General features: G+C 72.2%; 45 protein-coding genes and 1 pseudogene. 30 read left to right on the top strand and 16 right to left on the bottom strand.

Annotation, left to right across the window (positions count from 1 at the left end; genetic code table 11):
- Positions 1-1,043: mechanosensitive ion channel family protein (locus FGF04_RS22930; protein ID WP_149513786.1), on the bottom strand; the 1,043-nt coding region annotated here is incomplete at its 3' end.
- A gap of 107 nt (positions 1,044-1,150) precedes the next feature.
- Here FGF04_RS22930 and FGF04_RS22925 point away from each other — a divergent pair.
- Entirely contained in the window at positions 1,151-1,720 is a 570-nt protein-coding gene (locus FGF04_RS22925; RefSeq protein ID WP_149513169.1) for a dienelactone hydrolase family protein, read from the top strand.
- A 43-nt stretch (positions 1,721-1,763) separates the two neighbouring features.
- On the opposite strand, the gene FGF04_RS22920 is transcribed toward FGF04_RS22925, so the two are convergent.
- The 4 genes from FGF04_RS22920 to FGF04_RS22905 form a co-directional block, all read right to left on the bottom strand.
- Positions 1,764-3,335: an alkaline phosphatase D family protein gene (locus FGF04_RS22920; RefSeq protein WP_149513168.1), complete on the bottom strand. Its 1,572-nt coding sequence runs from the start codon at positions 3,333-3,335 to the stop codon at positions 1,764-1,766.
- Between the two features lie 75 nt (positions 3,336-3,410).
- Positions 3,411-4,211 (bottom strand): DsbA family protein, encoded by an 801-nt coding sequence (locus tag FGF04_RS22915; protein WP_149513167.1) that lies wholly within the window; start codon positions 4,209-4,211, stop codon positions 3,411-3,413.
- A 45-nt stretch (positions 4,212-4,256) separates the two neighbouring features.
- A complete protein-coding gene (locus FGF04_RS22910) occupies positions 4,257-4,943 on the bottom strand; it encodes a hypothetical protein (protein WP_149513166.1) in 687 nt (228 codons plus the stop codon).
- Between the two features lie 82 nt (positions 4,944-5,025).
- Positions 5,026-6,531 carry a DUF2252 domain-containing protein gene (locus tag FGF04_RS22905; RefSeq protein ID WP_268893784.1) on the bottom strand — a complete coding sequence of 502 codons (1,506 nt, stop codon included), beginning with the start codon at positions 6,529-6,531 and terminating at the stop codon, positions 5,026-5,028.
- Between the two features lie 140 nt (positions 6,532-6,671).
- Between FGF04_RS22905 and dnaE the strand changes: the two genes are divergently transcribed.
- Positions 6,672-10,217 (top strand): DNA polymerase III subunit alpha, encoded by a 3,546-nt coding sequence (dnaE, locus tag FGF04_RS22900; protein WP_149513164.1) that lies wholly within the window; start codon positions 6,672-6,674, stop codon positions 10,215-10,217.
- A gap of 108 nt (positions 10,218-10,325) precedes the next feature.
- On the opposite strand, the gene FGF04_RS40170 is transcribed toward dnaE, so the two are convergent.
- A complete protein-coding gene (locus FGF04_RS40170) occupies positions 10,326-10,496 on the bottom strand; it encodes a hypothetical protein (protein ID WP_188114183.1) in 171 nt (56 codons plus the stop codon).
- A gap of 223 nt (positions 10,497-10,719) precedes the next feature.
- Between FGF04_RS40170 and FGF04_RS22895 the strand changes: the two genes are divergently transcribed.
- The 4 genes from FGF04_RS22895 to FGF04_RS22880 all read left to right on the top strand — a co-directional run bounded on the left by FGF04_RS22895 (position 10,720) and on the right by FGF04_RS22880 (position 14,623).
- Positions 10,720-12,000 (top strand): NYN domain-containing protein, encoded by a 1,281-nt coding sequence (locus FGF04_RS22895; RefSeq protein ID WP_149513163.1) that lies wholly within the window; start codon positions 10,720-10,722, stop codon positions 11,998-12,000.
- 70 nt (positions 12,001-12,070) lie between these two features.
- Complete coding sequence (locus tag FGF04_RS22890) at positions 12,071-13,051, top strand: ABC transporter ATP-binding protein (RefSeq protein WP_149513785.1); 981 nt, start codon at positions 12,071-12,073, stop codon at positions 13,049-13,051.
- 71 nt (positions 13,052-13,122) lie between these two features.
- Complete coding sequence (locus FGF04_RS22885) at positions 13,123-13,965, top strand: ABC transporter permease (protein ID WP_235882442.1); 843 nt, start codon at positions 13,123-13,125, stop codon at positions 13,963-13,965.
- 34 nt (positions 13,966-13,999) lie between these two features.
- Positions 14,000-14,623: a DUF2567 domain-containing protein gene (locus FGF04_RS22880; RefSeq protein ID WP_149513161.1), complete on the top strand. Its 624-nt coding sequence runs from the start codon at positions 14,000-14,002 to the stop codon at positions 14,621-14,623.
- Between the two features lie 217 nt (positions 14,624-14,840).
- On the opposite strand, the gene ybaK is transcribed toward FGF04_RS22880, so the two are convergent.
- The 4 genes and pseudogenes from ybaK to FGF04_RS22860 all read right to left on the bottom strand — a co-directional run bounded on the left by ybaK (position 14,841) and on the right by FGF04_RS22860 (position 18,944).
- Positions 14,841-15,341, bottom strand: coding sequence for a Cys-tRNA(Pro) deacylase (gene ybaK / locus FGF04_RS22875; RefSeq protein WP_149513160.1), 501 nt, complete (start codon positions 15,339-15,341; stop codon positions 14,841-14,843).
- Positions 15,342-15,408: 67 nt separating this feature from the next.
- The gene (locus FGF04_RS22870; RefSeq protein WP_149513159.1) at positions 15,409-16,149 is read right to left on the bottom strand and encodes an LON peptidase substrate-binding domain-containing protein; all 741 of its coding nucleotides are present in this window, start codon (positions 16,147-16,149) and stop codon (positions 15,409-15,411) included.
- An 11-nt stretch (positions 16,150-16,160) separates the two neighbouring features.
- Positions 16,161-17,229 (bottom strand): annotated as a pseudogene (locus tag FGF04_RS22865) (hypothetical protein).
- 137 nt (positions 17,230-17,366) lie between these two features.
- The gene (locus FGF04_RS22860; protein WP_149513158.1) at positions 17,367-18,944 is read right to left on the bottom strand and encodes an oxidoreductase; all 1,578 of its coding nucleotides are present in this window, start codon (positions 18,942-18,944) and stop codon (positions 17,367-17,369) included.
- 212 nt (positions 18,945-19,156) lie between these two features.
- Between FGF04_RS22860 and hisD the strand changes: the two genes are divergently transcribed.
- The 8 genes from hisD to hisF are packed head-to-tail and all read left to right on the top strand — an operon-like array spanning position 19,157 to position 24,996.
- A complete protein-coding gene (hisD, locus tag FGF04_RS22855) occupies positions 19,157-20,479 on the top strand; it encodes a histidinol dehydrogenase (RefSeq protein WP_149513157.1) in 1,323 nt (440 codons plus the stop codon).
- 11 nt (positions 20,480-20,490) lie between these two features.
- On the top strand, positions 20,491-21,699 hold the full coding sequence (locus FGF04_RS22850) for a histidinol-phosphate transaminase (RefSeq protein ID WP_149513784.1): 1,209 nt from the start codon (positions 20,491-20,493) through the stop codon (positions 21,697-21,699).
- Positions 21,696-22,289, top strand: a complete 594-nt coding sequence (gene hisB / locus FGF04_RS22845) for an imidazoleglycerol-phosphate dehydratase HisB (protein WP_149513156.1) — start codon at positions 21,696-21,698, stop codon at positions 22,287-22,289. Before FGF04_RS22850 ends, hisB begins: the two co-directional genes overlap by 4 nt.
- Before the next feature lie 4 nt (positions 22,290-22,293).
- Complete coding sequence (locus tag FGF04_RS40165) at positions 22,294-22,458, top strand: hypothetical protein (protein WP_055612126.1); 165 nt, start codon at positions 22,294-22,296, stop codon at positions 22,456-22,458.
- Positions 22,449-23,108 carry an imidazole glycerol phosphate synthase subunit HisH gene (gene hisH, locus FGF04_RS22840; RefSeq protein ID WP_149513155.1) on the top strand — a complete coding sequence of 220 codons (660 nt, stop codon included), beginning with the start codon at positions 22,449-22,451 and terminating at the stop codon, positions 23,106-23,108. Before FGF04_RS40165 ends, hisH begins: the two co-directional genes overlap by 10 nt.
- A gap of 3 nt (positions 23,109-23,111) precedes the next feature.
- Positions 23,112-23,837: a bifunctional 1-(5-phosphoribosyl)-5-((5-phosphoribosylamino)methylideneamino)imidazole-4-carboxamide isomerase/phosphoribosylanthranilate isomerase PriA gene (gene priA, locus FGF04_RS22835; protein WP_149513154.1), complete on the top strand. Its 726-nt coding sequence runs from the start codon at positions 23,112-23,114 to the stop codon at positions 23,835-23,837.
- On the top strand, positions 23,834-24,244 hold the full coding sequence (locus FGF04_RS22830; protein WP_149513153.1) for a RidA family protein: 411 nt from the start codon (positions 23,834-23,836) through the stop codon (positions 24,242-24,244). The genes priA and FGF04_RS22830 overlap by 4 nt, the downstream gene beginning before the upstream one ends.
- Entirely contained in the window at positions 24,241-24,996 is a 756-nt protein-coding gene (gene hisF, locus FGF04_RS22825; RefSeq protein ID WP_149513152.1) for an imidazole glycerol phosphate synthase subunit HisF, read from the top strand. The genes FGF04_RS22830 and hisF overlap by 4 nt, the downstream gene beginning before the upstream one ends.
- Before the next feature lie 69 nt (positions 24,997-25,065).
- On the opposite strand, the gene FGF04_RS22820 is transcribed toward hisF, so the two are convergent.
- On the bottom strand, positions 25,066-25,701 hold the full coding sequence (locus FGF04_RS22820) for a TIGR03085 family metal-binding protein (RefSeq protein ID WP_149513151.1): 636 nt from the start codon (positions 25,699-25,701) through the stop codon (positions 25,066-25,068).
- 142 nt (positions 25,702-25,843) lie between these two features.
- Here FGF04_RS22820 and hisI point away from each other — a divergent pair, with 142 nt between their 5' ends.
- The 14 genes from hisI to FGF04_RS22750 all read left to right on the top strand — a co-directional run bounded on the left by hisI (position 25,844) and on the right by FGF04_RS22750 (position 42,409).
- Positions 25,844-26,272, top strand: coding sequence for a phosphoribosyl-AMP cyclohydrolase (gene hisI, locus FGF04_RS22815; protein WP_149513150.1), 429 nt, complete (start codon positions 25,844-25,846; stop codon positions 26,270-26,272).
- Between the two features lie 11 nt (positions 26,273-26,283).
- Positions 26,284-27,774: an anthranilate synthase component I gene (locus tag FGF04_RS22810; RefSeq protein ID WP_149513149.1), complete on the top strand. Its 1,491-nt coding sequence runs from the start codon at positions 26,284-26,286 to the stop codon at positions 27,772-27,774.
- Positions 27,775-27,888: 114 nt separating this feature from the next.
- Positions 27,889-28,533, top strand: a complete 645-nt coding sequence (locus FGF04_RS22805; RefSeq protein ID WP_149513148.1) for a TIGR02234 family membrane protein — start codon at positions 27,889-27,891, stop codon at positions 28,531-28,533.
- 203 nt (positions 28,534-28,736) lie between these two features.
- Positions 28,737-28,973: an HGxxPAAW family protein gene (locus tag FGF04_RS22800; RefSeq protein ID WP_149513147.1), complete on the top strand. Its 237-nt coding sequence runs from the start codon at positions 28,737-28,739 to the stop codon at positions 28,971-28,973.
- Between the two features lie 88 nt (positions 28,974-29,061).
- Positions 29,062-29,505, top strand: a complete 444-nt coding sequence (locus FGF04_RS22795; protein ID WP_149513146.1) for a DUF2752 domain-containing protein — start codon at positions 29,062-29,064, stop codon at positions 29,503-29,505.
- 179 nt (positions 29,506-29,684) lie between these two features.
- A complete protein-coding gene (trpC, locus tag FGF04_RS22790) occupies positions 29,685-30,494 on the top strand; it encodes an indole-3-glycerol phosphate synthase TrpC (RefSeq protein WP_149513145.1) in 810 nt (269 codons plus the stop codon).
- An 8-nt stretch (positions 30,495-30,502) separates the two neighbouring features.
- On the top strand, positions 30,503-30,700 hold the full coding sequence (trpM, locus tag FGF04_RS41870; RefSeq protein ID WP_149513144.1) for a tryptophan biosynthesis modulator TrpM: 198 nt from the start codon (positions 30,503-30,505) through the stop codon (positions 30,698-30,700).
- 166 nt (positions 30,701-30,866) lie between these two features.
- Positions 30,867-32,153, top strand: coding sequence for a tryptophan synthase subunit beta (gene trpB / locus FGF04_RS22780; RefSeq protein WP_149513143.1), 1,287 nt, complete (start codon positions 30,867-30,869; stop codon positions 32,151-32,153).
- On the top strand, positions 32,150-32,968 hold the full coding sequence (gene trpA, locus FGF04_RS22775; protein ID WP_149513142.1) for a tryptophan synthase subunit alpha: 819 nt from the start codon (positions 32,150-32,152) through the stop codon (positions 32,966-32,968). Before trpB ends, trpA begins: the two co-directional genes overlap by 4 nt.
- A 122-nt stretch (positions 32,969-33,090) precedes the next feature.
- On the top strand, positions 33,091-33,864 hold the full coding sequence (locus FGF04_RS22770) for a DsbA family protein (RefSeq protein ID WP_188114182.1): 774 nt from the start codon (positions 33,091-33,093) through the stop codon (positions 33,862-33,864).
- A gap of 86 nt (positions 33,865-33,950) precedes the next feature.
- The gene (gene lgt, locus FGF04_RS22765) at positions 33,951-34,988 is read left to right on the top strand and encodes a prolipoprotein diacylglyceryl transferase (RefSeq protein ID WP_149513140.1); all 1,038 of its coding nucleotides are present in this window, start codon (positions 33,951-33,953) and stop codon (positions 34,986-34,988) included.
- A 212-nt stretch (positions 34,989-35,200) separates the two neighbouring features.
- Positions 35,201-35,932: a VIT1/CCC1 transporter family protein gene (locus tag FGF04_RS22760; protein ID WP_149513139.1), complete on the top strand. Its 732-nt coding sequence runs from the start codon at positions 35,201-35,203 to the stop codon at positions 35,930-35,932.
- 401 nt (positions 35,933-36,333) lie between these two features.
- On the top strand, positions 36,334-40,956 hold the full coding sequence (gene gltB / locus FGF04_RS22755) for a glutamate synthase large subunit (protein ID WP_149513138.1): 4,623 nt from the start codon (positions 36,334-36,336) through the stop codon (positions 40,954-40,956).
- Positions 40,949-42,409 carry a glutamate synthase subunit beta gene (locus FGF04_RS22750; protein WP_149513137.1) on the top strand — a complete coding sequence of 487 codons (1,461 nt, stop codon included), beginning with the start codon at positions 40,949-40,951 and terminating at the stop codon, positions 42,407-42,409. Before gltB ends, FGF04_RS22750 begins: the two co-directional genes overlap by 8 nt.
- Before the next feature lie 159 nt (positions 42,410-42,568).
- Here the strand turns inward: FGF04_RS22750 and FGF04_RS22745 are convergent, their stop codons facing one another.
- The 5 genes from FGF04_RS22745 to FGF04_RS22725 form a co-directional block, all read right to left on the bottom strand.
- Positions 42,569-42,919, bottom strand: a complete 351-nt coding sequence (locus tag FGF04_RS22745; protein ID WP_149513136.1) for a YbaY family lipoprotein — start codon at positions 42,917-42,919, stop codon at positions 42,569-42,571.
- Between the two features lie 39 nt (positions 42,920-42,958).
- Positions 42,959-43,219 carry a hypothetical protein gene (locus FGF04_RS22740; RefSeq protein WP_149513135.1) on the bottom strand — a complete coding sequence of 87 codons (261 nt, stop codon included), beginning with the start codon at positions 43,217-43,219 and terminating at the stop codon, positions 42,959-42,961.
- Complete coding sequence (locus tag FGF04_RS22735; protein WP_149513134.1) at positions 43,216-43,464, bottom strand: hypothetical protein; 249 nt, start codon at positions 43,462-43,464, stop codon at positions 43,216-43,218. The genes FGF04_RS22740 and FGF04_RS22735 overlap by 4 nt, the downstream gene beginning before the upstream one ends.
- 37 nt (positions 43,465-43,501) lie before the next feature.
- Positions 43,502-44,581 (bottom strand): Dot/Icm T4SS effector Zinc-dependent metalloprotease LegP, encoded by a 1,080-nt coding sequence (legP, locus tag FGF04_RS22730; protein ID WP_149513133.1) that lies wholly within the window; start codon positions 44,579-44,581, stop codon positions 43,502-43,504.
- Between the two features lie 111 nt (positions 44,582-44,692).
- Complete coding sequence (locus FGF04_RS22725; RefSeq protein WP_149513132.1) at positions 44,693-45,535, bottom strand: chitosanase; 843 nt, start codon at positions 45,533-45,535, stop codon at positions 44,693-44,695.
- A gap of 73 nt (positions 45,536-45,608) precedes the next feature.
- Between FGF04_RS22725 and FGF04_RS22720 the strand changes: the two genes are divergently transcribed.
- Positions 45,609-45,833 (top strand): hypothetical protein, encoded by a 225-nt coding sequence (locus FGF04_RS22720; RefSeq protein ID WP_149513131.1) that lies wholly within the window; start codon positions 45,609-45,611, stop codon positions 45,831-45,833.
- 5 nt (positions 45,834-45,838) lie between these two features.
- A partial coding sequence (locus FGF04_RS40160; RefSeq protein ID WP_188114181.1) for a hypothetical protein occupies positions 45,839-47,006 on the top strand: 1,168 nt, incomplete at its 3' end.

Below are 47,006 nucleotides of genomic sequence, written 5' to 3'. Positions count from 1 at the left end.
AGGGTGTCCGGGGGGAGGATCGCGTCGGCCGTGTTGACGCGGGGGAGGGCGTACGGGTGGTGGACGGTCAGCCAGCGCAGCATCTGCTCGCGGACCGTGACCCGCACCGTCCACACGTCGTCCGCGTCCTTCGCGGTGACCAGCGCGCGCACCTCCATCGTGCTGGGGGTGGAGTCGGTGACCGCGAGGCCGTAGTCGCGGCCGTCCCAGGCGGGGCACTCGCGCAGGATGTCGCGCAGCTTGGCGCGCATCTCCTCCACGGGCGCGTGGTGGTCCAGGTGGAAGAAGACCGTGCCGGTCATCTGCACCCCGCCGCGGGACCAGTTCTCGAACGGCTGCGAGGTGAAGTACGACACCGGCATGGTGAACCGGCGCTCGTCCCAGGTGCGCACGGTCAGGAAGGTGAGGGTGATCTCGTCGACCGTGCCCCATTCGCCGTTCACGACGACCGTGTCGCCGAGCCGCACCATGTCGCCGAAGGCGATCTGGAACCCGGCGAACATGTTGCTGAGGGTCGACTGGGCGGCCACACCGGCGACGATGCCGAGGATGCCGGCCGAGGCGAGCAGCGAGGCGCCGGCCGCGCGCATCGCGGGGAAGGTCAGCAGCATGGCCGCGACCGCGACCACACCGACGATCGCGGAGACGACCCGCTGGATGAGGGCCACCTGCGTACGGACCCGGCGCACCCTGGCCGGATCGCGGTGGGTGTGGGCGTAGCGGGCGTACGAGGACTCGACGATCGCGGTGGCGATCCGCACCAGGAGCCAGGCGGTGGAGCCGATGAGGACCAGGGAGAGGATCCGGCCGGCCCCCACGGAGTGCTCCTTGGTGAGCTCGGCCTGGTCGTACGATCCTCTCAGCAGTGCGGCGCACAGCGTGAACTGCAGCGGAAGACGGCAGCGGCGCAGCAGGCCCCACAGCGGGACCTGGTGGTGGCGTTGATCGGCGCGTCGCAGCAGCAGGTCGGCCGTCCAGCCGACCAGCAGCGTCAGTACGACGGAGCCGCCGATCACGATCAGCGGGCGAAGCACGTTCTCCATCCTTCGACCGTAACCGTCCCCCGGGGTGGCTAATCTGTGGTCCCGGTCATATCCGCCGCCCGGCGCCCCGGACCGGCGTGGCCGGGGGCGGCTGGCACCATGGCCCCATGAACATCATGCTCTTCCATTCGACCTACGGTCTGCGGCCGGCGGTGCGGGACGCGGCGGACCGCCTGCGGGCGGCGGGACACGAGGTGTGGACGCCGGACCTCTTCGGGGGGCGCGTCTTCGAGACGGTCGAGGAGGGCAGGGCCTTCCAGGACGAGCTGGGCAAGGACGAGCTGCTCAAGCGCGCCATCCTGGCCGCGGCGCCCTACTCGGAGCGGGGGCTGGTGTACGCCGGGTTCTCGCTGGGCGCGGCGACCGCGCAGACCCTGGCGCTCGGTGACGACAAGGCCCGCGGGCTGCTGCTCCTGCACGGCACGTCCGACATCGCGGAGACCGCCTCGGTGGACGAGCTGCCGGTCCAGCTGCACGTGGCGGAGCCGGACGCCTTCGAGCCGGACGACTGGCTGACCGCCTGGTACCTGCAGATGGGCCGGGTGGGGGCGGACGTGGAGATCTACCGGTACGCGGGTGCCGGGCACCTCTACACCGACCCCGGTCTGCCGGACTACGACGAGGAGGCCGCCGAGGCCACCTGGCGGGTGGCGCTCGGCTTCCTGGAGACCTTGTAGCGGTCCCGCGCGGGACCGCCCGTGCGCGGGACGCCGTGCCGGATCAGACCGGGTCGTACGTCCGCTCGACCTTCTGCGTGCCGCTGCGCGTGCGGTAGGAACGGGCCCAGGCCGCCGTCGCGTCCGCGGACGTGCGGTCGGAGAGGACGTAGTAGTCCATCTGCGCCCGCTCGGCGGTCAGGTCCAGGACGCCGTAGCCGTGGCGGTCGGTGTCGACCCAGTGGACGTGCCGGTTGGCGGCGCGGATCACCGGCGCGGCCAGGGCCGAGACCGCGCCCTCGGGCACCTTCACCAGGTCGTCGAGGTTGTCGGAGGTCACCGACGTGACGACGAACTCGGTGGCGGCGGAGGCCGACAGGGGGTACGTGGCGGCGTTGTACGGCACGTCGTTGGCCCAGGCCATGTGGATGTCGCCGGTGAGGAAGACCGTGTTGCGGATCGCGTTCTCCCGCAGGTGCGCGAGGAGTTCGCGGCGGTCGTCGGTGTAGCCGTCCCACTGGTCGGTGTTGAGGGCGAGGCCCTCCTTCGGCAGGCCGAGCAGTTCCGCGAGCGGTTTGAGGAGCTCGGCGGAGAGCGAGCCGATGGCGAAGGGGGCGATCATCACCGAGTTGCCGACCAGCCGCCAGGTGGTGTCCGAGGACCGCAGGCCCGCCTTCAGCCAGTCGAGCTGGGTCCGGCCGGTGAGCGTGCGCTCCGGGTCGTCCACCGAGCCGTTGCCGGTCTTCACCTGCTGCGAGCGGTACGAGCGCAGGTCGAGCAGCGACAGGTCGGCGAGCCTGCCGAACCGCAGCCGCCGGTAGGTGGTGCCCTCGACCGCGGGCCGCACCGGCATCCACTCGAAGTAGGCCTGCTTGGCGGCGGCCTGCCGGGCGGACCAGGAGCCCTCGGCGCCCTCGGTGTGGTTCTCGGCGCCGCCCGACCAGGCGTCGTTCGCGAACTCGTGGTCGTCCCAGATCGCGACGACCGGGGCAGCGGCGTGCAGGGCCCGCAGGTCCGGGTCCGTCTTGTAGCGGCCGTGCCGGACGCGGTAGTCGGCGAGGGTGACGATCTCGTGCGCGGGGGCGTGCGGGCGCACGACGGTGTCCCGGGTGCCGTACTCGCCGGTGCCGTACTCGTAGACGTAGTCGCCCAGGTGCAGCCAGGCGTCCAGGTCGCCGCGCGCGGCGAGGTGGCGGTACGCCGAGAAGTGGCCGGCCTCCCAGTTGGCGCAGGACACCACGCCGAAGCGCATCGAGGCCACGGCCGCGTCGTGGGCGGGCGCGGTGCGGGTGCGGGCGGCGGGGGAGTCGGTGCCGCCGGCGGAGAAGCGGAACCAGTGGTCGGTGGCGGGCCGCAGACCGCGGACGTCCGCCTTCACGGTGTGGTCGGAGGCGGCGGTCGCGGTGACGGAGCCCCGCGCGACGACGTCCGTGAACGCCTTGTCGGTGGCCACCGTCCAGGCGACCTCGACGTCCGGGCCGAGCCCGGAGCCGGGGACCGCCTCGGGCACGGGCGTCACCCGCGTCCACAGCAGGACGCCGTCGGGCAGCGGGTCGCCGGAGGCGACGCCGTGSAGGAACGCGGGGGCCTGGGCAGGGATCTGATGCGACTGGTCACGGCCGGTCACATTACTGATCGGTAGAGCTCTCCGTAAGGCGAACGACGTGAAGGGCGGGCGAACGTCGGGCGTTCGCCCGCCCTGCCGGGGCCGTTACTTGGTGACGCCCGCGTCCTTCAGGGCCTTCTGCCAGTCGGCGACCGAGCTCGGGTTCGTGATCACCTTGTCGTTGATCTTGATGGTCGGCGTCGAGTCGACCCCCTCGGCGTCGTCGAAGGACTTGCTCATCCTCATCGCCCAGGCGTCGTAGGTGCCCTTCTCGACGGCATCCTGGAACTTCTCGTTGCCCTTCAGCGCGTCCACCGTGTCCGCCACCTTGATCAGGTAGTCGTCCTTCGCGAGGTCGTCCTTCGTCTCCTCCGGGTGGTACTTCGCCGAGTACAGCGCGGTCTTGTACTCCAGGAACGCCTCGGGGCTGACGTTCAGCGCGGCGCCGAGCGCGCTCACGCCGTTCTTCGAGCCCTCGCCGCCGAGGTTGCCGTCGAGGAACGTGCCGAGGGTGAAGGAGAGCTTGTAGTCGCCGTCCTCCATGCCCTTGTTGACGGTCTCGCCGACGGTCTGCTCGAAGGAGGCGCAGGCCGGGCAGCGCGGGTCCTCGTAGAGGTGGACCGTGTTGTCGGTCTTGGAGTCGCCGATGACGACGGTCGTGCCGTTCTTGCCGCTGGTGTTCGCGGGGGCGACGACCTTCGCGTCGGCGGCCTCGTCCCACTTCGAGGGCTCGTTGTTCTGCACGACGGCCCAGCCGATGCCGCCGGCTATCGCGAGGACCGCGACGATCGAACCGGCGACGACGAGCTGGCGCTTCGCCTTGTCGCGCTTGGCCTGGCGCTCGCGCTCGACGCGCAGCCGCTCACGGGCCGCCGACTTCGCGGCCTGGGTGTTCCTCTTGCTCATGGTGATTTCTCCGTGGTGATGGCGGGTGTACGGGGATCGGTGTGCTCAGGCGGAAAGGGCCGAGCACGGCGGTCCACGCCGTCCCAGGGAGTGCACGAGCAGCCGCGTGCGGGTGGCGGCGACCCGGCGGGTGGGCCGCGGCAGCCGGCGCACCGGGGTGAGGGGTGCGGCCACCGCGGTGACCGCGATCAGCAGCGGGCGGAAGGTGGTGGCGGCCATCGCGTCCAGGAACTGGCCGAGGGCCCGCTCGCCGCGCCGCAGCCAGGCGGCCGCGGCGAGGCCGACGCCGATGTGCGCGCCCAGCAGCAGCCAGGCGGCGCCCGGGTCGGCCTGGGCGAGCAGCGCCGCCGCGGGGGTCGCCTCGCCGCCCGTCACCCGGGCCAGCGGGGCGCCGACCTCGCCGCCCCCGCAGAGCACGTCGAGGCCCACCGAGCGCAGCGGGCCGGCGACCGGGCCGCCCGCCCTGCCGTAACAGGCGTGCTGGCCGGCGGTGAACAGCGTGTCGGCGGCCAGCTCCAGCGGGATCAGCAGGGCGGCGATCCGCCCGAAGCCGCGCTCCCGGCCCGCCAGCGCGTACGCGACGGCGAAGACGGCGCCGGCGAGCGCCGCCACGGTGGCCAGCGGCAGGGGGACCCGGGACAGCAGCACGTGCGACGCGGTGCTGAGCGTCACGACCACCGCCGTGAACAGCGCCGCGCGTACGGCTCTGAGCTGGGTCCCGGATATGTCCATGGCCTGAAGAGTCTGTCACGTACTCCGGTAAGGGACCCCTAAAGGGATCCTGTGGACGGGGTCCCCGTGCGGGGAGGGGCGGCTACAGTCCCGGGATCTGCCCGTTGCGGAACAGGTCCACGAAGATCTGGTGGTCGGCGCGGGCACGGGCGCCGTAGCTGTGCGCGAAGTCCACGAGCAGGTCGCCGAAGCCGTCCTCGTCGCCCGCGATCGCCGCGTCGATGGCGCGCTCCGTGGAGAACGGCACCAGCTCCGAGTGGCCGCTCTCGTCGTCCGCGGCTGCGTGCATCGCGGCGGTGGCCCGGCCGAGGTCCGCGACGACCGCCGCGATCTCCTCGGGGTCGTCGATGTCGCCCCAGTCCAGGTCCACCGCGTACGGCGAGACCTCGGCGACCAGCTGGCCCGCGCCGTCCAGCTCGGTCCAGCCCAGCCACGGGTCGGCGTGCGCCTGGAGGGCGCGCTGGGAGATCACCGTGCGGTGGCCCTCGTGCTGGAAGTACTCCCGGATCGAGGGGTCGGTGATGTGCCGGGAGACGGCCGGGGTCTGGGCCTGCTTGATGTAGATCACCACATCGTTCTCCAGGGCGTCGGTGGCGCCCTCCAGGAGGATGTTGTACGAGGGCAGGCCGGCCGAGCCGATGCCGATGCCGCGGCGGCCCACGACGTCCTTCACCCGGTAGGAGTCCGGGCGGTCCAGGGACGACTCCGGCAGCGTCTCCAGATAGCCGTCGAAGGCGGCCAGGACCTTGTAGCGGGTGGCCGCGTCCAGCTCGACGGAGCCGCCGCCCGGGGCGAAGCGCCGCTCGAAGTCGCGGATCTCCGTCATCGAGTCGAGCAGCCCGAAGCGGGTCAGCGAGCGCGCGTCGCGCAGGGCGTCGAGCAGCGGTCCCTGGGCGCTGTCCAGCGTGAAGGGCGGCACCTCGTCGCTCTTGGCGCCCGTCGCGAGGGCGTGGACGCGCTCGCGGTAGGCCGCCGCGTACGTCCGCACGAGGGCGGTGATCTGGTCGTCGCTCAGCGCCTTCGCGTAGCCGATCAGGGCCACCGAGGCCGCCAGGCGCTTGAGGTCCCAGGTGAAGGGGCCGACGTACGCCTCGTCGAAGTCGTTCACGTTGAAGATCAGCCGGCCCTGGGCGTCCATGTACGTGCCGAAGTTCTCCGCGTGCAGGTCGCCGTGGATCCACACCCGCGAGGTGCGCTCGTCCAGGTACGGCCCGGTGTGGGCGTTCTCCTGCTCCAGGTCGTGGTAGAAGAGGTTTGCCGTCCCGCGGTAGAACGCGAACGCCGACGCCGCCATCTTCCGGAACTTCACGCGGAACGCGGCCGGATCGGCGGCCAGCAGGTCGCCGAAGGCCGTGTGGAAGACGGCGAGGATCTGTTCGCCGCGCTGCTCGGCGCTGAGCTGCGGAACCGACATCGCTGGGTGCCTCCTGGTGCAGGTACTGCCTGACGAACGGGACAGGACGCGCCGTCCGGCGGAACGGATGTCTCCGCCACCGTCCAACGCGCGGGGGGCCGCGGGAGTGCCCGTTTCCCCCGCACGAAGGTACGGGGGGAAGCGCCCACCCGTCACCCGACCGCCGCCCCTCATCGAGGCGCTGCGCGCCGGAGTGCTTGACCCAGGTGTCAGTCCTCGGGCATAGACTTCGTCGCTGTCCCCCGGACCGTCCGCAGCCCTTCGGACATCCGTCGGGAGCCCGTCGACGCCAGTTCTTCTTGGAGGCCGAAACCGTGTCGAAGCCGCCGTTCACGCACCTGCACGTCCACACCCAGTACTCGCTGCTGGACGGTGCCGCGCGGCTCAAGGACATGTTCGACGCGTGCAACGAGATGGGCATGACGCACATCGCGATGTCCGACCACGGCAACCTCCACGGGGCGTACGACTTCTTCCACTCGGCCAAGAAGGCGGGCGTCACGCCGATCATCGGCATCGAGGCGTACGTCGCCCCCGAGTCGCGGCGCAACAAGCGCAAGATCAAGTGGGGGCAGCCGCACCAGAAGCGCGACGACGTCTCCGGCTCCGGCGGTTACACCCACAAGACGATCTGGGCGGCGAACAAGACGGGGCTGCACAACCTCTTCAAGCTCTCCTCGGACGCGTACGCCGAGGGCTGGCTGCAGAAGTGGCCCCGCATGGACAAGGAGACCATCTCCCAGTGGTCCGAGGGCCTGATCGCCTCCACGGGCTGCCCCTCCGGCGAGCTGCAGACCCGGCTGCGCCTGGGCCAGTTCGACGAGGCGCTGAAGTCGGCCGCCGAGTACCAGGACATCTTCGGCAAGGACCGGTACTTCCTGGAGCTGATGGACCACGGCATCGAGATCGAGAGCAGGGTCCGCGAGGACCTGCTGCGGATCGGCAAGAAGCTGGGCATCCCGCCGCTGGTGACCAACGACTCGCACTACACGTACGCGCACGAGGCGACCGCGCACGACGCGCTGCTGTGCATCCAGACCGGCAAGAACCTCTCCGACCCGGACCGCTTCCGCTTCGACGGGACCGGTTACTACCTGAAGTCGACGGACGAGATGTACGCCGTCGACTCCTCGGACGCCTGGCAGGAAGGGTGCGCCAACACCCTGCTGGTGGCCGAGCAGATCGACACCACCGGCATGTTCGAGGCGAAGAACCTCATGCCGCGGTTCGACATCCCCGAGGGCTTCACCGAGGTCACCTGGTTCCAGGAGGAGGTGCGCCGCGGCATGGAGCGCCGCTTCCCCGGCGGCGTCCCCGAGGACCGCCAGAAGCAGGCCGAGTACGAGATGGACGTCATCATCCAGATGGGGTTCCCGGGGTACTTCCTCGTCGTCGCCGACTTCATCATGTGGGCCAAGAAGCAGGGCATCGCGGTCGGCCCCGGCCGTGGCTCCGCGGCCGGCTCGATCGTCGCGTACGCCATGGGCATCACCGACCTCGACCCCATCCCGCACGGCCTGATCTTCGAGCGGTTCCTCAACCCCGAGCGCGTCTCCATGCCCGACGTCGACATCGACTTCGACGAGCGCAGGCGCGTCGAGGTGATCCGGTACGTGACCGAGAAGTACGGCGCCGACAAGGTCGCCATGATCGGCACGTACGGCAAGATCAAGGCGAAGAACGCCATCAAGGACTCCGCGCGCGTGCTGGGCTACCCGTACGCGATGGGCGACCGGCTCACCAAGGCGATGCCCGCCGACGTCCTGGGCAAGGGCATCGACCTGAACGGCATCACCGACCCCAAGCACCCGCGCTACGGCGAGGCTGGCGAGATCCGCGGGATGTACGAGAACGAGCCGGACGTCAAGAAGGTCATCGACACCGCCAAGGGCGTCGAGGGCCTGGTCCGCCAGATGGGCGTGCACGCGGCCGGCGTGATCATGTCCAGCGAGCCCATCGTCGACCACGCCCCGGTCTGGGTGCGGCACACCGACGGCGTGACCATCACCCAGTGGGACTACCCGCAGTGCGAGTCGCTCGGCCTGCTGAAGATGGACTTCCTGGGGCTGCGCAACCTCACGATCATGGACGACGCCATCAAGATGGTGAAGGCCAACAAGGGCATCGACCTGGAGATGCTCGCCCTGCCGCTGGACGACCCCAAGACCTTCGAACTGCTCTGCCGCGGCGACACCCTCGGCGTCTTCCAGTTCGACGGCGGCCCGATGCGCTCCCTGCTGCGCCAGATGCAGCCCGACAACTTCGAGGACATCTCCGCCGTCTCGGCCCTCTACCGGCCGGGCCCGATGGGCATGAACTCGCACATCAACTACGCGGAGCGCAAGAACGGCCGCCAGGAGATCACCCCGATCCACCCGGAGCTGGCGGAGCCGCTCGAAGAGGTGCTGGCGGTCACCTACGGCCTGATCGTGTACCAGGAGCAGGTGCAGAAGGCCGCCCAGATCATCGCCGGCTACTCGCTCGGCGAGGCCGACATCCTGCGCCGCGTGATGGGCAAGAAGAAGCCCGACGAGCTGGCGAAGAACTTCACCATCTTCCAGGCCGGCGCCCAGAAGAACGGCTACAGCGACGAGGCGATCAAGGCGCTGTGGGACGTCCTGGTCCCGTTCGCCGGCTACGCGTTCAACAAGGCGCACTCCGCCGCGTACGGACTGGTCTCCTACTGGACCGCCTACCTCAAGGCGAACTACCCGGCCGAGTACATGGCCGCGCTGCTCACCTCGGTCAAGGACGACAAGGACAAGTCGGCGATCTACCTCAACGAGTGCCGGCGCATGCGCATCAAGGTGCTGCCGCCGAACGTCAACGAGTCGGAGCAGAACTTCGCCGCCCAGGGCGACGACGTGATCCTCTTCGGGCTCTCCGCCGTGCGCAACGTCGGCACGAACGTCGTCGAGTCGATCATCCGCAGCCGCAAGGCCAAGGGGAAGTATGCCTCCTTCCCCGACTACCTCGACAAGGTCGAGGCGGTCGCCTGCAACAAGCGCACCACGGAGTCCCTGATCAAGGCCGGCGCCTTCGACACGATGGGGCACACCCGCAAGGGCCTCACCGCGCACTTCGAGCCGATGATCGACAACGTGGTGCAGGTCAAGCGCAAGGAGGCCGAGGGCCAGTTCGACCTCTTCGGCGGCATGGGCGAGGAGGACAGCAGCGAGCCCGGCTTCGGCCTCGACGTGGAGTTCACCACCGACGAGTGGGACAAGGCCTACCTGCTCGCCCAGGAGCGGGAGATGCTCGGCCTGTACGTGTCCGACCACCCGCTCTTCGGTCTGGAGCACGTGCTGTCCGACAAGGCCGACGCGGGCATCGCCCAGCTCACCGGCGGCGAGCACGGGGACGGCGCGGTCGTCACCATCGGCGGCATCATCTCGGGCCTCCAGCGCAAGATGACCAAGCAGGGCAACGCCTGGGCGATCGCCACCGTCGAGGACCTGGCCGGCTCCATCGAGTGCATGTTCTTCCCGGCGACCTACCAGCTGGTGTCCACGCAACTCGTCGAGGACGCGGTGGTGTTCGTCAAGGGCCGCCTGGACAAGCGCGAGGACGTCCCCCGCCTGGTCGCGATGGAGCTGCAGGTCCCCGACCTGTCGAACGCGGGCACCAACGCGCCCGTGATCCTCACCATCCCGGCCCTGAAGATCACTCCGCCCATGGTCAGCAGGCTCGGTGAGATCCTCAGTCACCACCGGGGCGAGAGCGAGGTGCGCATCAGGCTCCAGGGTCCGAGCAAGACCACGGTCCTGCGGCTCGACCGGCACCGGGTCAAGCCCGACCCCGCCCTCTTCGGCGACCTGAAGGTCCTGCTGGGCCCGGCCTGCCTGGCGCTGCCCGGCTGACCGTTCCGACGGCCGGCCGGCCGTTCCCCGCGACGGCGCGAGGGGCGCACCCGTGCACGGGCGCGCCCCTCGGCGTGTGTCCGGGCCGGAAGGGCCCGCGCGCCCGGCTCAGTTGTGGCCGAAACGCTTCTGGTGCTTACGGGCCACATCGGCCGGGCTGCCCTGGATCTGCGACACCGGCGACTGCTGCGCCGGCGCGGAGGACTGCTCCTGCGCGCGCTCGGACTGCGCCGAGCGGTCCTGTTCGTCGCCCTGCTTGCGGTTCCTGTTCTTGGCCATGGTGCTGCCTCCTGAGGGAGATTCGGGGGCCGAAGACGGGACCAGACTCACATAGGCTGAGGTTCGGCGCATTTCGGAGAATTACCGTGCGTAATAAGGAGTGTGGGCGAGCCGGCCGTCCGATCCGCCACGCCGAAGATCGAGTTCCGGCCGTTAACCTCCGCGCGGTCGGGCAGACTCGAAGCAAGCCCGAAGCAAACCTCCCGGAAAGAGGGTGGATCGCGTGGACCGCTGCATCGTCCTGGTGGACGCCGGTTACCTGCTCGGGGCCGCTGCCAGTCTCCTCGCCGGGGAACCCTCGCGATCCCGGATCACCGTCGACCACGCCGCCCTGATCCAGGGGCTGCGCGAACGCGCCGAGTCCGAGACGGAACGGCCCCTGCTGCGCATCTACTGGTTCGACGGGGCCCCCGACCGCGTACCGCAGCCGGAGCACCGCAGACTGCGGGTGATGCCCAGGGTCACGGTCCGCCTCGGCGCGCTGACCCGCAGCGACGGGCGGTGGGCGCAGAAGGGCGTGGACGCCGCGATGCACGCCGAGCTCACGGAGCTGGCCCGCAACCGCGCCTGCTCCGACGTCGTGCTCGTCACCGGGGACGGGGACCTGCTGCCCGGCATGATGGCGGCCAAGGAGCACGGGGTCGCCGTGCACCTGTGGGCCGTGCAGGCCGCGGACGGGGACTACAACCAGTCCGAGGACCTGGTCGCCGAGGCCGACGAGCGGCGGGTGCTCGACCGGATCTGGATCACCCGGGCCGTCCGGGCCAAGGAGCTGGGCGGGGTCTGCGCGCCGCCGCCGGTGCCGCGGCCCGAGATCGCCGCGATCCTCTCCGCGCCGCTGCCCGAGTCCGCGCTCGGCGCCGCGCTGGGCTCCCCGCTGGGCCCGGACGGCGAGCAGGCCGTGGCGGAGGAGGACCAGCACGCGCAGGCGGAGACCGGCGGGAACGGCACGCCGGMGCGGGCGGCGGCCGCCGGCCGGGGCGTTCCGACGCCGAAGGACCTGGCCGCGCTGCGGGCGCCCGGTGCGGCCGGGGCGCCCGGGGCGTCCGGCGGGCAGGCGGTCCAGCAGCCCGCGAACGCGACGCTGCGCTGGTCGTCCGACAAGGGGTGGATCGACCGGGACCGGCCCGGGAGCGCCGCCGAGACCCCGGAGGAGGCGATGCTGCCGACGCTCGCGCAGCTCACCTCGGCGGAGCAGCGGTGGGCCGACCGGGAGGAGGACATCACCACGGTGGGCGGTGACCCGTTCGAGGTCGGGCAGGTGTTCGCGCGGCGGTGGATGGAGCGGCTGTCCGACCGGACGCAGCTGCCGAAGCTGTCCACGATGTATCCGCGGGTGCCGCACCGGATCGACGGGGAGCTGTTGCGGTACGCGGCGCGGTTCGGGCTGCTCGCGCACAAGGACGATCAGATCGACGAGCACGACCGGTATGCGATCCGGGCGGGGTTCTGGCGGGAGATCGATGCGCGGAATGCGACGGAGCGGGTGCCTGCCGGCGAGTGAGCGGGTGGGTGGAGCGGGGTTGGCGAGTACGCGCGCACAGGTGGGCCGGGACGGGCAGGGCGGGGATGTCGTGTGCGCCGTGCGGGATCTCACGAAGACCTACCCGGCGGTGCGCGGACGGCGCAACGCACCCGGTACGCCCGAGGTGCGGGCCACCGACGGGGTCCGGATCGACATCCGGCGCGGTGAGATCTTCGGGCTGCTCGGACCGAACGGCGCCGGCAAGACCACCCTCGTACGCCAGCTGACCGGACTGATGCGCCCCGACCGCGGCAGCGTCGAGATCCTCGGGCACGACATCGTGCGCCACCCCGAGCGCGCGGCGCGCATCCTCGCGTACCTCGGGCAGGAGTCCACCGCGCTCGACGAGCTGACCGTGTCGCTCGCCGCGGAGACCACCGGACGGCTGCGCGGCCTCGACGCGCGCACCGCCCGCGCCGAGCGGGACGCGGTCCTGGAGGAGCTGGGACTCACCGCCCTCGCCGCGCGGCCCCTGAAGAAACTCTCCGGCGGCCAGCGCCGGCTCGCCTGCTTCGCCACCGCCCTCGTCGGCGAGCGGCCCTTCCTCGTCCTCGACGAGCCGACCACCGGTATGGACCCCGTCGCCCGCCGGGCCGTCTGGGGCGCCGTCGACCGGCGCCGCGCCGAGCACGCCACCACGGTCCTGCTGGTCACCCACAACGTCATCGAGGCCGAGACCGTGCTCGACCGGGTCGCCGTCCTCGACCGGGGCCGGGTCATCGCCTGCGACACCCCCGCCGGGCTGAAGGAGCAGGTCGCCGGCGAGGTGCGCCTCGAACTGGTCTGGCGCGAGCGCGCCCCGCTCGACGTGCCCGAGGTCGCGGCCCTGCGCGACCGCGCCGTAGAGTCGGGCCGTCGCTGGTCGCTGCGGCTCTCCCCGGAGGAGGCCCGCGCGGCCGTCGCGGCGGTCACCGGCGGCGCCGCCTTCGCGGCCCTGGACGACTTCACGCTCGCCACGCCGAGCCTGGAGGACGTGTATCTGGCACTGGGCGGCAGCGCCGGAAGCGTACGGGGGCTGGTCAAGGCATGAGCATGCGGGCCTCCGCAGCCGTACGGAACAGGTACAAGGACGACAGCCGAAGCGAACAGGAGCCGCTCGACGTGAGTGTCGTACCCGCCGAGGTCGTGCCCGGCGCAGCCCGCGCGGACGGGAGCCGGAGCGTGCAGACCGAGGCCGGTGCCCGTGCCGTGGCCGACCTCGGGCCGCGCGCCCGGCTGTGGCCCGCGCTGGGCGCCGTCTACCGGGCGCAGCTCTCCCGCGCCAGGGTGGCGCGCATCCCCCTGTTGTTCGTGGCGACCTTCCAGTCCGTCGGGATCATGGTCCTGATGCGCGGGGTCGTCGACGGCGGCGGTGAGGCGCGGGCCGTGGTGGCCGGCTCCTCGGTCCTCGTGGTGGCGTTCGTCGCGCTCAACCTGCTCGCCCAGTACTTCGGCCAGCTGCGCGCCAGCGGCGGCCTCGACCACTACGCGACGCTGCCCGTGCCGCCCGCCGCGGTGGTGCTGGGCGCGGCCGCCGCGTACGCCTCCTTCACCGTGCCCGGCACGCTGGTGACCGCCGTCGTGGGCAGCGTGCTCTTCCAGCTGCCGCTGACGCACCTGTGGATCCTCGTCGCCGTCATCCCGCTCGCGGGCGCCGCGCTCGCCGGCCTCGGGGCGGCCCTCGGACTGCTCGCCCCCCGCCCGGAACTGGCGACGCTGCTCGGCCAGTTGGGCATGTCGGCCGCGCTGCTGCTCGGCGTGCTGCCGCCGGACCGGCTGCCCACGGTCGTCCAGTGGGCCCGCGACCTGCTGCCCTCCACGTACGGGGTCGAGGCCCTCGGGCTGACCTTCGGCCCGGACCCGGACTGGGGGGTCGTCCTGCTCGACCTCGCCGTGTGCGCGGGCGTCGGCGTCGCCTCGCTGGCCGTCGCGACCTGGGCCTACCGCCGGGCGGCCGTCCGGTGACGCGCCCGGCGCACGGGCCTGGCACGATGGCGGTGTGACCGCACCGCTGAATCCGCCTCCGCAGCCGAACCACCAGCCGCCGCACGACGCCTGGCAGGCGCCGCCCGCCGGGTACGGGGTCGTTCACGAGAAGGACGGTCCCGGGACGAGGACGGAGCTGCGCGAGGCGGCGGTCGTCACGGTCGCCCTGACGGTCGCCGGGCTGCTGCTGGGTGTCCTGTGGTGGTGGCTGGCGCCGCACGTGCCGCTGGTGTCGGACAGTTCGGCGGTCTACCTCAAGGACACCGAGGGGGAGCAGGCCATCGGTGTGGACGGCACGTTCACCCTGCTGGCGCTCGCCTTCGGCCTGGTCAGCGCGGTGGTCGTGTTCCTCCTGCGGCGCCGGGGCGGTATCGCGCTGATCGTCGCGCTCACCGTCGGCGGCATCCTCGGCTCCCTGGTCGCCTGGCGGCTCGGCATCTGGCTCGGCCCCACCCAGGACGTGGTCGGGCACGCCAAGGAGGTCGGCAAGGGCGTCACGTTCGACGCCCCGCTGGAGCTCGGTGCCAAGGGCGCGATGCTCGCCTGGTCGATCGCGGCCCTCCTGGTCCACCTGGGCCTGACGGCCCTCTTCGCCCCGAGGGACCCGGACCCGTACCAGTCTCCCTACCAGCCCTGAAGGGGCGGCCGCCCCAAAGGGGCGCGGGGAACTGCGCGGCCAGCCACAACACACCCGCGGACGACTGACTGCCCCAAGGGCCCCACAGACCGGGCGGAGCCCTACGCGGGCCGCCGCCCATGATTGGCCCGCCCCTTACGCACCCGCCACTTCCGTTTGCGCGTCTTCTTCGACATGTCCTCGGTACTTAACCGAGAACCCCGCCCCCGTCGAGAGGTCACGCACGCCCGACCGGCGCCACCACCGCATCCGTGAGGCGCGCCAGGTCGCCCGGGGCCAGCTCGACCTCAAGACCCCGCCGCCCGGCGGAGACGCAGATGGTCGCGTGCCCGTCCGCGGACGCGTCCAGCACCGTACGCAGCCGCTTGCGCTGCCCGAGCGGCGAGATGCCCCCGCGGACGTACCCGGTGGTGCGCTCCGCGGCGGCCGGGTCGGCCATCGCGGCCCGCTTGCCGCCCACGGCCGTCGCCAGCGCCTTCAGGTCGAGGGAGCCCGCCACGGGGACGACGGCGACCGTCAGGTCCCCGTCGACGTCCGCGACCAGGGTCTTGAAGACCCGGTCCGGGGACACCCCCATCGCCTCGGCCGCCTCCTCGCCGTACGAGGGGTGCGCCGGATCGTGCTCGTAGGCGTGCACCGTGAACGCGACGCCCGCGGCGGTGAGCGCCACGGTGGCCGGTGTCCCGCCCGGCTGCTGCTTCTTCGACTTCTTCGCCAAGGGTCCTTCTCCGCCAGGAGGCCCCTCCGCACCGGGGGGAGGGGGAGGCCTGTGTCAGGGGCTCGTCTCAGTTGAGGCTCGTCGGTCCGCGGGTCAGTTCCGACGCGGGCAGGGACGGCAGGTTGCGGATGATCGCCGTCTCCGCCCGCAGCAGCGTCAGCTCCTCGCGCAGCCTGGACGCCGTGTCCGGTGCCTGCAGCAGCCGCTGCTTCGCCGGGACGTCGAGCATCGCGGCGGCCGCGACCAGGTACGAGACGACGGCCGGCTCGTCCGGGAGGTCGGCCCCGGTCGACAGGGACCGCTCCCGCGCCCCCGCCAGCCGCTTCTGGTACTGGCGGAAGGCCCGCAGCACCCCTTCGGCCAGCGCCCCGGCCTCCTCGCCGGGGTCCTCGGGCAGCTCTTCGAGCTCGGCCGTCAGATAGGGCCCGGAGGCGTCCACGGAGACCAGCCGCACCCGGATCGTCCCGGTGGCCAGCGCCTCGAAGCTGCCGTCGGCACGCTCCCGCACGGTCGCGGCGTCGGCGATGCACCCCACCGCGTGGAAGGCCTTCAGTGGGTCGTCGCCGAAGCCCGCCGCGGGCCCGCGCTGCGGCACGGCCGTCTGGTCCGGCATGCCGGGCGAGGTGGCGGCGACCTCGTGGCCGTCGCGGATGGCGACGACGGCGAACCGGCGCGGTTCGTCCTCGGGGGTCTTCAGCAGATCGCGCATCATCGCGCGGTAGCGCTCCTCGAAGATGTTCAGGGGCAGCACGAGCCCGGGGAACAGCACCGAGTTCAGCGGGAAGAGGGGGAGCCGGACGGTGGTCACGACGCGGAATTCTAATGGTCGTCCGGGCCGGGACGGCCGTCGTGCTCACTCCGTGGATACGGGACGTCGCCGTTGCGTGGTGCCGTACGGGTTCTCAGGGGCCGGTCCGAGGCCACCTGGAGCCTGATCCCGTCGCGCAGTTCGAGGAACTGGCCCAGCGGATCGTCGGAGACGTGGTCCCAGGGGAAGGAGGTGGCGTACGGGCCGATGCGGCGCAGCTGTTCCAGCGCGTCCTCCCACCGGCCGAGCCGCACCAGCACGTAGGTGAGCAGGTTGCGGACCTCCGCGGGCCACGGGTCGGCGTCCGCGTACCGGGCGGAGAGGGCGACGGCCAGGTCGGCCGCCGCGTCGAGGCGGCGGCGGTGCACGGCGCTCCCGCCGCCCCCGGTGAGGAAGGCGAAGGCCGCCCGCACGGGCAGCGCCTGGACCAGGGAGTCGGGCAGGGCGTCCTGCGCGGCCCGCTCGGCGAAGTCGAAGCACTCGCCGTGCGAGCCGTACCACGCCGCGGAGAGGTACTGCAGGGCGGCCACGTGGCAGCCGTAGTGGTGCGGGGAGCGCCGGACGGCCTGCGCCCACAGCTGCTCGAACTCGGCGTGCGGCGCGTTCGTGCCCCGGGCGTGGTCCAGCGCGATCCGCCAGGGCACCGGGTCGCGGGGGGGCGCCCTCGGCGGCGGCGGAGATCAACGGCGCGACCTGCCCCAGCAGTTCGGCGCGGGCGGGGGAGCGCCAGGCGCGGCACACCGCCAGTTCGGCCCTGACCACGGCCGCGTCCGGGTCCTGCGGGTCGTCGGAGCGCCACGCGTCGAACCACCCGGCGCGGGAGAGGGCGAAGGCGGCGAGCCGGGTCGTGTACCGGTCCCGGTTCTCCCACTCGGCGGCTTCGCGGGTGGCGGCGAGCAGGGTGGCGACGGCGCCGTACTCGCCGCGGCCCGCCGCGACGAGGGCCGGGCCGAGCCGTTCGTCGGGGGCGTCGAGGAGGACATGGTCGTCGTCGGGCAGGCCGGCGGCGAGGCTCGCGGTGTTCCTCGCCATCCGGACCGTACGGAGGAGCGCTCGCAGCAGTGCCATGGTGTCGTCCATTGAAATCCGCAGGTGGGACGGGTGCCAGAGGCTGCGCGATGACGCTTTCGTAACCGTGTTCCGGTTGCTTCGGGACCGGTCAAGGAAGGGTAAAAGGTGACCGCCTCTCAGACGGCGGACGGCAGGCGGCGGGCGGTTCAGCCCCGGCGCAGCAGCCGGGTCGCGCCCGCCGTCACGGCCGTCACGAGGATCCAGCCCAGCATGATCACCACCGTGGACAGCCACTGCCAGCCGCCCCGCAGCTGCCAGAAGCCGGCCTGCCCGAGGTCGATGACCGGCAGCAGCAGGTCCAGGGCGAACAGCGAGGGGTTCCACGGCGGGTGCTCGCCCGTCTTGAGCGGCGGATGGTCGGCGTGCGCGAAGGCGACCGAGGCCGCCGCCCACAGCAGGGCCATCCACACGGCGGCCCGGCCCGGCCGGTACCCGTAGCCGACCGTCCAGTCCTGCACGTGTCCCCAGAGCTTGGCCGCGAGCGGCTGGTTCTCCCGTCTGTGGCGGTGTTTGGCGAGCAGCACCGCGCGCGCCTCCTCGTCCTCGCCGCTGTTGCGCAGCACCGCGGCCAGCCGCTCGTACGGCTCGGGGCTGTACTCGGGGGTGGCCGCGGCCACCCACTCCAGGCGGGCGGCCGGGGGGAACGGGCCGCGCGGCACCAGGTACTCGTACTGGAAGCCGGCCATCTGCAGCTGGCCCGCGCCCGGCCAACTGGCCGCCCGGTCGATCAGGGTGACCACCCGCGCGCCGTTCAGCACGATCCGCCCGCGCTGCGGACGGCGGCCGAGGAACCGCAGCTCGGACACCTGGACGCGGCGCAGCGAGACCTCCTGGTCGTCGCGCAGGACGAAGCCGGCCTGTTCGAGGTCGAGCGCGTCCCCGAACCGGCCGTCGTCCAGCCGGATCGAGCCCTCGCACTCGAACCGCTGCACACGGGTGCCGTGCGCCGGGGTGCGGCCGCTGGTCAGCACGGGATTGCTGAGGGCCGCCGGCGTCAGGTACAGGGTGCGCTCGACGGTCATCTGCGGCGCGTTCAGCGCGCGCCCGTAGGGGTTGCTCAGCCGGCTGCCGCGCAGGCTGAGCGAGACGCCCACCTTCGCGCCGCGCAGGCTCAGCTCGCCGTACGACTCCAGCAGTTCGGCCTGCAGGTCCTGCCCCACGGTCAGCCCGTCGCCGGAGAGGGAGTTGCCGCGCCGGTCCCGGTAGAGGACCGACTGGTTGAGCAGCAGGTCGGTGCCGATGTGCGCGTCGGTGAGGCGGACGCCGCCGTGGAAGCGGCAGCGCGGCAGGTGCAGGTCGCCCTCCGTGTGCAGCCGGGCCGCCTCCAGCCGGGGTATCGCGCAGTCCACCAGGCGGACCGTCGCGCACCGGGCCTCCGGCAGCAGGATCTCCTTCTCGAAGCGGCAGCCCTTCATCTCCAGGTACGGCTCTACGGCGCCGCCCGCCAGGTCGAGCACGTCGGCGATCTGCACCCCGGTCAGCTTCAGGGAGGCCACGCGGCCGTCCAGCGCAGGCGGCCCGTCCAGCAGCAGCCAGCACACGATCCGGGCCCGCACCGTGCGCTCCGGGCCCCACGGCCGGTCGCCGTGCGGATCGTCGACGGCGGCGTCCCCGGACCGCAGGTCGTACACGCTGCCGTTGCGGAACGCCTGCCACATGCCGGCCTCGGCGGCGCTCAGCTCGTCGGGCAGTTCACCGGCGCGGAGGCCGGTCCCATCGGTCACGGCTTCCTCCCCCTCCTCTGCTACTCGTGGGTCGGATGCAGCCGTTCAGGTGATGCCCGCTGCGCGACCGGCTGAAAACTCAGAGTGACGAAGGTTGCTCTGCGTGACCGTCAAGGGTGAAATCGAGCCATGGCCCGACCGGTCGGCACGGTGCGTATCAACGATTGATACGGCCGTCCGGCGCCCGGCGGCCGTCTGAGAGAATTGGTCGTGTGATCTCCCGAATCGATCTGCGCGGCGACGCCCTCCCCGAGGGCCCCGCCCTGCGCGACCTGCTGCCCCGAGCCGACTTCGACGTCTCGGCCGCCCTGGAGAAGGTGCGGCCGATCTGCGAGGCCGTGCACCATCGGGGCGACGCGGCGCTGATCGACTACGCGGAGCGCTTCGACGGCGTGCGCCTGGAGTCCGTACGGGTTCCGGCCCAGGCCCTCACGGACGCGCTCGACCAGCTGGACGGAGCCGTCCGCGCGGCCCTGGAGGAGTCGATCCGCCGGGCCCGCACCGTCCACCGCGAGCAGCGCCGCACCCCGCACACCACCCAGGTGGTCCCCGGCGGCACGGTCACCGAGAAGTGGGTGCCCGTGGACCGCGTGGGCCTGTACGCGCCCGGCGGCCGGTCGGTCTACCCCTCGTCCGTGATCATGAACGTGGTCCCGGCCCAGGAGGCCGGTGTCGAGTCGATCGCGCTCGCCTCGCCCGCCCAGGCCGACTTCGGCGGCCTGCCGCACCCGACGATCCTCGCCGCCTGCGCGCTGCTCGGCGTCGACGAGGTGTACGCGGCCGGCGGCGCGACCGCCGTGGCGATGTTCGCGTACGGCACCGAGTCCTGCCCGCCCGCCACCATGGTCACCGGCCCCGGCAACATCTGGGTCGCCGCCGCCAAGCGCTACTTCGCCGGCCGGATCGGCATCGACGCCGAGGCCGGCCCGACCGAGATCGCGATCCTCGCCGACGACACCGCCGACCCGGTGCACGTCGCCTCCGACCTGATCAGCCAGGCCGAGCACGACCCGCTCGCGGCGGCCGTCCTGGTCACCGACTCGGTCGCGCTGGCCGACGCGGTCGCCAAGGAGCTGGAGCCGCAGGTCGCCGCCACCAAGCACGTCGAGGACCGGATCGTCCCCGCGCTGAACGGCAGGCAGTCCGCGATCGTGCTGGTCGACGGCGTGGAGGAGGGCCTGCGGGTCGTCGACGCGTACGGCGCCGAGCACCTGGAGATCCAGACGGCCGACGCGCGCGCGGTGGCCGACCGGGTCAGGAACGCCGGCGCGGTCTTCGTCGGCCCCTGGGCGCCCGTGTCGCTGGGCGACTACGCGGCCGGCTCCAACCACGTGCTGCCGACCGGCGGCTGCGCCTGCCACTCCTCGGGCCTGTCGGTCCAGTCCTTCCTGCGCGGCATCCACCTCGTCGACTACACCCGCGACGCCCTCGCCGACGTCGCCCACCACGTGGTGACCCTCGCCGAGGCGGAGGACCTGCCCGCGCACGGGGCCGCGGTCAAGGCCCGCTTCGGCTGGAAGGTGCCCGGCCAGTGAGCTCCTCCGGCATGCCCCCGGGCACCCCCTCCGGCGCCTCCTTCGGGATCGACGACCTCCCCGTGCGCGACGAGCTGCGCGGGAAGTCCCCGTACGGCGCGCCGCAGCTCGACGTCCCCGTACGGCTCAACACCAACGAGAACCCGTACCCGCTGCCCGAGCCGCTCGTCGAGCGCATCGCGGAGCGGGTGCGCGAGGCGGCCCGCCGCCTCAACCGCTACCCCGACCGGGACGCGGTGGAGCTGCGCTCCGAGCTGGCCGCCTACCTGACGAAGACCGGCGGGCACGTGGTCGGCGTCGAGAACGTCTGGGCCGCCAACGGCTCCAACGAGGTCATCCAGCAGCTGCTGCAGACCTTCGCCGGACCCGGCCGCACCGCCATCGGCTTCGAGCCCTCGTACTCGATGCACGCGCTGATCGCGCGCGGCACCGGCACGGGCTGGATCTCCGGGCCGCGCGAGGCGGACTTCACGATCGACCGCGCCGCCGCCGTCGCGGCGGTCACCGAGCACGCCCCCCACGTCGTGTTCGTCACCACCCCCAACAACCCCACGGGCAACGCCGTCCCCGCCGGGACCGTCCTCGCCCTGTACGAGGCGGCGCAGGCCGCCAGGGCCGCGACGGGCGGCGCGATGGTCGTCGTCGACGAGGCCTACGTCGAGTTCAGTCACGGACAGTCACTGCTGCCGCTGCTCGAAGGTCGGCCGAATCTCGTCGTCTCGCGCACCATGTCGAAGGCGTTCGGCGCCGCCGGGCTGCGCCTGGGCTACCTCGCCGCGCACCCCGCGGTCGTGGACGCCGTCCAGCTCGTACGCCTGCCGTACCACCTGTCGGCCGTCACCCAGGCGACCGCGCTGGCCGCCCTGGAACACACCGACACGCTGCTCGGTTACGTCGAACAGCTGAAGACCGAGCGTGACCGCCTGGTCGGCGAGCTGCGCGCCCTGGGCTTCGAGGTGACCGAGTCCGACGCCAACTTCGTCCAGTTCGGCCGGTTCGACGGCGCGCAGGGCTCGCACGAGGCCTGGCGGCGCATCCTCGACCGGGGCGTCCTCGTCCGGGACAACGGCGTCCCCGGCTGGCTGCGGGTCACCGCCGGCACCCCCGCCGAGAACGACGCCTTCCTCGACGCGGTCCGTGAGCTGCCGCGCGACGTGCCGCGAGAATCGCCGACAACCGTGGGGGCCACCCCCGCACCCCCGAAGGAGCAGAACACATGAGCCGCGTAGGCCGTGTCGAACGGAACACCAAGGAGACCTCCGTCGTCGTCGAGATAGACCTCGACGGCAGCGGAAAGGTCGATGTGTCGACAGGCGTCGGCTTCTACGACCACATGCTCGACCAGCTCGGCCGGCACGGTCTGTTCGACCTGACCGTGAAGACCGAGGGCGACCTGCACATCGACTCGCACCACACCATCGAGGACACCGCCCTCGCGCTCGGCGCCGCCTTCAAGCAGGCGCTCGGCGACAAGGTCGGTATCTACCGCTTCGGCAACTGCACCGTCCCGCTGGACGAGTCGCTCGCCCAGGTGACCGTCGACCTCTCCGGGCGCCCCTACCTCGTGCACAACGAGCCCGAGAAGATGGCGCCGATGATCGGCGAGTACGACACGACGATGACCCGGCACATCCTGGAGTCCTTCGTCGCCCAGGCGCAGATCGCCCTGCACGTGCACGTGCCGTACGGGCGCAACGCCCACCACATCGTGGAGTGCCAGTTCAAGGCGCTCGCGCGGGCCCTGCGGTACGCCTCCGAGCGTGACCCGCGCGCGGCGGGCATCCTCCCCTCCACGAAGGGCGCGCTGTAACCCCATGAGCGGCCTGTCCACCGTACTGATCGTCGTCGGGCTCTTCCTGCTCGGCGGGGTCTACTCCTTCGTCAAGCAACAGATGCCCAAGAGCCTGATCGTCCTGCTGTCGATCGGCGCGGCGATGTGCCTCGTGGCGGGTGTCCTGAGGCTGGAGGTGTGGAATTGAGTACTTCTTCCGCTGCTTCGAAGCGCGTCGTGGTCTTCGACTACGGCTTCGGCAACGTCCGGTCCGCCGAGCGCGCCCTGGCGCGCACCGGCGCCGACGTCGAGATCACCCGTGACTTCGACAAGGCCATGAACGCCGACGGACTGCTGGTGCCGGGCGTCGGTGCCTTCGCCGCCTGCATGAAGGGCCTGCGCGACGCGCGCGGCGACTGGATCGTCGGCCGCCGCCTCGCCGGCGGCCGCCCGGTCATGGGCATCTGCGTCGGCATGCAGATCCTCTTCGAGCGCGGCATCGAGCACGGCGTCGAGACCGAGGGCCTCGACGAGTGGCCCGGCTCGGTCGAGCCGCTGCAGGCCGACGTCGTGCCCCACATGGGCTGGAACACCGTCGAGGCCCCGGCCGGCTCGGAGCTCTTCGCCGGCCTCGACGACGACGCGCGCTTCTACTTCGTGCACTCCTACGCCGTCCACGACTGGTCCCTGGAGACCGCGAACCCGGCGCTGCGCGCACCGCTCGTCACCTGGTCCACGCACGGCAAGCCCTTCGTGGCGGCCGTCGAGAACGGCGCCCTGTGGGCCACCCAGTTCCACCCCGAGAAGTCCGGCGACGCCGGAGCCCAGCTGCTCACCAACTGGATCGGAACCCTGTAGACCATGGCCAAGCTCGAACTCCTCCCCGCCGTCGACGTCCGCGACGGCCAGGCCGTCCGGCTCGTGCACGGCGAGTCCGGCACGGAGACGTCCTACGGTTCCCCGCTGGAGGCGGCCCTCGCCTGGCAGCGGTCGGGCGCCGAGTGGCTGCACCTGGTGGACCTGGACGCCGCGTTCGGCACGGGCGACAACCGCGCGCTGATCGCCGAGGTGGCCGGCGCCATGGACATCAAGGTGGAGCTGTCCGGCGGCATCCGCGACGACGACACGCTCGCCGCGGCCCTCGCCACCGGCTGCACCCGCGTCAACCTCGGCACCGCGGCCCTGGAGACCCCCGAGTGGGTCGCCGAGGTCATCGCCGAGCACGGCGACAAGATCGCGGTCGGCCTCGACGTCCGCGGCACCACCCTGCGCGGCCGCGGCTGGACCCGCGACGGCGGCGACCTCTACGAGACGCTGGAGCGCCTGAACAAGGAGGGCTGCGCGCGCTACGTCGTCACCGACATCGCCAAGGACGGCACCCTCCAGGGCCCCAACCTGGAGCTCCTGAGGAACGTCTGCGCGGCGACCGACCGGCCCGTGGTGGCCTCCGGCGGGGTGTCCTCGCTGGACGACCTGCGCGCCATCGCCGAGCTCGTCCCCCTCGGCGTCGAGGGCTCGATCGTCGGCAAGGCGCTGTACGCCGAGGCGTTCACGCTGGAAGAGGCGCTCGCGGCGGTGTCCGCATGAGCGCCGTGCGACGCGTCACGACCGGCGCCCCCTGGGAGGACGCCTTCGGCTACTCCCGCGCGGTGGAGCTGCCCAACGGCCTGGTGCTGGTCTCCGGCTGCACCTCCGTGGTGGACGGCGAGATCGCCCAGGGCGACCCGTACGAGCAGGCCGTCAACTCCTTCGGCGTGGCCCTGTCGGCCCTGGAGCAGCTGGGCCTGGGCCGCGAGCACGTCGTGCGCACCCGGATGTACCTCACGCACGCCCGGGACGTGGAGGACGTCGGCCGCGCCCACAAGGAGTTCTTCGACGCGGTCCGGCCCGCCTCGTCCCTGGTCATCGTCTCCGGCTTCGTGGACCCCGGCCTGGTCGTCGAGGTCGAGGTCGAGGCGTACCGGGAGCCGCAGCCTGAGGCACCCGCGTCATGACCCTCGCCGTACGCGTCATCCCCTGCCTGGACGTCGACAACGGCCGGGTCGTCAAGGGCGTCAACTTCCAGAACCTGCGCGACGCGGGCGACCCCGTCGAGATGGCCAAGGTGTACGACGCCGAGGGCGCCGACGAGCTGACGTTCCTGGACATCACCGCCTCCTCCGGGAACCGGGAGACCACCTACGACGTGGTGCGCCGCACCGCCGAGCAGGTGTTCATCCCGCTCACCGTGGGCGGCGGCGTGCGCACCGGCGAGGACGTCGACAAGCTGCTGCGGGCCGGCGCCGACAAGGTCGGCGTGAACACCGCCGCCATCGCGCGCCCCGACCTGATCCGCGAGATCGCGGAGCGCTTCGGGCGCCAGGTGCTGGTCCTGTCGGTGGACGCCCGCCGCACGGACGCCGGGACCTTCGAGGTCACCACCCACGGCGGCCGCAAGGGCACCGGCATCGACGCCGTCGAGTGGGCGCACCGGGCCGCCGAGCTGGGCGCGGGCGAGATCCTGCTCAACTCGATGGACGCCGACGGCACCAAGGACGGCTACGACCTGGAGATGATCCGGGCCGTGCGCAAGCACGTCACGGTGCCGGTCATCGCCTCCGGCGGTGCGGGCAGCCTCGCCGACTTCCCGCCGGCGGTCACCGCGGGCGCGGACGCGGTCCTGGCCGCCTCGGTCTTCCACTTCGGCGACCTGCGCATCGGCCAGGTGAAACAGGAACTGCGCAGGGCGGGCCACCCCGTACGGTGACCTGCCCTTCCGGCTGACGCCGTACCGGCCGCCCGTGCCCCTCCGGGGGCGGGCGGCCCCGGGCCGGGTCTACAGGCCCAGCTGCTTCGTTTCCTGGATCCTGGCGATCGCGTCCTTGTCGCCCTCCAGCTCCACGTCCGCCACGTTCTGCCGGCCGTGGGCGAAGAGGACCAGTTCGGAGGGCTCGCCCGTCACCGTCACCACGGGGGTGCCCCGGTGGGCGACGGCCGTCTGGCCGTCCGGGCGGCGCAGGACCAGGCCGGTCGGCGCGCCGCGGCCCATCAGCCGGGCCAGCCGTTCCAGCCGGGACCACAGGGCGTCCTGGAACACCGGGTCGAGCACCCGGGGCACCCAGTCCGGCCGGGCGCGGCGCACGTCCTCCGTGTGGACGTAGAACTCGATCGTGTTCGACGCCTCGGCCACCTGCTTGAGCGAGAACGGCGAGTAGCGCGGCGGCCCGGTACGGATGAGCTGGATCAGCTCCTCGTACGGTTTCGACGCGAACTCCGCCGTCACCCGGTCCAGGCGCGACGCGAGCTGCTTGACGAGGAGCCCGCCCGCCGCGTCCGGGCGGCGCTCGCGGACCACGACGTGGGCGGCGAGGTCACGGGTGTTCCAGCCCTCGCACAGGGTGGGGGCGTCCGGTCCCTCAGCCTCCAACAGATCGGCGAGGAGAAGTCGTTCACGCTTGGCATGGGTCGACATGCCTGCCAGCCTACGACCGTCCCCGCGGTCCGCCCACTTCTCCCGGCCACCGTTCTCCCGTTCCCCGGCCGATGCCCGCCGCGCCCTCTCAGCCGGTGGACGCCGTCCGGGCGGGGCCGTCCGGCGCGGCACAATGGGCGGCATGACCAGCACGCCCACACCCGGCAGGCCCAGCGGCCTGGACCCCGAGATCGCGGCACGCCTGCGGCGCAGCGCCGACGGCCTCGTCCCCGCCATCGCCCAGCAGTACGACACCGGTGAGGTGCTGATGCTCGGCTGGATGGACGACGAGGCGCTGCACCGCACCCTGACGACCGGCCGGTGCACCTACTGGTCGCGCAGCCGTCAGGAGTACTGGGTCAAGGGCGACACCTCCGGGCACTTCCAGTGGGTCAAGTCGGTCGCGCTCGACTGCGACGCCGACACCGTGCTCGTCCAGGTCGACCAGGTCGGCGCCGCCTGCCACACCGGCGACCGCACCTGCTTCGACGCCGACGTGCTCCTCAAGGACGCCGGGGACACCGGAGACGCCGGGGGCGCCGGTTCCGGCGTACCGGCCGTGGATCAGTAAGGTCAGCGGCCATGGACCTCGACACCTTCCGCAAGCTGGCCACCGACCGGCGCGTCATCCCCGTCGGCCGCAAGCTCCTCGTGGACGGCGACACGCCCGTCGCGCTCTACCGCAAGCTCGCCGCCGAACGCCCCGGCACCTTCCTCCTGGAGTCGGCGGAGAACGGGCGCACCTGGTCCCGCTACTCCTTCGTGGGCGTCCGCTCCGCCGCCACCCTCACCGAGCGCGACGGCCGGGCGCACTGGCAGGGCACCCCGCCCGTCGGGGTCCCCACCGACGGCGACCCCCTCGCCGCCCTGCGCGCCACCATCGAGACCCTGCACACGCCGCGCGACCTGGCCGAGGACCAGGCGCTGCCCCCGTTCACCGGCGGCATGGTCGGCTACCTCGGCTACGACATCGTGCGCCGCCTGGAGAAGATCGGCCCCGGCGAGCGCGACGACCTGAAGCTGCCCGAGCTCACCATGCTGCTCACCAGCGACCTCGCCGTCCTGGACCACTGGGACGGCTCGGTCCTGCTGATCGCCAACGCGATCAACCACAACGACCTCGACACGGGCGTCGACGAGGCCTACCACGATGCCGTGGCCCGCCTCGACGCGATGGAGGCCGACCTCTCGCGCCCCGTCCCGCAGCCCCCGGCCACCCTCCCGCCGTCCGAGCTGCCCGAGTACACCGCGCTGTGGGGCGGCCCCGACTACCAGGCCGCCGTCGAGGACGTCAAGGAACGCATCCGGGCCGGCGAGGCCTTCCAGGTCGTCCCCTCCCAGCGCTTCGAGACACCGTGCACGGCGAGCGCGCTGGACGTGTACCGGGTCCTGCGGGCCACCAACCCGTCCCCGTACATGTACCTCTTCCGCTTCGACGGCTTCGACGTCGTGGGCTCCTCCCCGGAGGCCCTGGTCAAGGTCGAGGACGGACAGGCGATGGTCCACCCCATCGCGGGCACCCGGCCGCGCGGCGCCACCGTCCAGGAGGACCAGGCGCTCGCCGACGAGCTGATCGGCGACCCCAAGGAGCGCGCCGAGCACCTGATGCTCGTCGACCTGGGACGCAACGACCTGGGACGGGTCTGCGAGCCCGGCTCCGTGGAGGTCGTCGACTTCATGTCCATCGAGCGCTACTCGCACGTGATGCACATCGTCTCCACGGTCACCGGCCGGGTCGCGGCCGGGCGCACGGCCTTCGACGTGCTCACCGCCTGCTTCCCCGCGGGCACCCTCTCCGGCGCCCCCAAGCCCCGCGCGATGCAGATCATCGACGAACTGGAACCCTCGCGGCGCGGCCTGTACGGCGGCTGCGTCGGCTACCTCGACTTCGCGGGCGACTCCGACACCGCCATCGCCATCCGCACGGCCCTGCTGCGCGACGGCACGGCCTACGTCCAGGCGGGCGCCGGGGTCGTCGCCGACTCGGACCCCGTCGCCGAGGACACCGAGTGCCGCAACAAGGCGGCCGCGGTGCTCCGGGCGGTCCACTCGGCCAACCGGCTCTCCCGGTAGGGACGGACCTCCCGCGGGGGTACGCGAATTAGGGGGCGAGACCCGGACATACGCACCCGGTGCGACGTGGCTCACGTCTCCCCGGGTGACGGTTCACCCCGGGTTCAGGCGATAGTGGAGTACGTGACTGCTGTACCGCACCCCCGATCCGATACCCCCGGACCCGCCCGGTCCGGCCGCCGGAGCCTCGCCCTCGCCCTGCTCTTCGGTGCGCTGGGCGCGGCCGTCGTGCTGCTCGCCACCCGGCGCGGCTGGTCGGACGGCACCGCGACGGTGGCCGGCGGCGAGTTCCCGCTGAGCGCGGCGGGCAGTGACGTCACGGGCGTCCCCGCCGCGCTGGCCATAGTGGGGCTCGCCTCGCTCGTCGCCGTCTTCGCCGTCAAACGGGCCGGGCGCCTCCTCGTCGCCGCACTCCTCGCGCTCTCCGGCGCGGGCACGGTCGCGTCGGCGCTCCTCGGCCTCTCCGACAGCTCCGCGCTCGACGAGCAGGCCGCGGCGGCGACCGGCGACACGGCGGCGACCGTGGACACGATGACGCACACCGGCTGGCCGTACGTGGCCGCGGCGGGGGGTCTGCTGCTGCTTCTGGCGGGGCTGCTCGCGCTGCGGTACGGGCGGTCGTGGCCGGCCATGTCGGGGCGGTACGAGCGGGACGGGTCGGTCCGGCCTCGGCGGGCCCCCCGGGCTGCGGCCGATCCGGAGCGGCCGGAGGAGATCTGGAAGGCGCTGGACCGGGGCGAGGATCCCACCAGCGCGTGAGCGTTCCACTTGGCCGCGGATTGTGGGTGCGGCTCAGTGGGGGCTGGTCGCGCAGTTCCCCGCGCCCCTTAAAGGCAACAGATTGCGCCGTTCCCCGCGCCCCTTAAGAGGGGCTGCTACCCCCGGGCTCAGGGCGTGTCTGCCGGTGCGGGACAATGGGGTGAGCGTTTGGTTCATCTTCTTTCAGCAAATAGGAGCATGTCATGGCGGGCAGCAGCCACGGTCACACCCCGGCCGCCTGGACCGGTGTCATCATCGCCTTCATCGGGTTCTGCGTCTCCGGTGCCTTCATGGTGATGGCCAGCCCCGTGGGCTTCTGGGCCGGCATGGTCATCGTCGCCCTCGGCGGCGTGGTCGGCATGGCCATGCGCGCGGCGGGCCTCGGCCAGCCGAAGGGCACGCACCCCGTCCACGACGTGACGCCGGCCGCCGGGAACTGACCCGCGCCCCGCAGGAGGCGGACCCGGCCGCCGACGGCGCGCCGGACCCGCCTCCCGCCACGTGCGGCGCCCGCCCCGGCGCGGCAGAATGCGACGAGTGAACGCCGAAGCCCACGGGGCGGCACCCCTTCCCGGCTCCCTGCCGCGGCGCCTCGCCGTGCCCGCCGGGGTCCTGGGGGCCGTCGCCGCGTCCTTCGCGTACGTCGCCGCCGTCGACCCGAACGAACCCGGCCACTACCCGGCCTGCCCGCTGTTCCGGTACACGGGCCTGTACTGCCCCGGCTGCGGCGGCCTGCGCAGCGCGTACGCCGTCGCCCACGGTGACCTCGGCGCGGCCCTCGGGGCCAACGCGGTCGCCGTACTGGGCTATCTGGTGTGCGCCGCCCTGTGGACCGTCTGGGTGGTCCGCGCGGCCCGGGGACGGCCGCTGCGCATCGATCCCGGGCCCGCGCTGCGGTGGACGGCGGGCGCGTTGCTGCTGGTCTTCACCGTTGTCCGGAACCTGCCGTTCGGTGGCTGGCTCCACCCTTGATCAACCGGCGGACGTCCAGGTAGTGGGACCGGCGTCAACCGGATGTCAGGCCCGGCCCGTCCTGCGGATACCATCGCAGTGACCCCCGGTCACGCCCGAGCGGCACGACCGGGTCCACCGGAACAGCTCCACCGCAGAACCGCTGCAACCGTTCACCGTCAGGGAAGGGGGCCGCTCGCGTGAGTGTGCTCGACGAGATCATCGACGGAGTCCGTGCCGACCTCGCGGAGCGGCAGGCGCGCGTCAGCCTCGACGAGCTCAAGGAGCGCGCGGCGAAGGCCCGGCCTGCCAAGGACGGTGTCGCGGCCCTGCGCGGCGACGGCGTCAAGGTCATCTGCGAGGTCAAGCGCTCCAGCCCGTCCAAGGGCGCCCTCGCCGCGATCGCCGACCCCGCCGCCCTCGCCGCGGACTACGAGGCGGGCGGCGCGGCCGTCATCTCCGTGCTCACCGAGCAGCGCCGCTTCGGCGGCTCGCTGGCCGACCTGGAGGCCGTCCGGGCCCGGGTCGACATCCCGGTGCTGCGCAAGGACTTCATCGTCACGTCGTACCAGCTGTGGGAGGCCCGCGCGTACGGCGCCGACCTCGCCCTGCTGATCGTGGCCGCCCTCGACCAGCCCGCCCTGGAGTCGCTCGTCGAGCGCGCCGAGTCCATCGGGCTCACGCCGATCGTCGAGGTCCACGACGAGGAGGAGGTCGACCGGGCGGTGGCCGCCGGGGCGAAGGTCATCGGCGTCAACGCGCGCAACCTCAAGGACCTCAAGGTCGACCGCGGCACCTTCGAGCGCGTCGCCCCCGAGATCCCCGCCCACATCGTGAAGATCGCCGAGTCCGGGGTCCGCGGCCCGCACGACCTCATCGCCTACGCCAACGCCGGCGCCGACGCCGTCCTGGTGGGGGAGTCCCTGGTGACCGGCCGCGACCCGAAGACCGCCGTCTCGGACCTGGTCGCCGCCGGCGCGCACCCCGCGCTGCGGCACGGACGGGGCTGACACCCCCGATGCCCGCCGACCGCACCCAGGGCTCCTCGGAGGCCCGCGGACCCTACGCCCGGCTCGCCCGCGGCTGCCGTCCGCGCGGCTGCCGGGCGCCCGCGCGGCGCGTGCACGGGCGGCGGGTGCGGTACGTCATCGGCGACGAGCCGGGGCAGGTGAACGGCATGCGATGGCGTCGGCGCGTGTCACCTGCGGTGAGCTGAGCCGCGCCCGAGCGTTCCGCCGGATGCCCGTTGTATGTCTGCGGGCCGGTGGGGGCTTGTCGCGCCGTTCCCCGCGCCCCTCAAGGGGCGCTGCCGGACCGCAGGTGAGACCTACGTGACCCCCTTCCGACCCATCCCGGGGCCGACGCCCCTGCGAGGTATCCGTATGTCCAGCGAGTTCTTCATTCCCGACCCCGAGGGCCACGTCCCGAACACCGAGGGGTACTTCGGCGCGTTCGGCGGGAAATTCATCCCGGAGGCGCTGGTCGCCGCCGTGGACGAGGTCGCCGTCGAGTACGACAAGGCGAAGTCCGACCCCGAGTTCGGCCGTGAACTGGACGACCTGCTCGTCCACTACACCGGCCGCCCCAGCTCCCTCACCGAGGTCCCGCGCTTTGCCGAGCACGCCGGCGGCGCCCGGGTGTTCCTGAAGCGGGAGGACCTCAACCACACCGGCTCCCACAAGATCAACAACGTGCTGGGGCAGGCCCTGCTGACCCGGCGCATGGGCAAGACCCGCGTCATCGCCGAGACCGGCGCCGGCCAGCACGGCGTCGCCACGGCCACCGCCTGCGCCCTGTTCGGCCTCGACTGCACCATCTACATGGGCGAGATCGACACGCAGCGCCAGGCCCTCAACGTGGCCCGGATGCGGATGCTCGGCGCCGAGGTCGTCGCCGTGAAGTCCGGCAGCCGCACCCTGAAGGACGCCATCAACGAGGCGTTCCGGGACTGGGTCGCCAACGTCGACCGCACGCACTACCTGTTCGGCACGGTCGCGGGCCCGCACCCCTTCCCGGCGATGGTCCGCGACTTCCACCGCGTCATCGGCGTCGAGGCCCGCCGCCAGATCCTGGAGCGCGCGGGTCGCCTGCCCGACGCGGCCGTCGCCTGCGTGGGCGGCGGCTCGAACGCCATCGGCCTCTTCCACGCCTTCATCCCGGACGCGGACGTACGCCTCATCGGCTGCGAGCCCGCCGGGCACGGCGTCGAGACCGGCGAGCACGCGGCCACGCTGACCGCGGGCGAGCCCGGCATCCTGCACGGCTCCCGCTCCTACGTCCTCCAGGACGACGAGGGCCAGATCACCGAGCCGTACTCCATCTCGGCCGGACTGGACTACCCCGGCATCGGCCCCGAGCACGCCTACCTCAAGGACAGCGGCCGCGGCGAGTACCGGGCCGTCACCGACGACGCGGCCATGCAGGCCCTGCGCCTGCTCTCCCGCACCGAGGGCATCATCCCGGCCATCGAGAGCGCCCACGCGCTCGCCGGGGCCCTGGAGGTCGGCAGGGAGCTCGGCCCGGACGGGCTGATCGTCGTCAACCTCTCCGGCCGCGGGGACAAGGACATGGACACGGCCGCCCGCTACTTCGGCCTGTACGACACCGACGCCGTCGTCGAGGCGGACGCCGACGCCGACACCGCCGAGATCGAGGGGGACGCCAAGTGAGCGGCAACGTACAGCTGTTGAGCGACACGCTGGCCGGGGCGAAGGCCGAGGGGCGGTCCGCCCTCGTGGCGTACCTCCCCGCCGGCTTCCCGACCGTCGACGGCGGGATCGCCGCGATCCAGGCGGTCTTCGAGGGCGGCGCGGACGTCGTCGAGGTCGGGCTGCCGCACAGCGACCCCGTCCTGGACGGCCCCGTCATCCAGACCGCCGACGACATCGCCCTGCGCGGCGGCGTCCGGATCGCGGACGTGATGCGCACGGTCCGCGAGGCGTACGCGGCCACCGGCAAACCCGTCCTCGTGATGACCTACTGGAACCCGATCGACCGCTACGGCGTCGAGCGGTTCACCGCCGAGCTGGCCGAGGCGGGCGGCGCCGGCTGCATCCTGCCCGACCTGCCCGTGCAGGAGTCGGGGCTGTGGCGCGAGCACGCCGAGAAGCACGGTCTCGCGACCGTCTTCGTCGTCGCCCCCAGCAGCAAGGACGCCCGGCTCGCCGAGATCACCGCGGCGGGCTCCGGCTTCGTGTACGCGGCCTCGCTGATGGGCGTCACCGGCACCCGCGAGTCCGTGGGCGACCAGGCGCAGGACCTGGTCCGGCGCACCAAGGCCACCACCGACCTGCCGGTCTGCGTCGGCCTCGGCGTCTCGAACGCCGAACAGGCGCGCGAGGTCGCCGGCTTCGCCGACGGCGTCATCGTCGGCTCGGCCTTCGTGAAACTGATGCTGGACGCCCCCGACGAGGCCGCGGGCCTGGACGCCGTGCGCGCCCTCGCCGCGGACCTGGCCGAGGGCGTGCGCGGCGCCCACGCGTAGCGGCGTACGCACGCGGCTGCGGACGTACGCACACAACTGCGGAAGGGACGCTCTGGTCACTCGAACGGGTGGACCTGGGGCCGGGGAGGCGCGGTGCGCCTCCCCGGTTCGTTCTGCGGGATGTGAGCGAGAAGAACCGTGAGGGAAAGCGCACCGCCCGCGAGCGGCTGGCGGAAGAGCGAGACAAGCAGAAGAAGGCGGAGAAGCGCCGCCGGGTCCTGGTGGTGGGCGGGGCGGTCGTCGGCGTGCTGGCCCTGGCCGGGGTGATCGGCGTGGTGGCCGCGAACGCCGGCAAGGACAAGCCGGACACCGCGGGCCCGCTGACGGCCCCCTCGGGGGCCAACGGCGAGGACGGCCTCGCCATCCCCGTCGGCGAGGAGAGCGCGAAGTCGACCCTCGCCGTGTGGGAGGACTTCCGCTGCCCGGCCTGCAAGGGCTTCGAGGACGGGTACCGCTCGACGATTCACGAGCTGACGGACTCCGGACAGCTCAGGGTCGAGTACCACCTCGCGACCCTGATCGACGGGAACATGGGAGGCAGCGGCTCCGTGCACGCGGCCAACGCCGCGGCCTGCGCCCAGGACGCCGGGAAGTTCCCCGAGTACCACGACGTGCTGTTCGAGAACCAGCCCGCCGAGACGGACGACGCGTACGCGAAGAACAGCAGGCTGATCGAGCTGGCAGGCAAGGTCGACGGGCTCGCCACCGGCGCGTTCGAGAAGTGCGTCGAGGACGGCACGCACAACAGCTGGGTCGCCAAGTCCCACGAGGCCTTCCAGAAGGGCGGGTTCAGCGGCACCCCGACGGTCCTGCTGAACGGGAAGAACATCTACCAGGACCGGTCGATGACCCCGGCGAAGCTGAAGCGGATGGTGCAGCAGGCGGACAAGGGCTGAGCGGGCCGGCCGCCGGTCTCGTTATGGACCCGTAGCCCGGGCGGGTTGCCGTACGTGGCGCCCGGCAGGGTAGCGTCGACCCCGCCATGGAACTTGCCTACATCCCCAGTCCTTCGCGCGGTGTGCTGCACCTCGGCCCCATTCCGCTGCGTGGCTACGCGTTCTGCATCATCATCGGTGTCTTCGTGGCCGTCTGGCTCGGCAACAGGCGCTGGATCGCGCGCGGTGGCCGGCCCGGCACCGTGGCGGACGTCGCCGTGTGGGCCGTGCCGTTCGGCCTCGTCGGCGGGCGGCTGTACCACGTCGTCACCGACTACCAGCTGTACTTCAGCGAGGGTCAGGACTGGGTCGACGCCTTCAAGATCTGGGAGGGCGGCCTCGGTATCTGGGGGGCCATCGCGCTCGGCGCGGTGGGCGCCTGGATCGGCTGCCGCCGCCGTGGCATCCCGCTGCCGGCGTGGGCCGACGCCCTCGCCCCCGGCATCGCCCTGGCGCAGGCCATCGGCCGCTGGGGCAACTGGTTCAACCAGGAGCTGTACGGGCGCGAGACGGACCTGCCCTGGGCGCTGCACATCACGTCCGTGACGGACGGCCGGGAGCCCGGCTACTACCACCCGACCTTCCTGTACGAGTCGCTGTGGTGCATCGGTGTCGCGGTCCTGGTCATCTGGGCCGACCGCCGCTTCAGGCTCGGCCACGGGCGGGCCTTCGCGCTGTACGTCGCCGCGTACTGCGTAGGCCGCTTCTGGATCGAGTACATGCGGGTCGACGAGGCCCACCACTTCCTGGGCATGCGCCTGAACAATTGGACCGCGATCGTGGTCTTCCTCCTCGCCGTGCTCTACATCGTGCTGTCGGCGCGGCGCAGGCCGGGCCGCGAGGAGGTCGTCGAGCCGGGCGCCGCGGACGACGACACCGGCAAGGACGGCACCGGCAAGGACGACACCGCGACCGCCGACTCCGACGAGGAGAAGACGGAGACCGGGGACGCCGAGGACGTCAAGGACGTCAAGGACGCCGGGGCGAAGACCGAGGCGGAGGACAAGGCCGGGACGAAGGACGAGGCCGAGGACAAGACTGCGGACAAGACCGGGGCCGAGGCCGAGTCGGCCAAGAAGTCCTGACCCTCGCGCATACGCGGAAGGGGCGCTCCGAGCTCTCGGGGCGCCCCTTCCGCGTGTCTCCACGGACGGGCGGAAGAGGGCATCGTCGCAGGTAAGTACGGCCTTCCTTGCTGGCGGGGACGGAATGGACGACGTAACTTGGACGTTGTCCAAAAGTAGAAGTGCTCGAACAAGTGGCGAGTACTCCGTCGAGCATCCTGGGAGACCCCCGCATGGCCCTCATCGAGACCGAGGCGGCGCTGCACGAGGCGCACCGCGACAACCACACCCACCGCGACGTCAACGGCGGGTGGCTGCGCCCGGCCGTCTTCGGCGCGATGGACGGCCTCGTCTCCAACCTGGCGCTGATGACCGGTGTGGCGGGCGGCGACGTCTCCCACCGGACCGTCGTCATCACCGGCCTCGCGGGCCTGGCCGCCGGCGCCTTCTCCATGGCCGCGGGCGAGTACACCTCCGTCGCCTCGCAGCGCGAACTCGTCGAGGCCGAACTCGACGTCGAGCGGCGTGAGTTGAGGAAGCACCCGCAGGACGAGGAGCGCGAGCTGGCCCTGCTGTACGAGGCCCGCGGCGTGGACAGCGCCCTCGCCGGTGAGGTCGCCCGGCAGCTGTCCAGGGACCCGGAGCAGGCGCTGGAGATCCACGCGCGCGAGGAGCTGGGCATCGATCCCGGCGACCTGCCCTCGCCGGGTGTCGCCGCCGTGTCGAGCTTCGGCGCGTTCGCGCTGGGCGCCCTGCTCCCCGTCCTCCCGTACCTGCTGGGCGCCACCACCCTGTGGCCGGCCCTGCTGCTCGCGCTCGTCGGGCTCTTCGCCTGCGGCGCGATCGTGGCCAAGGTGACCGCCAGGTCCTGGTGGTTCAGCGGGCTCCGGCAGCTCGCGCTGGGCGGGGCCGCCGCCGGTGTGACGTACGCCCTGGGCAGCCTGTTCGGAACGGCCGTAGGATGACCGGTACCGCCTGGTCGAGCAGCTATGCAAGGGACTGCATAAGTAGCCGTTACTCGGCGGTTTCGAACGCTTAACCACTGGGCATGACCCGTAAGCGCTTCGGGCAATGACGCCCGCACCGCACCGTGAGCCGCACAGCAAGCCGTACATCACACGCGATGGGTGACGTTGCCCGCCGCACCGGGACCGCCGGTCATCGATCTGTCCGGAAAGGTTCCCCCTTCCAGCCGCCACGAGCGGTGCTCCCCGACGCGACCCACGGCGTCCGCATGATGGAACGCGGTATCCGGTTCACGAGAACCGTTCCATCATGTAACCTGCACGAAATTTTGCACCTCTCGCTCAGGGCCAACGTCGTCCCTCTGCTCTATGCATATGCCACGACGACGACGGGAGAGCCGATGCGTACGCCGCGCCAGCCGTCCCAGCACTCCGCGAATGGCCAGAACTGGTCCTTCATGGATGCTCGCCCTGCCGCGCAGGGGATGTACGACCCGCGTAACGAGCACGACGCCTGCGGCGTCGGCTTCGTGGCGACCCTCACCGGTGAGGCGAGCCATGCGCTGGTCGAGCAGGCGCTGACCGTGCTCCGCAACCTGGAGCACCGCGGCGCGACCGGCTCGGAACCCGACTCCGGGGACGGCGCGGGAATCCTGTCCCAGGTGCCCGACGCCTTCTTCCGCGAGGTGGCCGGATTCGAGCTGCCCGAGGCGGGCGCGTACGCGGTCGGCATCGCCTTCCTCCCGGAGGAGACCGCCGCCGAAGCCGTCTCACGGATCGAGACGATCGCCGCCGAGGAGGACCTCACCGTCCTCGGCTGGCGCGAGGTCCCGGTCGCCCCCGGTCTGCTCGGCGCCACCGCCCGCTCGACGATGCCGCACTTCCGGCAGGTGTTCGTGGCTGGGGGCACCTCCCGGACGGAGTCTGGGGGAGGATCCAGCCAGGGCATCGACCTCGACCGCAAGGCGTTCGTGCTGCGCAAGCGCGCCGAGCGCGAGGCCGGCGTCTACTTCCCCTCGCTCTCCGCCCGCACCATCGTCTACAAGGGCATGCTGACCACCGGCCAGCTGGAGCCCTTCTTCCCGGACCTGTCCGACCGCCGCTTCGCCTCCGCGATCGCGCTCGTGCACTCCCGGTTCTCCACCAACACCTTCCCGAGCTGGCCGCTCGCCCACCCGTACCGCTTCGTCGCGCACAACGGCGAGATCAACACGGTCAAGGGCAACCGCAACTGGATGGTCGCCCGCGAGTCCCAGCTCGTCTCGGACCTCTTCGGCGCCGACAAGGACCTGGAGCGGATCTTCCCGGTCTGCACGCCCGACGCGTCCGACTCCGCCTCCTTCGACGAGGTCCTGGAGCTGCTGCACCTCGGCGGCCGGTCCCTGCCGCACTCCGTGCTGATGATGATCCCGGAGGCGTGGGAGAACCACGACTCCATGGACCCGGCCCGCCGCGCCTTCTACCAGTTCCACGCCACGATGATGGAGCCCTGGGACGGCCCGGCCTGCGTCACCTTCACCGACGGCACCCAGGTCGGCGCGGTCCTCGACCGCAACGGCCTGCGCCCCGGCCGCTACTGGGTCACCGACGACGGCCTGGTCGTCCTCGGCTCCGAGGTCGGCGTCCTGGACATCGACCCCGCGAAGGTCGTCCGCAAGGGCCGCCTGCAGCCCGGCCGCATGTTCCTCGTGGACACCGCCGAGCACCGCATCATCGAGGACGACGAGATCAAGGCCGGCCTGGCCGCCGAGAACCCGTACGCCGAGTGGCTGGAAGCCGGCGAGATCGAGCTCTCCGACCTGCCCGAGCGCGAGCACATCGTGCACACCCACGCCTCGGTCACCCGCCGCCAGCAGACCTTCGGCTACACCGAGGAAGAGCTGCGCGTCATCCTCGCCCCGATGGCCAAGACCGGCGGCGAGCCGCTCGGCTCCATGGGCACGGACTCGCCCATCGCCGCCCTCTCCGAGCGTCCGCGGCTGCTCTTCGACTACTTCACCCAGCTGTTCGCCCAGGTCACCAACCCGCCGCTGGACGCCATCCGCGAGGAGCTCGTCACCTCGCTGCGCTCCTCCCTCGGCCCCGCGGGCAACCTCCTGGAGCCGACCGCCGCGTCCTGTCGCAGCGTCACCCTGCCCTTCCCGGTGATCGACAACGACGAGCTGGCCAAGCTCATCCACATCAACGCCGACGGCGACATGCCGGGCATGAAGGCCGCCACGCTCTCCGGCCTGTACCGGGTCTCCGGCGGCGGCGACTCCCTCGCCGCACGCATCGAGGAGATCTGCACCGAGGCCGACGCCGCCATCGAGAACGGCGCCCGCCTGATCGTCCTGTCGGACCGGCACTCCGACGCCGAGCACGCGCCGATCCCCTCGCTGCTGCTCACCGCGGCCGTCCACCACCACCTCATCCGCACCAAGCAGCGCACCCAGGTGGGCCTGCTGGTCGAGGCCGGCGACGTCCGCGAGGTCCACCACGTGGCCCTCCTCATCGGCTTCGGCGCCGCCGCCGTCAACCCGTACCTGGCGATGGAGTCCGTCGAGGACCTGGTCCGGGCCGGCACGTTCCTGCCCGGCATCGAGCCCGAGCAGGCCATCCGCAACCTGATCTACGCCCTCGGCAAGGGCGTCCTCAAGGTCATGTCCAAGATGGGCATCTCCACCGTCGCCTCCTACCGCGGCGCCCAGGTCTTCGAGGCCGTCGGCCTCGACGCGGCCTTCGTGCAGAAGTACTTCAGCGGCACCGCCACCAAGATCGGCGGCGTCGGCATCGACGTCGTCGCCCAGGAGGTCGCCGCCCGCCACGCCAAGGCGTACCCGGCCAGCGGCATCGCATCCGCCCACCGCGCCCTGGAGATCGGCGGCGAGTACCAGTGGCGCCGCGAGGGCGAGCCGCACCTGTTCGACCCGGAGACGGTCTTCCGCCTGCAGCACTCGGCGCGCAGCAACCGCTACGACATCTTCAAGAAGTACACCGACCGCGTGAACGAGCAGTCCGAGCGGCTGATGACGCTGCGCGGCCTGTTCGGCTTCGACTCGGGCCGCGCGCCGATCCCCCTCGACGAGGTCGAGCCCGTCAGCGAGATCGTCAAGCGCTTCTCCACCGGCGCCATGTCCTACGGCTCCATCTCCAAGGAAGCCCACGAGACGCTCGCCATCGCCATGAACCAGCTGGGCGCCAAGTCCAACACCGGCGAGGGCGGCGAGGACCCGGACCGCCTGTACGACCCGGCGCGCCGCTCCTCGATCAAGCAGGTCGCCTCCGGCCGCTTCGGCGTGACCTCGGAGTACCTGGTCAACGCGGACGACATCCAGATCAAGATGGCCCAGGGCGCCAAGCCCGGCGAGGGCGGCCAGCTGCCCGGCCACAAGGTGTACCCGTGGGTGGCGAAGACCCGGCACTCGACGCCGGGCGTGGGGCTCATCTCCCCGCCGCCGCACCACGACATCTACTCCATCGAGGACCTCGCCCAGCTGATCCACGACCTGAAGAACGCGAACCCGCAGGCGCGGATCCACGTGAAGCTGGTCTCCGAGGTCGGCGTCGGCACGGTCGCCGCGGGCGTCTCCAAGGCGCACGCGGACGTCGTCCTGATCTCCGGCCACGACGGCGGCACGGGCGCCTCCCCGCTCACCTCGCTCAAGCACGCGGGCGGCCCCTGGGAGCTCGGTCTCGCCGAGACCCAGCAGACGCTGCTTCTCAACGGCCTGCGCGACCGCATCGTCGTGCAGACCGACGGCCAGCTGAAGACCGGCCGGGACGTCGTCATCGCCGCGCTGCTCGGCGCCGAGGAGTTCGGTTTCGCGACCGCGCCGCTCGTCGTCTCCGGCTGCGTCATGATGCGCGTCTGCCACCTGGACACCTGCCCGGTCGGCATCGCCACGCAGAACCCCGCCCTGCGCGACCGGTTCTCCGGCAAGGCCGAGTACATCGTGAACTTCTTCCGGTTCATCGCCGAGGAGGTCCGCGAGATCCTCGCCGAGCTGGGCTTCCGCTCCGTCGAGGAGGCGGTCGGCCACGCCGAGGTGCTCGACGTCGCCCGCGCCGTCGACCACTGGAAGGCGCAGGGCCTGGACCTGTCCCCGCTCTTCCACGTGCCCGAGCTGCCCGAGGGCGCGGCCCTGCACCAGACCGTCCAGCAGGACCACGGCCTGGAGAAGGCGCTCGACAACGAGCTGATCAAGCTCGCCGCCGACGCCCTGAACGCGACCGGCGCCACCGACGCCCAGCCGGTCCGCGCCCAGGTCGCCATCCGCAACATCAACCGCACGGTCGGCACCATGCTCGGCCACGAGGTGACCAAGAAGTTCGGCGGCGCGGGCCTGCCCGACGACACCGTCGACATCACCTTCACCGGCTCCGCCGGCCAGTCCTTCGGCGCGTTCCTGCCGCGCGGCGTCACGCTGCGCCTGGAGGGCGACGCCAACGACTACGTCGGCAAGGGCCTGTCCGGCGGCCGGGTGATCGTCCGCCCCGACCGGGGCGCCGACCACCTCGCCGAGTACTCCACGATCGCGGGCAACACCATCGCGTACGGGGCCACGGGCGGCGAGCTCTTCCTGCGCGGCCGCACCGGCGAGCGCTTCTGCGTCCGCAACTCCGGCGCGACCGTGGTCTCCGAGGGCGTGGGCGACCACGGCTGCGAGTACATGACCGGCGGCCACGCCGTGGTGCTCGGCGAGACGGGCCGCAACTTCGCGGCCGGCATGTCCGGTGGCATCGCGTACGTCATCGACCTGAACCCCGACAACGTCAACGCCGGCAACCTCGGCGCGGTCGAGGCGCTGGACGACACCGACCGGCAGTGGCTGCACGACGTCGTGCGCCGGCACCAGGAGGAGACGGGTTCGACCGTCGCCGAGAAGCTCCTGGCCGAGTGGGACACCGCGGTCGAGCGGTTCAGCAAGATCATCCCCAGCACGTACAAGGCAGTGCTCGCCGCCAAGGACGCCGCCGAGCGAGCCGGACTCGACGAGTCCGCTATCACCGAGAAGATGATGGAGGCGGCGACCAATGGCTGATCCCAAGGGCTTTCTGAACCACGGGCGAGAGGTCGCCAGGACCCGCCCCGTCGAGGAGCGCGTCAAGGACTGGAACGAGGTCTACGTCCCGGGCTCCCTCCTGCCGATCATCCCCACGCAGGCCTCGCGCTGCATGGACTGCGGCATCCCGTTCTGTCACAACGGCTGTCCGCTGGGGAACCTCATCCCCGAGTGGAACGACTTCGCCTACCGCGAGGACTGGTCCGCCGCCTCCGACCGGCTGCACGCCACGAACAACTTCCCGGAGTTCACCGGCCGGCTGTGCCCCGCCCCCTGTGAGTCGGCCTGCGTGCTGGGCATCAACCAGCCGCCCGTGACCATCAAGAACGTCGAGGTCTCGATCATCGACAAGGCGTGGGACAGCGGGGACGTCGCCCCGCAGATCCCCGAGCGCCTGTCCGGCAAGACGGTCGCCGTCATCGGCTCGGGCCCCGCGGGCCTGGCCGCCGCCCAGCAGCTGACCCGGGCGGGCCACACGGTCGCGGTCTACGAGCGCGCCGACCGCGTCGGCGGCCTGCTGCGCTACGGCATCCCCGAGTTCAAGATGGAGAAGCGGCACATCAACCGCCGCATCGAGCAGATGCGCGCGGAGGGCACCCGCTTCCGCACGGGCGTCGAGATCGGCCGCGACCTCAAGGCCACCGACCTGCGCAAGCGCTACGACGCCGTGGTGATCGCGGCCGGCGCGACCGTCTCCCGCGACCTGCCGGTCCCCGGGCGCGAGCTGAACGGCATCCACTTCGCGATGGAGTACCTGCCGCTCGCCAACAAGGTGCAGGAGGGCGACTTCGTGGCGCCCCCCATCACCGCCGCGGGCAAGCACGTCGTCGTCATCGGCGGCGGCGACACCGGCGCGGACTGCGTGGGCACCGCCCACCGCCAGGGCGCCGCCTCCGTCACGCAGCTGGAGATCATGCCCCAGCCGAGCGCGGACCGGGCCCCGCACCAGCCCTGGCCGACGTTCCCCATGCTCTACAAGGTGACCTCCGCGCACGAGGAGGGCGGCGAGCGGGTCTACTCCGTCTCCACCACCCACTTCGAGGGCGACGAGGACGGCAACGTCCAGTGGCTGCACCTCGTCGAGGTCGAGTTCGTCGACGGCAAGCTGACCCAGAAGCCGGGCACGGAGCGCAAGATCCCCGCCCAGCTGGTCACCCTCGCCATGGGCTTCACCGGCACCGACCAGGCGAACGGACTGGTCTCCCAGTTCGCCCTCGAACTGGACGAGCGCGGCAACATCGCGCGCGACGCCGACTACGCGACCAACGTCCCCGGCGTGTTCGTCGCCGGTGACGCCGGGCGCGGCCAGTCCCTCATCGTGTGGGCCATCGCGGAGGGCCGCTCGGCCGCCCGCGGGGTCGACCGCTTCCTGACCGGTGCCAGCGAACTGCCGGCGCCGGTGCGGCCCACGGACCGTTCGCTGATGGTCTGACACCCCACGACGGTCCGACGCTCCACCCCAACAGACGTCCCGTACAACGGCGTACGGAACTGAGCGCGGCGCCTGCCCTTGTCCCCGACCGGACCTGGTGGGCGCCGTGGTGCGTCCGGCCACGGGGGATCACGGGGGATCACGGGGAATCACGGGGGATCAGGCGGGCGGCGGAACGGGGCGCAGGCGGACGGTCACCGGGGTCTCCTGATGGGTCACCGGCGACGACTCCACGGTCAGCGCGTCGCCCGTGTCGACCGTGCCGCTCCCGGAGCGGTCCAGGTGCGCGTCGACGACGACGCGCCGGCGCGCGCCCCACTCGGCCGACAGCCGGAAGGGCACGCTCACCGTGCCCTCCCCGTCGTACGTGAAGTGCTCGACGACCACCGCGGCGAGTTCGCGCGCGGGCGCGTCCGCCTGCGTGACGTCCAGCACCCGCACCCGCAGCACCGCGTCCCGGAAGGGGCCGAGACGGGGCGTCACCAGCACCTGCCCGCTGACCGTCGTCATCCCGACCCCTTCCCGCCGTGCACCGTCACCCGCCGTCGCTCAGGAGTTGAGCACCGCGTACCGGGCCTCGATGTCGACCGGCCCGCCCGTCAGATTGCGGATCTCGATGAAGTACTTCACCAGGCTGGACGCCTGACGGTCGACCTGCACCTTCCACTCGACCTGCGCGTTGCCGTCCACCAGGGGCCAGGTCGGCACGACCGTCCAGTCGACCCGCCACGCCTCCGGCCAGCTGTGCGTGAACCACCGCCGGCTCGTGTTCGCCGGCACCTGACCACGGAACTGCACACCCAGAATCACGATCCTCCCCCTTCCGGGGCCTCGGGCGCGGCCCCGCCGTCCTTGAGACTCTCCGCCGCGGGGACGTTCCCCACGGACCCGCCGTCCTCCGCCCCGCCCAGCGGCGCGTACCCGGCGCCCGCGAACGCGGGTCCGCCGATACCGCTGCCCGTCCCGGTGACGACCAGCCCCGCCGGGGTGACGGACGCGGCGCCCAGGTCCGGCGCGGGGCCGGCGTCGTCCGCGTCGGCCCAGATCTCGGACACGGCCTGAATTCCTGTCGGTTGCACGTGACCTCCCCTGTCAGGTGGCGTTGGCGCCCCAGCCGAGCACGTCGTAGCGGGCCTGGACGTCGACCGGTCCGCCCGTCAGGTTGCGGATGTTCAGGAAGTACTTGAGCAGCCCGCCGGACTGCCGGGTCACCTGGACGCTGCTCTCGATCTGCGCGTCCCCGTCCACCACGGGCGCGGTCGGCACCACGGTCCAGACGACGTACCAGTGCGACGGCCAGCTGTGCGTGAACCACCGCCCCACCTGCCCGGCCTCGACCCGCCCGGAGAACTGGACACCCGAGAAGCGCGCCGCCGACTCCAGGTTCGCGTACATCGTCCGTACGGCCAGGCAGTCCCCGGGGCTCAGCCCCGCCCGCTGCCCGATCTCGACGTTCTGCAGGGGCACGATGGTGTCCTGGTTGTTGCTGGAGAACGCCCAGCGCGGGTAGTGCATGATCGAGTGGTAGTCGTACGCGCCGACGTCGTCGCCGTCGGTGATGTGCTGGTTGAAGTTGTGCGCGAACCCCTGCTCGATGTTCTGCCAGTTGATGGTGACGAAGCTGTCCCGGTCCTCCCGGCTCTGTTCGTGCCACAGCCCGACCGCGTGCCCGATCTCGTGGATGGCCGCGCCGAGCTCACAGCCCGCGCCCAGCGTGATCTGCTGGACGGCACCCCGCCTGCCCACGGACGAACTGCAGCCGGAACCCGGGCGGAAGCGGACGAAGTCCGGGTACTGGTCCTGGTTGTCGGCGGTGCGCCGCACGAAGCGGACACGGGTGTTGCGCTGCCAGTGCTCGATCGCTCCGGTCACCCGGGCCTGGTCGGGCAGCGCCGCGTCGATCTCGTACGGGACCACTCCGTTCGGCCAGCGGAACTGCTGGCCGGGAATGATGGCCCCGTTCTCCTCCAGCGCCACCGCCTCGGCGGCGTTGACCTGCTTCGACTCGATGAGGTCGAGGATGATGTCGCCCTCGAAGACGGGCTGCCCGTCCACCTCCGTGTACTGCACGGCCTTCGGTCCCTTGCCCGCCAGCTGTACCAGACCCGCCTGCACCTCCGGGCCGACCTGGTACGGGCCGAACCCCGGACCCGCGGCCGTATCGGTTGTCATGCCTCCCCCTATCGACGGCGTTCCTCCACTGGTGGTGAGGTGCTCAACGTCGATGAGGTGTGCCGCTGCGTCAATAGCGGGCGTGAGCGGCTATCCCCTCGCACCGGAGCGCTAGGGCACGCGGTACGTGGTGCCGTAGACCTCCCACTCCAGCGGGGTCTCCAGGTCCAGGTTGCCGTCGTAGAGGAAGCGGCGCTGGGCCGTGTCCACGCGGGAGGTGTCGCGGCCCTCCTCCTTCATCGTGCTGCGGCGCACGTCCAGGAAGATGTCCAGGTACGCCTTCTCCCTGCCGCCCTCCGCGGGGGTGTCCGCCTCGGCCATGGCCCGCTTGCGGATGCCGTAGAACCCGGGGTCGGTGCCGGGCCCGTGCATCACCATGGCGTCGTAGTAGACGAACTGGCCCAGCGCGCCCAGGCCGTCGCGCTTCGCCAGCCGGACCGCCGGGTCGAAGTACACCCGGTCCCGCTCGGCGTCCTGTGCGCGCTTGAACGCCGGCTTCTTCGACTCCGCCTTCCAGGCCGCCTCGAAGCCGGCCCCCAGACCGTCGTGGGAGTCGGAGCCGTCCACCTCCCGCAGGGCGGGCAGGTAGCGGGCCAGGGCGTTGTCCGGGTGGGACTTCGTGTAGCGCTCGACCAGGACGAGCAGGTCGTGCGTACCGGTGGTGAAGCCGATGATGCCCGCGGTGTACCCGCGTCCGTCGCCGATGTCCTCCACGTAGTCGTACTGGGCGCGCCAGTCGAGGCTGGAGTTCTCCGCGCTGGACACGATCCGCTGCGCCAGGTCCTTCTTGTCCGGCGCGTCCAGCCCCTCGGCCCCGGAGGCGGCCGCGGCGCTGGACCGGGCCTCCGTCCGCACGCCGTCGCCCTTCCCGCCGGATGCGCCGGATCCGCCGGAGCAGGCCGCCACCGCGACGAGGGGGACGAGGGCGAACAGGAGACGGCCAGCGCGTTTCATGCGCAAAGAGTACGATCGCCGCAGGGTGCCGTGCCGCATCGGGTGGACTGTCTGTGAGCGCCGGGGAGGGCCTGTGAGCGCGGAGGAACTGGCGCTGTTGCGAGCGGAATTGGGTGGTCCGCTGCCGGACGGCTTCGCCGCGCTGGACGGGCCGCAGGCCCTGCTGCTGGCCGGGTCGCTGCGCCGGGCCCGGGAGCGGCGGGCGTCCGGCCTGGACGAGGCCGTCGAGGACGCCCTCACCCTCGTACCGGCCCTGACCAGGGAACCCGTCCGCCGGATGCTGTTTCCGCAGGGGTAGCGGGCATGGAGATCTCGGACGGGGGCGCTTCGCGTGACGGCGCCTCGCACGGCGGTGGCCTGCAGGGTGACGGCCCGCACGAGGGCGCCTCGCACCACGGCGTGCCGCAGGGTGACGGCCCGGACGGCGGTGGCCCGCACGAGGGCGCCTCACACGACGGCGCCTCGCACCAGGGCGTCCCGCAGGGTGACGGCCCGGACGGCGGCGGTCCGCAGGAGGGCGTCCTGCACGAGGGCGCTTCGTGTGACGGCGTCCCGCAGGGTGACGGCCCGGATGGCGGCGGCCCGCACGAGGGCGCCTCGCAGGGTGACGGCTCGCACGGTGACAGTGCGTACGGTGATGTTCTGCGGCGCAGGGCCGAGGCGTTGAAGCTCGCCCGGCTGCTGGACGTCGAGCCGGGGCGGCTGGCCTTCCTCGAAGAGCTGCCCGCCGACGACGTGCGCCTCTTCCGCGAGCGGGCCGTCGCCGCGCTCTTCGACGACGACCGCGGGCTGTACGACCGCGTCGCCGGCATGACGCGGCTGCTGCCCGCCGGGGTCGCCGCGGGCATCTCGCAGAAGGCCCTGGGGCCACGGCTGGCCGCCGCGCTCGCCGGGCGCCTCGAACCGGGCCGCGCGGCCGAGATCATCGACCGGCTCCCGGCCGCGTTCACGGCCCGCTGCTGCCACCACGTCGACCCGCGCCGGATCGCCGGGATCATGGGCCTGCTGGACGACGACCTCGTCGTGCGCATCGCCCTCGTCCTCGCCGAGCGCGGCGACCACCTCACGATGGGGCGGTTCGTCGGGCACCTGCGGGACTCGGCCCTGCGCAGCATCCTGCCGCGGCTGGAGGAAACGACTCTGCTGCGTACGGGGTTCGTCATCGACCACCCCGAGCGGCTCGGGCACATCGTCGCCCTGCTGGACGACGAGCGGCTCTCCGCGGTCATCGCGGCCGCCGCCGACCACGCCCTGTGGCCGCAGGCGCTGGCCGTCGCCGGCATGGCGGGGGACCAGCGGGCGCGGATCGCCTCGCTGACCGCGGCGCAGCCCGAGGCGCGGCTCGACTCGCTGATCCGGGCCACCGCCGAGCAGGACCTGTGGGAGTCGCTGCTGCCGATCGTGTCGTTGCTGGGGGAGGACGAGCTGCGGGCCGTGGCCGCGTTGCCCGCGCTGCGGGAGGCGGGGGTGC

Origin of the sequence: Streptomyces apricus, assembly GCF_008369065.1 — a bacterium.
In the GTDB taxonomy this organism is placed as follows: Bacteria; Actinomycetota; Actinomycetes; order Streptomycetales; family Streptomycetaceae; genus Streptomyces; species Streptomyces apricus.
This window is presented reverse-complemented; position numbering and strand designations above follow the sequence as displayed.

Coding starts and splice junctions, on each gene's coding strand:
- FGF04_RS22725 (WP_149513132.1), bottom strand. CDS start 45,535: ATGAAACGCGCTGGCCGTCTCCTGTTCGCCCTCGTCCCCCTCGTCGCG.
- FGF04_RS22795 (WP_149513146.1), top strand. CDS start 29,062: ATGCGACGAGTGAACGCCGAAGCCCACGGGGCGGCACCCCTTCCCGGC.
- FGF04_RS22750 (WP_149513137.1), top strand. CDS start 40,949: ATGGCTGATCCCAAGGGCTTTCTGAACCACGGGCGAGAGGTCGCCAGG.
- trpB (WP_149513143.1), top strand. CDS start 30,867: ATGTCCAGCGAGTTCTTCATTCCCGACCCCGAGGGCCACGTCCCGAAC.
- lgt (WP_149513140.1), top strand. CDS start 33,951: ATGGAACTTGCCTACATCCCCAGTCCTTCGCGCGGTGTGCTGCACCTC.
- FGF04_RS22810 (WP_149513149.1), top strand. CDS start 26,284: ATGGACCTCGACACCTTCCGCAAGCTGGCCACCGACCGGCGCGTCATC.
- FGF04_RS22910 (WP_149513166.1), bottom strand. CDS start 4,943: ATGGACATATCCGGGACCCAGCTCAGAGCCGTACGCGCGGCGCTGTTC.
- FGF04_RS22915 (WP_149513167.1), bottom strand. CDS start 4,211: ATGAGCAAGAGGAACACCCAGGCCGCGAAGTCGGCGGCCCGTGAGCGG.
- FGF04_RS22800 (WP_149513147.1), top strand. CDS start 28,737: ATGGCGGGCAGCAGCCACGGTCACACCCCGGCCGCCTGGACCGGTGTC.
- FGF04_RS22760 (WP_149513139.1), top strand. CDS start 35,201: ATGGCCCTCATCGAGACCGAGGCGGCGCTGCACGAGGCGCACCGCGAC.
- hisB (WP_149513156.1), top strand. CDS start 21,696: ATGAGCCGCGTAGGCCGTGTCGAACGGAACACCAAGGAGACCTCCGTC.
- FGF04_RS22850 (WP_149513784.1), top strand. CDS start 20,491: ATGCCCCCGGGCACCCCCTCCGGCGCCTCCTTCGGGATCGACGACCTC.
- hisI (WP_149513150.1), top strand. CDS start 25,844: ATGACCAGCACGCCCACACCCGGCAGGCCCAGCGGCCTGGACCCCGAG.
- FGF04_RS22820 (WP_149513151.1), bottom strand. CDS start 25,701: ATGTCGACCCATGCCAAGCGTGAACGACTTCTCCTCGCCGATCTGTTG.
- FGF04_RS22925 (WP_149513169.1), top strand. CDS start 1,151: ATGAACATCATGCTCTTCCATTCGACCTACGGTCTGCGGCCGGCGGTG.
- trpM (WP_149513144.1), top strand. CDS start 30,503: ATGCCCGCCGACCGCACCCAGGGCTCCTCGGAGGCCCGCGGACCCTAC.
- gltB (WP_149513138.1), top strand. CDS start 36,334: ATGCGTACGCCGCGCCAGCCGTCCCAGCACTCCGCGAATGGCCAGAAC.
- legP (WP_149513133.1), bottom strand. CDS start 44,581: ATGACAACCGATACGGCCGCGGGTCCGGGGTTCGGCCCGTACCAGGTC.
- priA (WP_149513154.1), top strand. CDS start 23,112: ATGGCCAAGCTCGAACTCCTCCCCGCCGTCGACGTCCGCGACGGCCAG.
- FGF04_RS22745 (WP_149513136.1), bottom strand. CDS start 42,919: ATGACGACGGTCAGCGGGCAGGTGCTGGTGACGCCCCGTCTCGGCCCC.
- FGF04_RS40170 (WP_188114183.1), bottom strand. CDS start 10,496: ATGGCCAAGAACAGGAACCGCAAGCAGGGCGACGAACAGGACCGCTCG.
- FGF04_RS40165 (WP_055612126.1), top strand. CDS start 22,294: ATGAGCGGCCTGTCCACCGTACTGATCGTCGTCGGGCTCTTCCTGCTC.
- FGF04_RS22905 (WP_268893784.1), bottom strand. CDS start 6,531: ATGAGGGGCGGCGGTCGGGTGACGGGTGGGCGCTTCCCCCCGTACCTT.
- FGF04_RS22830 (WP_149513153.1), top strand. CDS start 23,834: ATGAGCGCCGTGCGACGCGTCACGACCGGCGCCCCCTGGGAGGACGCC.
- hisF (WP_149513152.1), top strand. CDS start 24,241: ATGACCCTCGCCGTACGCGTCATCCCCTGCCTGGACGTCGACAACGGC.